At 61.7% G+C, this 56,057-nt stretch carries 54 protein-coding genes, 5 tRNA genes and 1 pseudogene (1 of these 60 cut by a window edge); 22 read left to right on the top strand and 38 right to left on the bottom strand.

All coding sequences use genetic code 11. From position 1 onward, the window contains the following. Nucleotides 1-10: 10 nt before the first annotated feature. Nucleotides 11-739, bottom strand: a complete 729-nt coding sequence (locus AAFP32_RS07970; protein WP_350271348.1) for a zinc ribbon domain-containing protein — start codon at nucleotides 737-739, stop codon at nucleotides 11-13. A gap of 45 nt (nucleotides 740-784) precedes the next feature. After that, nucleotides 785-1,618 (bottom strand): Nif3-like dinuclear metal center hexameric protein, encoded by an 834-nt coding sequence (locus AAFP32_RS07965; RefSeq protein WP_350271347.1) that lies wholly within the window; start codon nucleotides 1,616-1,618, stop codon nucleotides 785-787. Between the two features lie 154 nt (nucleotides 1,619-1,772). Here AAFP32_RS07965 and AAFP32_RS07960 point away from each other — a divergent pair, with 154 nt between their 5' ends. After that, complete coding sequence (locus AAFP32_RS07960) at nucleotides 1,773-3,314, top strand: fatty acyl-CoA synthetase (RefSeq protein ID WP_350271346.1); 1,542 nt, start codon at nucleotides 1,773-1,775, stop codon at nucleotides 3,312-3,314. Between the two features lie 37 nt (nucleotides 3,315-3,351). Here the strand turns inward: AAFP32_RS07960 and bioB are convergent, their stop codons facing one another. Further along, nucleotides 3,352-4,407 (bottom strand): biotin synthase BioB, encoded by a 1,056-nt coding sequence (bioB, locus tag AAFP32_RS07955; RefSeq protein WP_350271345.1) that lies wholly within the window; start codon nucleotides 4,405-4,407, stop codon nucleotides 3,352-3,354. 329 nt (nucleotides 4,408-4,736) lie between these two features. On the opposite strand from bioB, the gene AAFP32_RS07950 reads away from it, so the two are divergent. After that, complete coding sequence (locus AAFP32_RS07950) at nucleotides 4,737-5,990, top strand: uracil-xanthine permease family protein (protein ID WP_350271474.1); 1,254 nt, start codon at nucleotides 4,737-4,739, stop codon at nucleotides 5,988-5,990. A gap of 368 nt (nucleotides 5,991-6,358) precedes the next feature. On the opposite strand, the gene AAFP32_RS07945 is transcribed toward AAFP32_RS07950, so the two are convergent. Beyond that, nucleotides 6,359-6,435 (bottom strand) — tRNA-Val (locus AAFP32_RS07945). Between the two features lie 73 nt (nucleotides 6,436-6,508). After that, nucleotides 6,509-7,003 carry a TetR family transcriptional regulator gene (locus AAFP32_RS07940; RefSeq protein ID WP_350271344.1) on the bottom strand — a complete coding sequence of 165 codons (495 nt, stop codon included), beginning with the start codon at nucleotides 7,001-7,003 and terminating at the stop codon, nucleotides 6,509-6,511. A gap of 81 nt (nucleotides 7,004-7,084) precedes the next feature. Here AAFP32_RS07940 and AAFP32_RS07935 point away from each other — a divergent pair. After that, nucleotides 7,085-7,158: transfer RNA gene (locus AAFP32_RS07935), tRNA-Pro, on the top strand. Between the two features lie 182 nt (nucleotides 7,159-7,340). Here AAFP32_RS07935 and AAFP32_RS07930 read toward each other — a convergent pair. The 3 genes from AAFP32_RS07930 to AAFP32_RS07920 form a co-directional block, all read right to left on the bottom strand. Further along, on the bottom strand, nucleotides 7,341-8,027 hold the full coding sequence (locus AAFP32_RS07930) for a hypothetical protein (RefSeq protein WP_350271343.1): 687 nt from the start codon (nucleotides 8,025-8,027) through the stop codon (nucleotides 7,341-7,343). A gap of 127 nt (nucleotides 8,028-8,154) precedes the next feature. Then, complete coding sequence (locus AAFP32_RS07925) at nucleotides 8,155-9,075, bottom strand: patatin-like phospholipase family protein (RefSeq protein WP_350271342.1); 921 nt, start codon at nucleotides 9,073-9,075, stop codon at nucleotides 8,155-8,157. A 105-nt stretch (nucleotides 9,076-9,180) separates the two neighbouring features. Further along, nucleotides 9,181-9,528 (bottom strand): cupin domain-containing protein, encoded by a 348-nt coding sequence (locus AAFP32_RS07920; protein WP_350271341.1) that lies wholly within the window; start codon nucleotides 9,526-9,528, stop codon nucleotides 9,181-9,183. A gap of 223 nt (nucleotides 9,529-9,751) precedes the next feature. Between AAFP32_RS07920 and AAFP32_RS07915 the strand changes: the two genes are divergently transcribed. Continuing rightward, nucleotides 9,752-10,342 (top strand): DUF2249 domain-containing protein, encoded by a 591-nt coding sequence (locus tag AAFP32_RS07915; RefSeq protein WP_350271340.1) that lies wholly within the window; start codon nucleotides 9,752-9,754, stop codon nucleotides 10,340-10,342. Between the two features lie 131 nt (nucleotides 10,343-10,473). Here the strand turns inward: AAFP32_RS07915 and AAFP32_RS07910 are convergent, their stop codons facing one another. Further along, a complete protein-coding gene (locus AAFP32_RS07910) occupies nucleotides 10,474-10,950 on the bottom strand; it encodes an Lrp/AsnC family transcriptional regulator (protein WP_350271339.1) in 477 nt (158 codons plus the stop codon). 109 nt (nucleotides 10,951-11,059) lie between these two features. Between AAFP32_RS07910 and AAFP32_RS07905 the strand changes: the two genes are divergently transcribed. Beyond that, complete coding sequence (locus AAFP32_RS07905; protein WP_350271338.1) at nucleotides 11,060-12,241, top strand: PLP-dependent aspartate aminotransferase family protein; 1,182 nt, start codon at nucleotides 11,060-11,062, stop codon at nucleotides 12,239-12,241. Between the two features lie 410 nt (nucleotides 12,242-12,651). Here AAFP32_RS07905 and AAFP32_RS07900 read toward each other — a convergent pair whose 3' ends face one another. Genes AAFP32_RS07900 through AAFP32_RS07890 form a run of 3 tightly spaced genes read right to left on the bottom strand, consistent with a single transcriptional unit; the run spans nucleotide 12,652 to nucleotide 14,006 of the window. Beyond that, nucleotides 12,652-13,056, bottom strand: coding sequence for an HIT family protein (locus AAFP32_RS07900; RefSeq protein WP_101618740.1), 405 nt, complete (start codon nucleotides 13,054-13,056; stop codon nucleotides 12,652-12,654). Between the two features lie 39 nt (nucleotides 13,057-13,095). Further along, nucleotides 13,096-13,566 carry a redoxin domain-containing protein gene (locus AAFP32_RS07895; RefSeq protein ID WP_350271337.1) on the bottom strand — a complete coding sequence of 157 codons (471 nt, stop codon included), beginning with the start codon at nucleotides 13,564-13,566 and terminating at the stop codon, nucleotides 13,096-13,098. Beyond that, nucleotides 13,563-14,006, bottom strand: a complete 444-nt coding sequence (locus AAFP32_RS07890) for a DUF3052 domain-containing protein (protein ID WP_233429428.1) — start codon at nucleotides 14,004-14,006, stop codon at nucleotides 13,563-13,565. Before AAFP32_RS07890 ends, AAFP32_RS07895 begins: the two co-directional genes overlap by 4 nt. Before the next feature lie 262 nt (nucleotides 14,007-14,268). Here AAFP32_RS07890 and aceE point away from each other — a divergent pair, with 262 nt between their 5' ends. The 6 genes from aceE to AAFP32_RS07860 all read left to right on the top strand — a co-directional run bounded on the left by aceE (nucleotide 14,269) and on the right by AAFP32_RS07860 (nucleotide 22,033). Beyond that, complete coding sequence (aceE, locus tag AAFP32_RS07885; RefSeq protein ID WP_350271336.1) at nucleotides 14,269-17,031, top strand: pyruvate dehydrogenase (acetyl-transferring), homodimeric type; 2,763 nt, start codon at nucleotides 14,269-14,271, stop codon at nucleotides 17,029-17,031. A gap of 140 nt (nucleotides 17,032-17,171) precedes the next feature. Beyond that, nucleotides 17,172-18,371 carry a helix-turn-helix domain-containing protein gene (locus AAFP32_RS07880; RefSeq protein WP_350271335.1) on the top strand — a complete coding sequence of 400 codons (1,200 nt, stop codon included), beginning with the start codon at nucleotides 17,172-17,174 and terminating at the stop codon, nucleotides 18,369-18,371. Nucleotides 18,372-18,426: 55 nt separating this feature from the next. Beyond that, nucleotides 18,427-19,332, top strand: coding sequence for an ACP S-malonyltransferase (locus tag AAFP32_RS07875; protein ID WP_350271334.1), 906 nt, complete (start codon nucleotides 18,427-18,429; stop codon nucleotides 19,330-19,332). Between the two features lie 19 nt (nucleotides 19,333-19,351). Next, the gene (locus AAFP32_RS07870) at nucleotides 19,352-20,353 is read left to right on the top strand and encodes a beta-ketoacyl-ACP synthase III (protein ID WP_350271333.1); all 1,002 of its coding nucleotides are present in this window, start codon (nucleotides 19,352-19,354) and stop codon (nucleotides 20,351-20,353) included. Between the two features lie 118 nt (nucleotides 20,354-20,471). Next, the gene (locus AAFP32_RS07865; RefSeq protein WP_009882400.1) at nucleotides 20,472-20,723 is read left to right on the top strand and encodes an acyl carrier protein; all 252 of its coding nucleotides are present in this window, start codon (nucleotides 20,472-20,474) and stop codon (nucleotides 20,721-20,723) included. A gap of 65 nt (nucleotides 20,724-20,788) precedes the next feature. Next, a complete protein-coding gene (locus tag AAFP32_RS07860; RefSeq protein WP_350271332.1) occupies nucleotides 20,789-22,033 on the top strand; it encodes a beta-ketoacyl-[acyl-carrier-protein] synthase family protein in 1,245 nt (414 codons plus the stop codon). A gap of 422 nt (nucleotides 22,034-22,455) precedes the next feature. On the opposite strand, the gene AAFP32_RS07855 is transcribed toward AAFP32_RS07860, so the two are convergent. Then, entirely contained in the window at nucleotides 22,456-22,947 is a 492-nt protein-coding gene (locus AAFP32_RS07855) for a DUF3145 domain-containing protein (protein WP_350271473.1), read from the bottom strand. Nucleotides 22,948-23,183: 236 nt separating this feature from the next. Between AAFP32_RS07855 and AAFP32_RS07850 the strand changes: the two genes are divergently transcribed. Continuing rightward, nucleotides 23,184-23,696 carry a hypothetical protein gene (locus tag AAFP32_RS07850; RefSeq protein ID WP_350271331.1) on the top strand — a complete coding sequence of 171 codons (513 nt, stop codon included), beginning with the start codon at nucleotides 23,184-23,186 and terminating at the stop codon, nucleotides 23,694-23,696. A 5-nt stretch (nucleotides 23,697-23,701) separates the two neighbouring features. Here the strand turns inward: AAFP32_RS07850 and AAFP32_RS07845 are convergent. From AAFP32_RS07845 to AAFP32_RS07825, 5 genes are all read right to left on the bottom strand, one after another. Next, a tRNA-Ile gene (locus AAFP32_RS07845) sits at nucleotides 23,702-23,778 on the bottom strand. A 114-nt stretch (nucleotides 23,779-23,892) separates the two neighbouring features. Continuing rightward, on the bottom strand, nucleotides 23,893-25,164 hold the full coding sequence (locus AAFP32_RS07840) for an EAL domain-containing protein (RefSeq protein ID WP_350271330.1): 1,272 nt from the start codon (nucleotides 25,162-25,164) through the stop codon (nucleotides 23,893-23,895). Between the two features lie 73 nt (nucleotides 25,165-25,237). Beyond that, entirely contained in the window at nucleotides 25,238-26,716 is a 1,479-nt protein-coding gene (locus AAFP32_RS07835) for an MFS transporter (protein ID WP_350271329.1), read from the bottom strand. 122 nt (nucleotides 26,717-26,838) lie between these two features. Beyond that, the gene (locus AAFP32_RS07830) at nucleotides 26,839-27,891 is read right to left on the bottom strand and encodes an LLM class flavin-dependent oxidoreductase (RefSeq protein ID WP_350271328.1); all 1,053 of its coding nucleotides are present in this window, start codon (nucleotides 27,889-27,891) and stop codon (nucleotides 26,839-26,841) included. Between the two features lie 103 nt (nucleotides 27,892-27,994). Then, nucleotides 27,995-28,067 (bottom strand) — tRNA-Asn (locus AAFP32_RS07825). Nucleotides 28,068-28,291: 224 nt separating this feature from the next. Here AAFP32_RS07825 and AAFP32_RS07820 point away from each other — a divergent pair. Next, nucleotides 28,292-29,203, top strand: a complete 912-nt coding sequence (locus AAFP32_RS07820) for a DMT family transporter (RefSeq protein WP_350271327.1) — start codon at nucleotides 28,292-28,294, stop codon at nucleotides 29,201-29,203. A 3-nt stretch (nucleotides 29,204-29,206) separates the two neighbouring features. Beyond that, a complete protein-coding gene (locus AAFP32_RS07815; RefSeq protein WP_420883390.1) occupies nucleotides 29,207-30,478 on the top strand; it encodes a glycosyltransferase in 1,272 nt (423 codons plus the stop codon). 22 nt (nucleotides 30,479-30,500) lie between these two features. On the opposite strand, the gene gluQRS is transcribed toward AAFP32_RS07815, so the two are convergent. The 9 genes from gluQRS to AAFP32_RS07770 all read right to left on the bottom strand — a co-directional run bounded on the left by gluQRS (nucleotide 30,501) and on the right by AAFP32_RS07770 (nucleotide 38,829). Then, nucleotides 30,501-31,436, bottom strand: coding sequence for a tRNA glutamyl-Q(34) synthetase GluQRS (gene gluQRS, locus AAFP32_RS07810; protein WP_350271326.1), 936 nt, complete (start codon nucleotides 31,434-31,436; stop codon nucleotides 30,501-30,503). 20 nt (nucleotides 31,437-31,456) lie between these two features. Continuing rightward, complete coding sequence (locus tag AAFP32_RS07805; protein WP_350271325.1) at nucleotides 31,457-31,774, bottom strand: GNAT family N-acetyltransferase; 318 nt, start codon at nucleotides 31,772-31,774, stop codon at nucleotides 31,457-31,459. Between the two features lie 215 nt (nucleotides 31,775-31,989). Next, a complete protein-coding gene (locus AAFP32_RS07800) occupies nucleotides 31,990-33,684 on the bottom strand; it encodes an AMP-binding protein (RefSeq protein WP_350271324.1) in 1,695 nt (564 codons plus the stop codon). A gap of 33 nt (nucleotides 33,685-33,717) precedes the next feature. Next, nucleotides 33,718-35,418, bottom strand: a complete 1,701-nt coding sequence (locus AAFP32_RS07795) for an ABC transporter permease (protein WP_350271323.1) — start codon at nucleotides 35,416-35,418, stop codon at nucleotides 33,718-33,720. Nucleotides 35,419-35,447: 29 nt separating this feature from the next. Continuing rightward, entirely contained in the window at nucleotides 35,448-36,206 is a 759-nt protein-coding gene (gene modA, locus AAFP32_RS07790; RefSeq protein WP_350271322.1) for a molybdate ABC transporter substrate-binding protein, read from the bottom strand. 73 nt (nucleotides 36,207-36,279) lie between these two features. Further along, nucleotides 36,280-36,681 (bottom strand): TOBE domain-containing protein, encoded by a 402-nt coding sequence (locus AAFP32_RS07785; protein WP_350271321.1) that lies wholly within the window; start codon nucleotides 36,679-36,681, stop codon nucleotides 36,280-36,282. Then, nucleotides 36,678-37,100, bottom strand: a complete 423-nt coding sequence (locus AAFP32_RS07780) for a molybdenum cofactor biosynthesis protein MoaE (protein WP_350271320.1) — start codon at nucleotides 37,098-37,100, stop codon at nucleotides 36,678-36,680. The genes AAFP32_RS07785 and AAFP32_RS07780 overlap by 4 nt, the downstream gene beginning before the upstream one ends. Beyond that, nucleotides 37,097-37,528 carry a cyclic pyranopterin monophosphate synthase MoaC gene (gene moaC / locus AAFP32_RS07775; RefSeq protein WP_350271471.1) on the bottom strand — a complete coding sequence of 144 codons (432 nt, stop codon included), beginning with the start codon at nucleotides 37,526-37,528 and terminating at the stop codon, nucleotides 37,097-37,099. The genes AAFP32_RS07780 and moaC overlap by 4 nt, the downstream gene beginning before the upstream one ends. 35 nt (nucleotides 37,529-37,563) lie before the next feature. Beyond that, complete coding sequence (locus AAFP32_RS07770; RefSeq protein ID WP_350271319.1) at nucleotides 37,564-38,829, bottom strand: molybdopterin molybdotransferase MoeA; 1,266 nt, start codon at nucleotides 38,827-38,829, stop codon at nucleotides 37,564-37,566. 42 nt (nucleotides 38,830-38,871) lie between these two features. On the opposite strand from AAFP32_RS07770, the gene moaA reads away from it, so the two are divergent. After that, a complete protein-coding gene (gene moaA, locus AAFP32_RS07765; protein ID WP_350271318.1) occupies nucleotides 38,872-39,960 on the top strand; it encodes a GTP 3',8-cyclase MoaA in 1,089 nt (362 codons plus the stop codon). Next, nucleotides 39,961-40,206 (top strand): MoaD/ThiS family protein, encoded by a 246-nt coding sequence (locus AAFP32_RS07760; RefSeq protein WP_350271317.1) that lies wholly within the window; start codon nucleotides 39,961-39,963, stop codon nucleotides 40,204-40,206. Between the two features lie 62 nt (nucleotides 40,207-40,268). Here AAFP32_RS07760 and AAFP32_RS07755 read toward each other — a convergent pair whose 3' ends face one another. Continuing rightward, the gene (locus tag AAFP32_RS07755) at nucleotides 40,269-41,363 is read right to left on the bottom strand and encodes a ThiF family adenylyltransferase (RefSeq protein ID WP_350271316.1); all 1,095 of its coding nucleotides are present in this window, start codon (nucleotides 41,361-41,363) and stop codon (nucleotides 40,269-40,271) included. A 20-nt stretch (nucleotides 41,364-41,383) separates the two neighbouring features. Continuing rightward, entirely contained in the window at nucleotides 41,384-42,565 is a 1,182-nt protein-coding gene (locus AAFP32_RS07750; protein WP_350271315.1) for a molybdopterin molybdotransferase MoeA, read from the bottom strand. A gap of 87 nt (nucleotides 42,566-42,652) precedes the next feature. On the opposite strand from AAFP32_RS07750, the gene AAFP32_RS07745 reads away from it, so the two are divergent. After that, nucleotides 42,653-43,501, top strand: a complete 849-nt coding sequence (locus AAFP32_RS07745) for a CPBP family intramembrane glutamic endopeptidase (RefSeq protein ID WP_350271314.1) — start codon at nucleotides 42,653-42,655, stop codon at nucleotides 43,499-43,501. Between the two features lie 123 nt (nucleotides 43,502-43,624). Here the strand turns inward: AAFP32_RS07745 and AAFP32_RS07740 are convergent, their stop codons facing one another. Both AAFP32_RS07740 and AAFP32_RS07735 read right to left on the bottom strand, forming a co-directional pair. Continuing rightward, nucleotides 43,625-45,094 (bottom strand): oligopeptide:H+ symporter, encoded by a 1,470-nt coding sequence (locus AAFP32_RS07740; RefSeq protein ID WP_350271313.1) that lies wholly within the window; start codon nucleotides 45,092-45,094, stop codon nucleotides 43,625-43,627. Nucleotides 45,095-45,230: 136 nt separating this feature from the next. Beyond that, the gene (locus tag AAFP32_RS07735; RefSeq protein WP_350271312.1) at nucleotides 45,231-46,493 is read right to left on the bottom strand and encodes an MFS transporter; all 1,263 of its coding nucleotides are present in this window, start codon (nucleotides 46,491-46,493) and stop codon (nucleotides 45,231-45,233) included. A 290-nt stretch (nucleotides 46,494-46,783) separates the two neighbouring features. On the opposite strand from AAFP32_RS07735, the gene AAFP32_RS07730 reads away from it, so the two are divergent. After that, on the top strand, nucleotides 46,784-47,197 hold the full coding sequence (locus AAFP32_RS07730) for a phage holin family protein (RefSeq protein WP_350271311.1): 414 nt from the start codon (nucleotides 46,784-46,786) through the stop codon (nucleotides 47,195-47,197). A 109-nt stretch (nucleotides 47,198-47,306) separates the two neighbouring features. Next, complete coding sequence (locus AAFP32_RS07725) at nucleotides 47,307-47,534, top strand: hypothetical protein (protein WP_350271310.1); 228 nt, start codon at nucleotides 47,307-47,309, stop codon at nucleotides 47,532-47,534. Between the two features lie 79 nt (nucleotides 47,535-47,613). On the opposite strand, the gene AAFP32_RS07720 is transcribed toward AAFP32_RS07725, so the two are convergent. From AAFP32_RS07720 to AAFP32_RS07705, 4 genes are all read right to left on the bottom strand, one after another. After that, nucleotides 47,614-48,483 carry an alpha/beta hydrolase gene (locus AAFP32_RS07720; protein ID WP_350271309.1) on the bottom strand — a complete coding sequence of 290 codons (870 nt, stop codon included), beginning with the start codon at nucleotides 48,481-48,483 and terminating at the stop codon, nucleotides 47,614-47,616. Further along, nucleotides 48,480-49,379, bottom strand: coding sequence for a universal stress protein (locus AAFP32_RS07715; protein ID WP_350271308.1), 900 nt, complete (start codon nucleotides 49,377-49,379; stop codon nucleotides 48,480-48,482). Before AAFP32_RS07715 ends, AAFP32_RS07720 begins: the two co-directional genes overlap by 4 nt. 1,090 nt (nucleotides 49,380-50,469) lie before the next feature. Then, nucleotides 50,470-50,814: a hypothetical protein gene (locus tag AAFP32_RS07710; protein WP_009885521.1), complete on the bottom strand. Its 345-nt coding sequence runs from the start codon at nucleotides 50,812-50,814 to the stop codon at nucleotides 50,470-50,472. 57 nt (nucleotides 50,815-50,871) lie between these two features. Then, the gene (locus AAFP32_RS07705) at nucleotides 50,872-51,543 is read right to left on the bottom strand and encodes a hypothetical protein (RefSeq protein ID WP_350271307.1); all 672 of its coding nucleotides are present in this window, start codon (nucleotides 51,541-51,543) and stop codon (nucleotides 50,872-50,874) included. Between the two features lie 612 nt (nucleotides 51,544-52,155). Here AAFP32_RS07705 and AAFP32_RS07700 point away from each other — a divergent pair. After that, nucleotides 52,156-53,460, top strand: a pseudogene (locus AAFP32_RS07700) (ISL3 family transposase); the annotation flags it as partial. 21 nt (nucleotides 53,461-53,481) lie between these two features. Here the strand turns inward: AAFP32_RS07700 and AAFP32_RS07695 are convergent. After that, on the bottom strand, nucleotides 53,482-54,549 hold the full coding sequence (locus AAFP32_RS07695) for an IS110 family transposase (RefSeq protein WP_083248759.1): 1,068 nt from the start codon (nucleotides 54,547-54,549) through the stop codon (nucleotides 53,482-53,484). A 312-nt stretch (nucleotides 54,550-54,861) separates the two neighbouring features. Here AAFP32_RS07695 and AAFP32_RS07690 point away from each other — a divergent pair, with 312 nt between their 5' ends. Both AAFP32_RS07690 and AAFP32_RS07685 read left to right on the top strand, forming a co-directional pair. Then, entirely contained in the window at nucleotides 54,862-55,053 is a 192-nt protein-coding gene (locus tag AAFP32_RS07690; protein WP_350271306.1) for a hypothetical protein, read from the top strand. A 149-nt stretch (nucleotides 55,054-55,202) separates the two neighbouring features. Further along, nucleotides 55,203-55,275: transfer RNA gene (locus AAFP32_RS07685), tRNA-Ala, on the top strand. 111 nt (nucleotides 55,276-55,386) lie between these two features. Here AAFP32_RS07685 and AAFP32_RS07680 read toward each other — a convergent pair. Together AAFP32_RS07680 and AAFP32_RS07675 are read right to left on the bottom strand one after the other, a co-directional pair. Next, on the bottom strand, nucleotides 55,387-55,914 hold the full coding sequence (locus AAFP32_RS07680) for a methylated-DNA--[protein]-cysteine S-methyltransferase (protein ID WP_350271305.1): 528 nt from the start codon (nucleotides 55,912-55,914) through the stop codon (nucleotides 55,387-55,389). Next, a protein-coding gene (locus tag AAFP32_RS07675) for a DNA-3-methyladenine glycosylase 2 family protein (protein ID WP_350271304.1) crosses the window boundary here: on the bottom strand, nucleotides 55,911-56,057 show its end. 1,407 nt of this gene lie beyond the right edge of the window; 147 of the gene's 1,554 nt are visible here — the last part of the coding sequence; its start codon lies beyond the right edge, outside the window; the stop codon is at nucleotides 55,911-55,913. The genes AAFP32_RS07680 and AAFP32_RS07675 overlap by 4 nt, the downstream gene beginning before the upstream one ends.

Raw genomic sequence — 56,057 nt, 5'->3', positions numbered from 1 at the left:
GTGTGTGCCCTCAGCCTTTGCGCAGCAGAACCGCCTCGCACTCTTGACATTCATAGGTCTGGTTCGGGTCCTCGAGCAGCATGCTCTTCCACGCCATACCGCTGATCTCCTGGCCACAGGCCTGACAGTTCGGACCGTTCAACACCGCGGCCCCGGGTCCGCCCGCGGCGATATTCTGATCAAACCGTTGAACTAATGCTTCGGGCAGGTCAGCCTTCAGCTTCTGAGCCGAGGCGCTGTTGGCCTCGAGCTCCGCAGCCAACTCCGCTTTGCGGTCCTTGATGGCCGCTTGCGTGGTCCGGCCCGCGGCGGTCACCTCGGCGAGGGAGGACTCGACGTCGGAGAGGGCGGCCTCAGCGGATTCGAGTTCCTCCATAGAACCGAGCTCAGCCTCCTCCAGTTCAGCGACTCGTTCCTCATGACCCGAGATTTCGCTCTGCAGATTCACGAGGTCTCGACTGGTCAGGCCGGTGCCGTCGTTGAGTTCGACCGTCTTCTTCTTGATCTGACCATTCTGGATCTCGATGGCCGCGGCATGCTCGTCGACCTCGGTACGTAACTTCTCCACCACCTCGGCGGCGTCGGTCTTCCTGGTCTCCAGCTCCCGGTGCTGGGACACGAGATCCTTCAGCGCCGAGGCCTGACTGGGATTATCGTGTTCGTGCCGCAGCGCGCGTCCGTGGGAGGCGAGTTCGATGAGTGACTCGAGTTCTGTGCGTTGTTCGGCGGTGATCAGCATTGTGGGTTCCTTGTCATCGAAGCTTCAGGGGTCGTGTGCAGGGAGTCAGTAACGCTCGACCCAGGGATCGGTGTTGACAGCCGAATGCTGTAGGGCGATGCGCAATCCACGCTGGGCGAATTCGGTCTCCAGCTGTTCGGCGGCCATGGTGAGCCAGACGGTCTCTGAAGCCCAGTGAGAGACATCGATGAGCTGTGGCCGTCCTCCCTGTCTGTTGGCGGTGTCCCGGGCCTCGGTGGCTGGATGGTGGCGAAGATCAGCGGTGATGTACACCTCTGCGCCGCTGGCCCGGACCTCGTCGAACAGGGAGTCTCCTGCTCCACCGCAGACGGCGACTCGCGTCACGGCCGCGGCAGGGTCGCCGGCGATGCGCACACCGGTCGTTGTCCGCGGCAAACGATCCGAAAGGGTGCGGGCGATATCGCGGACGGGTGTCGGCGTGGGGAGGTCTCCCACGCGGCCGATTCCGGTGGTCGATCCCTCTGCATGGGGTGCCAGGGGCACTGCGTCGTCGATGCCGAGCAGGGAGATGAGGGCATCCGAGACTCCCCCACGTGCGGAGTCCGCATTCGTGTGGGCATTGAATAGGGCGATGCCATTGCTGATCAGGGTGTGAACGGCTCCGCCCTTCAGGGTTGAGGCGTTGACCGACTTCACGGGTTTGAGCAGGAGCGGATGGTGGTTGAACACGAGATCCGAGCCCAGCACCACCGCTTCGGCGATGACCGCGTCCAGTGGGTCGAGCGCGAGCAGGATCGAACGCACCTGCGCATCGGGATCACCCACGGCAAGACCGACCGAATCCCAACTCTCGGCCAAGGCCGTCGGCCACAGTGTTTCGAAGACGTCCACACATTCACTGACCTTCGGGTATCTCATGCCACCACAGTATTACATCCGAGCAGTCACGGTCAGGCGACGTTGATCGTGGGCCCTGGGCAGGGGCGACGCTTCAGCACAGAATTGTCTGGGGCACGGATGAATTCTATGAGACGTGGTTCACTCGAGCATCGACGAGCTATAGGTTTGGTCCATGACTACGAATGCATCGACTACGCCATCGCCCGAGCTGCACTTCTCCTCAACCGTCGCCGATATAGTGCGTCGCAGCGCGGGACGCTTCGGCGGTGACACCGCGGTTGAATTCGGCGACCGCACCTGGACCTATTCCGCCCTGGATACGGCGGTGACAGCCGTGGCGCGTGAACTGGCGGGTCTCGGAGCGCAGAAGGGAGATCGAATCGCTGCCTACGGGAAGAACTCCGATCTCTACCTCCTCCTCTACCTCGGATGTGCTCGCGCAGGTCTCATCCATGTGCCCGTGAATTTTCAGCTCAAGAACGACGAGCTCGACTACATTCTGGACAATTCCGGAGCGAAGGTCGTCTTCGCCGATACCGATCTCCTCGACGCAGTCAGGGCAACGCCAACAGGTGCAGGGGCCCAGACCAGGGACTTCTCCACGCTCCTGAAACCGGCCGCCGCCACGGACACCACTCCGAGCGCTCCCGGGGAATTCGACGTCGCGGACACCGACGTCGCACAGCTGCTCTACACCTCGGGCACCACCTCGGCGCCCAAGGGAGCGATCATGACGCACCGTGCGCTCGTCCACGAATACATGTCATCGCTGATGAGCCTCGATTTTGCGCCCACGGACCGAGTTGTCCATGCCCTCCCGCTGTATCACTCGGCGCAGATGCACGTCTTCCTGATTCCGCTGCTGTCCATCGGTGCGCACAACATCGTCGTGCCCGCACCCGTCCCCGAGCAGCTGCTGGAGATCTTCGAAGACCGCAAGATCAATTCCTTCTTCGCCGCACCCACAGTGTGGGTCGCGCTCGCCAACAGCCCTGACCTCGATACCCGCAACCTTGAGAGTCTGCGCAAGGCCTATTACGGGGCCTCGATCATGCCCGGGCCGGTGCTCACGAAACTGCGGCAGCGTTTGCCGAAGCTCGGGTTCTACAACTGCTTCGGGCAGTCCGAGATGGGCCCCTTGTGCACCGTCCTGCGGCCCGAAGAGCACGATGAGCATGCGGCCTCGGCCGGCCGGCCCGTATTCTTCGTCGAGACCCGTGTCGTCGACGCCGATGGCAGGGACGTCGGCGCCGGGACGCAGGGCGAGATCCTCTACCGATCACCGCAGCTGTGTGAAGGCTACTGGAACCGACCCGAGGCAACCGCCGAAGCCTTCGACAACGGCTGGTTCCATTCCGGTGATCTCGTCACAGTCGACGAATCCGGTTTCATCGAGGTCGTCGACCGCGTCAAGGACGTCATCAACACCGGAGGCGTGCTCGTGGCCAGTCGACAGGTCGAGGACGCGATCTTCGAACTCCCCCAGGTCGCCGAGGTGGCGGTCGTCGGTATCGCCGATGAGAAATGGATCGAAGCGATCACGGCCTTCGTCGTCATCAAGCCTGACCAGTTTGAGATCACCGAGGCGGACGTGCTTGCCCACGTCAAGGATCGTCTGGCCGGGTTCAAGGTTCCCAAGCACGTCGACTTCGTGGCCGAACTGCCCAAGAACTCGGCGGGCAAGATCCTCAAACGTCAGCTGCGCGGGGCCTGAGTCTCAGGCCAGGCACGGGCCCAGCGCAGAGTCGCCCTCACGCGTTGGCTCCCTGCGCTGTTCCCGCGCCCCGTTTCCTGAGCGTGGGCGTGCGTGAGGAATCGGGATCATTCTCGTGGCCGATGATGGTGAACCCGTTGTCTCGAATCAGAGCAATGTCGTCCTCGGCGGCCTGCCCCTCTGCTGTGAGGTAGTCGCCGAGGAAGATTGAGTTCGCCACGTGCAGTGCCTGAGCCTGCAGCGATCGGAGGTGGATCTCCCGCCCACCGGCCAGTCTGATCTCCCTGTCAGGACAGACGAAGCGTGCTGTGATGACAATCCGCAGGCACTGAGCGGGAGTGAGATTCCATTGCCCTTCCATGGGCGTTCCATCGAACGGGACGAGGAAATTGATGGGGATGGACTCGGAATCGAGTTTACGGAGCGCGAACAGGGCTTCGACGACCTGCTCGTCGCTCTCGCCCAGACCGACGATGAGCCCGCTGCAGGGAGAGAGCCCGGCCGCTTTCGCCTTGGCGACCGTGTTCGTCCGATCCGTGTAGGTGTGTGATTTCACGATGGTGTCGTGAAAAGACTCTGCGGTGTTGATGTTGTGATTATAGGCATCGACACCGGCCTCCTCGAGCGTCTCTGCCTGCCCATCCTTGAGGATCCCCAGGCATGCACAGACCTCGACTTCGTCATTGTCGTCTTTGAGCCGTGTGACGATGTCCCTGACTCGGTCGACATCTCGGTTTCCCGGGCCTCGTCCACTGGCGACCAGGCAGACCCGAGAAGCTCCCCCGCGGATCCCGATATCTGCTTGTTGCACCGCCTCTTCGGTTTTCAGCCACGAGTATTTCAGGATCGGCGCCGCCGACCCGAGGGCTTGTGAGCAATAGCTGCAGCTCTCCGGGCACAGCCCTGATTTGAGGTTGACCAAGTAGTTGAGCTTGACGGTCATACCGAAGTGCCTGCGCCTGAGTGCCGATCCTGCGGCTACGAGTGCGAGGAGGTCTCGGTCGGACGTTGACAGCATGGCAACCGCCTGTTCTTCGGTGATCACGCCACCATCGAGTATGGAGTCGGCAAGGTTGTCGAACCAGCTGGGCATCGGCGGCTTCTCCTCTTTGTGGCAGATGAGCGTGCGGTGCGCACGCTCGCTCCTGAACGGTGTTCAATAGCGTATCAGGACTTGCCGAATCGGCTCATGCCGGGTGGGTGAAAGCGAATAGACTGCTCTCGGCAGTGAACGCGCGACGAACAGACACCGTCGCCTTCGGGCAGGCGGATGAGGAGACAGTGGTGGCATCCCCCAGCAAGGCGACACCTGCGTCCAGTCCCTTCGACGACAAGGCGGGCTGGAAACAGCACGGGGATGGAAAGACGATCCGTCCTGGTGAGACCGTTCTGCCTGAGGAACGTCTGAGCTGGCCACGGACAGTGGTAATCGGAGCTCAGCACGTGGTCGCCATGTTCGGAGCGACATTTCTCGTGCCGCTGCTGACCGGTTTTCCGCCCTCGACAACACTGTTCTTCACAGCCATCGGGACACTGCTCTTCCTCCTCATCACACAGGGCATGATGCCCTCGTATCTGGGGTCATCCTTCGGACTTCTGGCGCCCATCGGTGCCGTCACCGGATTCGCGGCCACCTCGGGCGAGGATCTGGACTCCCATGCCATGGCGTTGGCACAGGGCGGGATCATCTCCGTGGGCGTGAGTCTCGCGCTGGTGGGGATCGTCGTGCACTTCGCCGGAGTGCGGTGGATCGAAGTCACGATGCCACCGGTTGTCACCGGTGCCATCGTCGCTCTCATCGGGCTCAATCTGGCGCCCGCCGCCTGGGACTGGGTGAAGGAAGCTCCGCTGACGGTGGTCATCACTATTGTCACCATCCTGGTCACCAGTGTGGTGTTTCGCGGAATGCTCGGCCGACTGTCCATCCTCATCGGCGTCCTCGTCGGCTACGGTGCCGCATGGGTGCAGGGGCAGATCGACTTCTCGACTGTCGGTGCCGCCGACTGGGTGGGGCTGCCCGCCTTCCACGCTCCCGCATTCGACTTGGGCTATCTGGGGCTCTTCCTCCCGGTCGTCTTCGTCCTCATCGCCGAGAACATCGGACATGTGAAATCAGTGTCGGCGATGACCGGACGTGACCTCGATTCGATCACGGGCCGCACGCTCTTCGCCGATGGCTTCTCCACGATCCTCGCCGGGTCAGGCGGGGGTTCGGGAACAACGACCTATGCGGAGAACATCGGAGTCATGGCAGCGACTCGGATCTTCTCAACGGCGGCCTACCTGTGTGCAGGCGTCATCGCCCTGATCTTGAGTCTGTTGCCGAAGTTCGGGGAGATCATCGCCACCATCCCGCCAGGGGTCCTCGGCGGAGCCGCGACCGTGCTCTACGGGATGATCGGGATGCTGGGTGTTCGCATCTGGGTGGAGAACAAGGTCGACTTCTCCAACCCCATCAACCTCAACACCGCAGCGGTGGCACTCATCGTCGCGATCGCCAACTTCACCTGGACACCCGGTGACCTTCAGTTCGAAGGCATTGCACTTGGTTCAGCCTCGGCGATCATCATCTATCAGGTCATGCGCGGCATCGCGAAATGGCGCGGCACCGACCAGGACGATCCTGTCGAAACCTGCCCTGAGATCGAGGACCGAACCCCGCCCGCTTCACTCTGAGAGCTGTCTGTTCGGCACCAAGCGGGCCTTGGCCCGCATGATGAGAATCCGAGCCTGGCACGTGCTCATCAGATCTTCACCACCATCACGGTTCACGTGGCTCCAGCTGGTATCGGATTGTGCAAGTGGGCTTCACAATCGAGAGTTCGAGTGCCCATACTGTCGGCATCAGCCCTAATCACGACTTCGAAGTTCGAGAGGTACTCCGCGCCGGAGAGTGCTGTCTCCTCAACGACATCGGGGACTGGGCATATCAGCTCTGCGATCGGACTGGCATCCTGAACAGGGCTCGTGACGTTGGTGCCCCATGGTGAAGCGGCGGGGTTTCAACCAGAGAAAAGACACCCCGTTGAACGAGGTGTCCTGTCTGGTGGGCCCAGAGGGACTTGAACCCCCGACCCTCTCGGTGTAAGCGAGATGCTCTAGCCAACTGAGCTATAGGCCCCACTGCAGATCCGAAGAATGTGCCCGAACGTGCTCGACCAGTATGCCATAAGGCAGGCGAGCAGACGAATTGCTCAATGCTGCGCACACCTTCCCAGAAATCTTCCAGCATTGGCGGCGAAGTGCTCCCCTGCGTCAGCAGACTCGATGCCGAACAGACCGCGATTCTGTTCGATCGTCACGGCTCCCAGTGCATGTTCCATCACGCCATGTGAAGAGGTCTCCCCCAGCGCCTCGACATTCAATGCCGCAGGCGTCACCTCGCTCGGATCGATCGAGTAGCCGAGCAACATAATTTCGGCGCCGTCGCGGTAGGTGAGGAGGATCTCTCGCAGGGCCATGGCCGCAGCCAGCGGATCGGACGAAGACGGGCACCGGGTGTTGACCTCGGCATTCATTCTTTTGGCGATGAGAACGAAGAGCTCCTGCTTGTCTTTGACATGCCAGTAGAGAGCGGAGGGCTGCACGTCGAGTTCACGCGCGAGTCTGCGCATCGATAGATCACCCAAGCCGTAGCGGGAGAGAATTTCAAGAGCAGTCGTTGTGATGCTCTCGGCAGTGAGTGCCAATGAGTCTTTCCTTCCATCTGCGGAAAATCGGGGCGCCGATTTTTCGATTCGCGCTACCCTCGCTATAGTAGTGGCTGGTCACGGGATATAGCGCAGCTTGGTAGCGCGCCTCGTTCGGGACGAGGAGGTCGTGGGTTCGAATCCCGCTATCCCGACCGTTGTGATGTGTCGCGACGTCGTTGACTCGATGTCGCGGCACATTTCTCATTTCTGGCCCGGACCTGTCTCACGACATCGTGCACGTTTCACGTCTCTGTCGGATTCGACATCACCTCCCTGGTCGCTGTGCAGCGGGCTGACCGGATCCGTGCCGGAGGACTTCACATATTGACGACTTCTAGGTGCGAGAGAGAACCGTACTGCTCAGCACGATGAGGAACTCATGTTCATCAGTGAGCACATTCAAGAAACCTGAATCGACGCTGAGCACATAGCCATTGACAGTTCCAGTTTTGGTCTCAATGACTTCATGTGGAACCCAGGGTGTTCCCACAAGCGCCGCGAGCAGCAGAACGGCTATCCCTACGACCCACCGCATATTAGCCAGGACGGCCATGAATCCGCGTCGCACACTATTCGGACTGGGCAGAATCCGAATCAGCGCATACACCCCGAAGACTCCAGCCGATGCCACCGGAAGCCACCAGAACCCGAAGCTGAACGCGAGTGCGAAGAGCGCGACAAGTCCGAGTACGAGGAGCAGCATCACTACCGGACGATGTCGCCGCTGACCCCACAAGTACGCGGCGAAGATCATCGGCAGGACCAGCATCAGCAGGAAAGCCGTCAGCAGGTACCCCGACATCAGGGATCCGAAGACAAGGGCCAAACCGTCGTCCAGGCTCAGCGTAGTGCTCACGAGGAACGCCGTCTCCCAGTCATACCCGGACACGGCGAACATGCGCAGCACGATGAACCCGATACCGAGCGCACTCAACAGCACCGCAGCAGACACGGGTTTGCGCTTGGACTCGTCTTTCGATGCCGCATCGCCTGTATTCGCACGCGTCTCGTCGTCAGTCATGAAGCAATAATACTGTCGGAGGCGGATCAGTCGTATGGGCCGTCAGCCTCAGTCCGAGTGGGTGTGCGGTTCCGATGCGGGCCTGGCTTCGGAGTCTGATCCGACTGCAGACCAAGACTTCGATTGTCTAAGCCTCAATATCCGTTGCTGCGTCCAACCTTCTATTGGCGCGACCCACCACGTACCGGGTGTAGGGATCGCCGTAGATTCCTGCACCGTCGACCACAATGCTGCTGAGGAACCTGTCCGCGACATCGTATGCATCTTCGATGAGTGCGCCCGACTGTGTGAAATCGACTGGTGAGACAGTTCGCGGAGTCGGTGGTGGCAGATAAAGCACAGGCACCTCGGCGGCGACACTCGGCAGTGAGGCGAGCAACTGGGCGCGGAACTGGATCTCTGTCACTCGGGCCAAGACGTCTCTGACTCGGGCCCCTCGACCTTTGGACAGATGGTTGGGGTCAGCCGGCACCGTGGTGTCGAGCACCACGAGTGAGGCAGCACCGGCCGCAAGAGCCTGCTTGACCGGCACATTGGACACGATGCCGCCATCGACGAGCTCCTGCCCGTCAATGTTGACCGCCGGAAACACGCCTGGGATTGCAGCAGTGGCGAGCAGCGCAGGTGTAAGAGGTCCGGCCTTGAAGACGACCTCAGTGCCGGTGAGCAGGTCAAGCGTGACCACGCGGAGGGGAATCGGCAGCTGTTCGAATCGCTCGTGCGCGATTGTCTTCTCGATCATGCTCCGGAGCGGAGCATTCTCTACTGCGTGCGTGCGGGAACGGCCGAGACGCCAAATCATCTCAAGCAGGTTATCGGGGAAGATATCGTCTTGTTTGATCCCCACCCACGCTGTCTCGAGGCGTTCCAGTCCGTCTTCGAAACCGGCGAGCATCGCTCCGTTGAGCGCGCCCACCGAGGTTCCCGTGATTCCATCGGGCGTGATGCTGTGCTTGGTCAGGGCGCGCAACATGCCCACCTGCACTGCCCCTAAGCTGCCGCCTCCGCCAAGGACAAAGCCCACCGGCCGGGGCAATTCGACTCCCATGCGACAACCTCCTGCTTCCTGCACTGGACAGGGACTGTTCGTGCCATGATGGCACGGAACCTGTCAAGGGATCCAGGTGGAGAGCCCGAATTCCATAGCTCGTGTCTATTCGCCGTTGACATCCATTCTGATCGTCAGCAGAAACGCCGAGTCCTCGATCGCGGTCACCGAGTGCCGCTGCGGGGGCATGGCCATCAAGTCACCGGCCGCAAGCTCCCAGGACTCGTCACGAGTCGACAGTGTGAGACGACCCCGAACGACCTGCAGGGTGGCCTCGGGCGGAGCTTCGTGTTCGGCCAGTTGGGAGCCTGATGTCAGGGCCAGTAGAGCCTGTTTGAGGTATTTGCCGCCATAAACACCTTGTGCGCTGCGACCGCTGCGAGCAGCTTTCGCCTTGACCAGGAGTTCCGCAGCCAGGCCGCCGAGGTTGTGGGCGGTTGTATTGTCAGCCATGTTCGGTCCCTTTTCGTTGGTGGGTGATGTGTGTCCGGCAAGATTGCGGGCTCTGCAAATCAGCCTGATCGGATGCGAAGCTCACGTCCTCCAGCAACTCGACCACCCTGTTGATCGCGAGAGGAGGGCCGCACCCGCAGTACATGATCGCTCGAGCCAAGACTGGGAACTCATGGTGCTAGTTTAGACATGCCGGAAATGGAATCTGCTCCGAAGGAGGAATGTGGGCGACGAACCCGTCATCGATGTTCGATGCATACCGAAGTCCCAGCGCCACACGCTCATCCTCAATGCCTACAGGAAGCTTGAAGCCGACGCGGGGCTGATCCTCATCGACGATCAAGAATCGAGCCCTCTCAAGCACCAGATGGAGGCGGAGTTCGGCGAGGCCCTCGGCTGGGAACCACTGGCCGGTGAAAATGAGGACGTCCGGGTTCGCATCAGCAAACAAGCAGCAACTCCGATGCCGCGCGTGCTCGTCGATGCCAACGACCTCGCCGAGGTCCCTGAGTCATCGGGGTCCGTCTGGCGGCTGGAACCCCAGCAGCGTGATCTCGATGCCAATATCATCGCTCTGGCACCGGGTGGAGAGATCCGCGAACACACGGGGCCCGCTCTCGACGTACTCATCCACATCCTCGGCGGGGGTGGAACACTGGAGACCGAGCTCTCCACGATCTCGCTCGCCCCCGGACAGATCGTCTGGCTGCCTCGACTCTCACGTCGGCGCTTCCTCGCCGACAAGGCGCGGGGTCTGCGATACCTCTCCGTGCATCAACGCAAGCAGGGCCTGACGATCACGAGCCGGAGCTGACCTCGACCGTGTGCCCTGCCGCGGCCCAAGACACGGACCCCACATGTGAGGATCGATGCCGACGGGCTGCGTGCTCATTGCCACCTGGATCAATGATCTCCTCCCCTGCGCGCGGACACGAGGCACGGGCATCACGGCTCCGTGGGGATCCACTCCTCGCCGTCCTGAACCCTGTAGATGAGATTGGTCCTGGTATGGGCGACCGCCGGGTACCTGGTGAGATAGTCGAGGACGAAGGACTGCACCGCCTCGGTGTCGCTGGCGACTATATGGAGCAGATAGTCATCGGCTCCGGCCATGTGATACATCCTCACGACACCGGGAAACCGTGGGGCCGCGGCAGTGAAGGCATCGATCTCTGCGCGGTCGTGCTTGGCCAAACGGATGGAGATCAGCGCCTGCAGCGGAATGCCCACAGCCGCAGCATCGATGTCGACTCTGAACCCTCTGATCACGCCCAGTGTCTTCAGGCGTTTGAGTCTCAGGGAGACAGTGGATTCCGAGATACCCACCGCCGATGCCAGTGCAGTCCCGGAGGCGCGAGCATCATCGCTGAGGGCCTTGAGCAGCTTCCGATCGACATCATCGAGTTCTATTTTCTGCGACATGACTCACAGTCTGGCAGACGGCGGTCAAGAATCTTCGACCGGATCGAGGAATTTCGCAGATTCGTGACGATAGTTTGCAGTGTGTTGCAGGAATGGCTTAACTGCTCGTATGAACTCAATGCACCCAGATACGCTCATGGTCCACGGCGGAATGGAAGGCCTCACCGAAGCGGGCGTCCACGTTCCGGCGATCGACCTCTCTACAACCAACCCCGTCAACGATGTCGCCACTGGCGGCGATTCCTACGAATGGCTTGCCACCGGCCACCCGCTCAAGGACGGCGACTCGGCCGTTTACCAGCGCCTCTGGCAGCCCGGTGTCGCACGCTTCGAGACCGCCCTGGCCGAACTCGAACACGCCGACGAGGCAGTCGCCTTCGCCACGGGTATGGCCGCCATGACTGCGGCGCTCCTCGCAGCCGTCAGTGCCGGAACGCCGCACATCGTTGCCGTACGCCCGCTCTACGGCGGCAGTGACCACCTGCTCGAAACGGGGCTGCTGGGCACCACTGTCACCTGGGCGGAGGAGGCTGACATCGCCTCCGCGATCCAAGACGACACCGGACTCGTCATCGTCGAGACTCCGGCCAACCCGAGCCTCGACCTCGTCGACCTGGACAGCGTTGTCGCTGCCGCAGGTGACGTCCCAGTGCTCGTGGACAATACCTTCTGCACCCCGGTGCTCCAACAGCCCATCGACCACGGCGTCGCGCTGGTCCTCCACAGCGCAACAAAGTACCTGGGCGGTCATGGTGACGCCATGGGCGGGATCATCGCCACCAGCTCCGAGTGGGCGATGCGACTGCGACAGGTCCGAGCGATCACGGGAGCACTGCTGCACCCCATGGGCGCCTACCTTCTCCACCGGGGACTGCGTACCCTGGGCGTTCGCATGCGCGCCGCACAGTCGACCGCCGGTGAGCTGGCCGAGCGTCTGGCGGCACACCCGGCGATCGCCGCGGTCCACTACCCGGGCCTGGACGGGCAGGATCCACGCGGACTGCTCGGCCGCCAGATGTCGGGAGGCGGCGCGATGATCGCGCTGGAGCTCGCAGGTGGATTCGACGCAGCACGCAGCTTCGTCGAACACTGCAGCCTCGTCGTCCACGCGGTGTCCCTGGGCGGAGCCGACACGCTCATTCAGCACCCTGCATCGCTGACTCACCGACCTGTCGCGGCCACGGCCAAGCCAGGAGATGGTCTGATTCGACTCTCGGTGGGACTCGAGCACGTCGATGACCTCGCCGACGATCTGGTAGCAGCCCTCGACGCCAGCAGGGCCGCTGCCTGACCCGCGCGGTGTCGGCCCGTCGCGGATGACGGGGACGAGGATGCGCTGCAGAGCACCGGCAGCGCATCCTCGTACTCGATGAACTCAGAATGTCGTTGAACCGAATCGCCGAGGCGGGAGCAGACGCCGAATCGCGAGGATGCGAGGATCCATCCGGCCCGCCGTCACGTTCAATGGCCAAGTGCCATCCCGCGGGCTCCGAGGAATGAGCCGCACGATGACGCCGGCGACTATGTATGCGGTCTGTCCGAGGCATATGCCATCGATCGGCAGTTCAGCGTCAATGACGGTGGCCTTGAGGGTGCACTCTTCGTCCGAGATTCGCTCAGGTCCTGTTTCGACCAGGTCAAGGATCGCAGCGACTGATCAGATCTTATCGAGCGAAGGACCTCAGCGGTCGACGGGATGCTTCACGACTGCTGTTTTAGGGCCCGCCGAATCTTCTCTGCGGGTCCTGTCAGCTGTTCAGGGGTCTGCATTTCAGCACGGTCCGAGATGTCGAAGTCGGCGATCGTGTTCGTCGGCCAGACATGGATGTGCAGGTGCGGGACCTCATAGCCCTGGATCATCACGCCGATGCGCTCACAGCCGAACGCCTCCTGCTGGGCACGTCCGACCTTGCGACTGACGGCCATGAGATGGTCCAACAGTGCCTGGTCTGCGTCGATCCAGTGCGAGATCTCGTCCCGGGGCACGACCATCGTGTGGCCCTCGGTCAGCGGTGACACGTCGAGGAATGCAACGCACACATCGTCCTGGTAGACGAAAGTTCCCGGAATGTCTCCATTGATGATCTTGGTGAAGATGGTGGCCATGTTTCAGTCCTCCCGTTGTTGCCCGATGATCACATTGACTCAGCCGCAGACTGATCGCGCATGAGCGACGTCAACGGAGAAGTCACGCGTCTCGGTTCGTGCTGCCTGACGACTGGTCACGATCGTACCCGTTCGGGAGATGACGAAGACTCCGCGTTCGGCCACCCCATGGTCTGCGTCGAAGACTCCGTAGGATTTTGCCACCTCGCCGTGTGGCCAGAAGTCAGCACCAAGGTCAAGGGCGACCTCGCGAACTTCCGACCACGCGGCAAGCGTGTACTTTGAGTCGACGGTCATGCCGATGATCTCAATCGGTTCAGCATTCGCCTGCAGCACCTGCCTGAGGTCTTCGAGTGCTCGGATCTCGTCACCGCACACGGGTGAGAACGCGAACGGGAAGAAGACGAGGATGACAGTCGAACGACGGAGAGCCTCGGCGAGGTGGAGCGCGGAGCCGAGTTGATCAGATACGGCGAAATCAGGGGCCCGATCTCCGGGCCGAAGGATCATGAATGGTTCTTCTTGCCCACCAAACGGAAGCCTGCCCAGTACTCAGCCGCGCTGACCGTCGAGGTCACGTGCATACCAGCTGTGGGAGCTGCCTCAGAAATGTCGGCCGGGCTGATGTGGCCGGGCCGACTTGCCTTGGGAGACAGAAGCCAGACGGCCCCGCCTTCCTTCAACGTGGCCTGCGCGTCGACGAGACCATCAATGAGGTCGTCGTCGTCGGAGCGCCACCACATCAGAATGACATCGAAGACACCGTCTTCATCACCGTCCGCGATCTTGTCACCGATGATGTTTTCGATCGCCTGGCACAGGTCCAAGTCGACGTCATCGTCGTAGCCGATTTCTTGCACATAGTCTCCCGCAGCCAAACCAAGGTTCTGGCCCAGCTCGCTGGGGAGGGTCGACGTGGAAGATGTCCTTTCAGAAGAGGAGTTACTCATGCCCTTATTGTTCCGTCAAGTGTGCCGAAGGCGCAAATGGCGGCGCGCCGAGGCTATGCAATCCACGTCAAAGGGCATCGAAGACCATGAACTCGTCATCGAGATCACAAGATTTCGGCCCAGCGAAGTTCGCGCGGGAGGACTAGGCTGGAGGAAGTATCTGGTGGACCCTGGGCTCATTCATAATTTGAACTTCCATTCCACTCGATCACCCGGATCTCGACACCAACGGAGATCGTGGAGCGGAAGAGAGGACCACACCGTGGACAATCGGAAACAGGGCGGACCGATACTCAATGGGCTGCCCAGCCAGGTGCCCGACATCGATCCCGAAGAGACTGAGGAGTGGCTGGCATCGCTGGACGGCCTCATTGACGAGGGTGGGCGCTCACGCGCACGTTACGTCATGCTGCGGATGCTCCAGCGTTCGCGAGAGAAGCAGATCGGCGTGCCCAGCCTGACAGCCACTGACTATGTGAACACGATCGGCGCCGAGAACGAACCGTGGTTCCCCGGCGACGAAGAGGTCGAGCGCCGCTATCGGCGCTGGAACCGCTGGAATGCCGCGATGCTCGTCCACCGTGCCCAGCGGCCCGGAGTCGAAGTCGGCGGACATATCTCGACCTATGCCTCGTCGGCCACACTCTACGAAATCGGACTCAACCACTTCTTCCGCGGCAAGGACCATCCTGGCGGCGGCGACCACATCTTCTATCAGGGCCACGCCTCCCCCGGCATGTATGCTCGCGCCTACCTCGAAGGCCGGATGAGCGAACAGGACCTCGACGGATTCCGTCAGCAGCAGTCCCACCAGATCAACGGCAAGCCCAGCGGACTGCCCTCCTACCCGCACCCGCATCAGCTCCCCGACTTCTGGGAGCACCCGACGGTGTCGATGGGCCTGGGGCCGGTGAATGCGATCGCGCAGGCGCAGTTCGACAAATACATGCACAATCGGGGCATCAAGGACACCTCTCAGCAGCAGACCTGGGCATTCCTCGGCGATGGTGAGATGGACGAGCCTGAGAGCCGCGGCATGCTGCATGTCGCCGCCTTCGAAGAACTCGACAACCTCAACTTCGTCATCAACTGCAACCTGCAGCGCCTCGACGGACCTGTCCGCGGCAATGGCAAAATCATCCAGGAGCTCGAAGCCTACTTCCGTGGCGCCGGATGGAACGTCATCAAGGTCGTCTGGGGTCGCGAATGGGACGCCCTGCTGGGCAAGGACCGGGACGGCGCACTGGTCAACCTCATGAACGCCACTCCGGACGGCGACTACCAGACCTACAAAGGCGAGTCCGGCGGATTCGTCCGTGACAACTTCTTCGGTCGCGATCCCCGCACGAAGGCCATGGTTGAGGACTACAGCGACGAGAGGATCTGGAACCTCAAGCGCGGAGGTCACGATTACCGGAAGGTATTCGCCGCCTACAAGGCTGCGGCCGAGCACACCGGCCAGCCGACTGTCATCCTGGTCAAGACCGTCAAGGGCTACTCGCTGGGACCTCACTTCGAGGCCCGCAATGCGACGCACCAGATGAAGAAGATGACGATCGACGACCTCAAGCTGGCGCGTGATCACTTCCAGATCCCGATCTCTGACAAGGACCTCGAGGCCGATCCGAAGCTCCCGCCGTACTATCACCCCGGGCAGGACGCCCCGGAGGTCAAGTACATGCAGGAGCGCCGTGCTGCGCTCGGTGGATACTCCCCCGAACGGCGCAGCACCCACATCGATCTCAAGCTGCCCTCCGACAAGGCCTTCGATGCCGGCAAGCGCGGATCGGGCAAGCAGACGATCGCCACCACCATGGGCTTCGTCCGGGTACTCAAAGACCTGATGCGTGAGAAGGAGTTCGGCAAGCGCATTGTGCCGATCATCCCCGACGAGGCCCGTACCTTCGGCATGGACTCGCTCTTCCCGACGGCGAAGATCTACAACCCGCACGGCCAGAACTACATTTCGGTCGACCGTGATCTCTTCCTCGCCTACAAAGAGGCCACTGATGGCCAGCTGCTCCATATGGGCATCAACGAGGCAGGCGCCACCGCAGCGCTGACCGCTGTCGGCACCTCCTATGCCACGCACGGTGAGCCGATGATCCCGTTCTACATCTTCTACTCGATGTTCGGATTCCAGCGCAGTGGTGACTTCTTCTGGGCGGCAGGCGACCAGATGGCCCGCGGGTTCGTCCTCGGTGCCACCGCTGGCCGGACAACCCTGGTGGCTGAGGGGCTTCAGCATGGTGACGGTCATTCGCATCTGCTGGCATCGACCTATCCGTCGATCGTGTCCTACGATCCTGCCTATACCTACGAGATCGCCCGCATCGTCCGTGACGGCATCCACCGCATGTACGATCCGGCCGATGAGCGTGACCCCAATGTCATGTACTACCTGACAATGTACAACGAGCCGATGGTCCAGCCCCCTGAACCAGAAAACCTCGACGTCGACGGAGTGCTCAAAGGCATGTACCTCCTGTCGAAGGGCCCGGACAACGGCGGCCCGAAGGTCCAGCTCATGGCCTCCGGCGTCGGCGTCCCGTGGATCCTTGAAGCGCAGGAGCTGCTGGCCGAGGACTGGGGCGTGTCGGCCGATGTGTGGTCGGTGACTTCGTGGACCGAGTTGCGTCGCGACGGCCTAAGCGCCGAAGATGACCGGCTGCTCAATCCCGATGCCGACGCACGCGTGCCGTACGTGACCCAGAAGATGGCAGAGGTCGAGGGACCTGTCGTGGCGACTTCGGACTTCATGCGCGCGGTTCCGGATCAGATCCGCCAGTATGTGCCCAGCCACTTCACGTCACTGGGCACCGACGGCTACGCGATCTCGGACACCCGTCCGGCCGCTCGCCGCTACTACCACGTCGACGGCCCCTCGGTCGTGACACAGGCACTGATCTCCCTGGCCGACACTGGGGCGCTCTCGATCGACAAAGCCGCCGAGGCAGCGCGGAAGTACCAGCTCGACGATGTCACAGCGGGCACCTCGGGCTCGACCGAAGGCGCCGGCGCCTGATCACAGCGCGCTAGGCGGTGCGTTGGCACCACACTGAGTATGGCCGGAGTCTCCAAGACTCCGGCCATACTTGTCTCAACTGACAAAAACTTGTGTGTCGCGTACAAGCGAATTGTAGCGAAGCGTTTAAAGTGGTGCCTATGACAACTGACGCCGAAACGCTCCGGCGCCGTGCAGAGACGGCACGCCGTCTCCGGGCGGGAGTGGGAGTCCTCTCCACTGTGACCCTGCAGAGACTCGAAGCTCGGCTCCCCTGGTACCGCAGCATGTCTCCCTCCGACCGATCCTGGGTCGGACTGTTGGCCCAGTCGGGCATCTCGTCCTTCATCGACTGGTACCGCAAACCCGATACGGATCTTCGAGTCGTCAGTGAGATATTCAAATCCGCTCCCCGCGACCTCATCCGCGCAATCAGCCTCCAGCAGACCCTCCAGCTGCTCAAGATCGTCGTCGAAGTCGTTGAGGAGAGGGTGCCCGACATTGCTCGTACGGTCGAGCAGCCTGCTCTGCGGGAAGCCGTTCTCGTCTACTCCCGTGAGATTGCCTTCGCCGCCGCAGATGTCTATGCCCGCGCGGCTGAGGCCAGGGGCAGCTGGGACGCCCGCTTAGAAGCGATGGTCGTCGATGCTCTGGTCCGCGGCGACTCCGTCGATGAGCTGGCCAGCCGCACTGCTGCCTTCGGCTGGCAGTCCGAGGGCCCTGTCAGCGTCCTGGTCGGTCGGGCCCCGCAGAGGTCGGCTAAGCGCGGCCTCGACGTCATCCGCCGCAAGGCCCGCAATTGGGCTGATGACGCCCTCGTCGGCATCCACGACAACCGTCTGCTCATCGTCCTCGGTGGTGCCACCGAACTCGATAGCGCCGTTGAGGATCTCTCCGAGTGTTTCGGCCCCTCCGAAGTCATTGTCGGTCCCAGCGTTCCCAGCCTGGCAGAGGCCGCCACCTCGGCGAAGGCAGCGATCATGGCGCTCAAGGCCGCCACCGCCCGTCCCGACTCACCCCGCCCTGTCAAAGCGGAAGAGCTCCTGCCTGAACGCGCTCTGGCCGGCGACACCGTCGCTCTGAGCGAACTCATCAGCCGCTATTACGAACCGTTGACCTCGGGAACCGGGCAGCTGCTCAAAACGGTCAGCGCCTACGTCGAATTCGGGTCATCCCTGGAAGCCACGGCCAAGGCGCTCTCCGTCCACCCGAACACAGTGAGATATCGGCTCCGGAAGATCACCTCGGCGATCACACTCGATCCGACGGTCTCCCGCGACGCATTCGTCATCCATATCGCGTTGGTGTACGGGCGACTGTCAGATGCGGGGCAATTGTCGAACACCGACAAAACACACTGATCCGAAAGATCCATCCACTAGATTGAACACAGAAGTCGAGCGAAAAGAGAACTGAGTGCTAGCAATCACGTGCCCGGGCCAAGGGGCCCAGAAGTCGGGCTTTCTGAGTTCCTTCCTGGAACTGGACGCCTTCGCCGCACAGATCGACGAACTTTCCTCTGCATCCGGGATCGACCTGCGACTGCACGGAACCGAATCGGATGACGAGACCATCAAGGACACAGCACTGGCGCAGCCGCTGCTCGTCGCCTCAGCTATCGCATGCGCCGCTGAGCTCGGAGTCCGGGCTGACTATGTCGCCGGGCACTCGGTCGGCGAGATCGCTGCCGCACAGATCGCCGGTGTATTTTCGCCAGCCGATGCTATGCGCTTCGTCGCAGTGCGCGGAACCGGTATGGCCGCTGCCGCGGCTCAGACACCCACAGGCATGTCAGCCGTCGTGGGTGGCGAACCCAGCGATGTTCTGTCTGCCATCGAAGCAGCCGGCGCCAGCCCCGCCAACGTCAATGGCGGCGGACAGACGGTGGCAGCGGGATCGCTGGAGGATATGGAGAAGCTGGCAGAGAATCCGCCGGAGAGGGCACGCGTCATCGCTCTGCCCGTGGCTGGTGCCTTCCACACCGAGTACATGGCTTCAGCGACGAAGGAACTGGCTGCCACCGCCTCGGCACTTGAGATCGCAGATCCTGCCTCCTATATTCTGAGCAACTCCGATGGAACAGTCATCAGCAGCGGTCAGAACTATGTTGACCGCCTTGTCAAACAGGTCACGAACCCCGTCCGCTGGGACCTGTGCCAGGAGACCCTGCTGAACGCAGGAATCACCGGAATGATCGAACTCGTCCCCGGTGGCACCCTGACCGGCATCGCACGCCGCGCCATGAAGGGCGTGGAAACATTCGCCATCAAGTCCGCCGCAGACCTCGACGGTGCACGTGAGTTCGCCGCGACCCACGCCTGATCATCTAAGGAAGACCACCATGCCAACACTGAAGACCGCAGAACCCGGAAGCTTCTCCAAGATCACGGGCATCGGCGCCTACCGTGCCGAAAACCTCGTCACCAACGACGACATCGCCGGACCCATCAATTCCTCCGATGAGTGGATCCAACAGCGCACCGGCATCATCACCCGCCGTCGTGCCAGCAAGGACGTCGGTGTCCTCGATATGTGCGAGGAGGCCGCGCTTGAAGCGATCGCTTCCTCCGGACTCAAGCCCGAAGACATCGGCGGCATCATCATCGCCACCGTCACCTTCGAATACTTCACCCCCTCGGCGGCCGCGGCGCTGACTGACCGTTTGGGAACCGGCCACATTCCCGCCTGGGACATCAGTGCGGCATGCGCCGGATACTGCTATGGCATCGGACAGGCCGACGCGCTCGTACGGTCCGGAGCCATGGACAACATTCTGGTCATCGGTGCGGAGAAGCTCTCCGAGGTCATCGACCCCGAGGATCGTTCGATCTCCTTCATCCTTGGTGACGGAGCCGGTGCAGTCGTCGTCTCATCTTCCGACGAGCCGGGTATTTCGAAGACCGTCTGGGGCTCGAAGGGCGAGAACTGGTCGACGATCCGCATGACCGAGTCTCTCTACGATGTCCGCGACGACCGCGACACCCCGTTCCCCACCTTGCGCCAAGATGGACCAACTGTCTTCCGCTGGGCTGTATGGGACGGCGCCGAGGTGGCCAAAGAGGCACTTGCCGAATCCGGCATCGATGCCTCCGACCTGGCTGCGTTCATTCCCCACCAGGCAAACATGCGAATCATCGACGAACTCGCCAAGCAGCTCAAGCTTCCCGAGCACGTCGTCATCGCTCGCGACATCGCCGACAACGGCAACACCTCGTCGGCATCCATCCCGCTGGCGACCGAGCGTCTCCTGCGCGAACAGCCTGAACTCAGCGGAGGATTGGCTCTCCAGATCGGCTTCGGAGCCGGTCTGGTCTTCGGCGCACAAGTGATCCGCCTCCCTTAAACGGGTTCATTCACGGAAAACTCTCCGTGAATGTCCTAAGATATTCGGCGGGACACTCGTCGAAAAGTTCCTCAACCGGTCGAGCAACCCTCGGCTGACACTAGAAAGTAGGAAAGAAATGGCATTCACCGAAGCTGAAGTCCTCGCGGGACTGGCAGAGATCGTCAACGAAGAAACCGGTTTGGCGGTGGAAGCAGTCGAGGCCAACAAGTCCTTCACCGATGACCTCGACATCGATTCCATCTCGATGATGACCATCGTCGTCAACGCGGAGAAGAAGTTCGGCGTGAAGATTCCGGATGACGACGTCAAGGACCTCGTCACCGTGCAGGACGCTGTTGACTACATCAACAAGGCTCAAGAGGCCTGAGAAATTAGCCGAACACGGCCCGTCCACCGACGGGCCGTGTCCACACTATCGACGAGGTTTGTACCATGACACCTAAAGTTGTCGTCACCGGGATTGGTGCGGTAACCCCATTGGGCGCAACGGCCGATGCCACGTGGCAAGCCATACTGGCCGGCAAGTCCGGCGTCCACACAATGGACAACGACTGGTCCGAGAAGTACGGCCTCGCTGTCGACTTCGCAGCACAGGTCGACCCACAGGTCGTGCCCGAGAATCTCAAACGCGTTCAGGCGAAACGCCTCGACCCCTCCTCCCAGTTTGCTCTGATCTCGGCCCGTGAGGCCATGGCCGATGCCGGCCTTGAGGAGACCGATCCGGATCGCACCGCAGTCTCCTGGGCGACCGGAATCGGCGGCGTCTGGACTCTGCTCGACGCCTGGGACACTCTCCAGGAAGAGGGCCCGCGTCGGGTCATGCCACTGACAGTGCCGATGCTCATGCCCAACGGGCCTGCAGCAGCCATCGGGATGGAGTTCAAGGCCCGCGCGGGTGTCCAGACCATGGTCTCTGCATGTGCTTCGTCGACCGAGAGCCTGGGGCACGCCTATGACGTTGTGGCCTCCGGTCGCGCCGATGTCGTCATCGCCGGTGGCTCCGAAGCTGCGATCCACCCCATCACGATCGCTTCATTCAACTCCATGCAGGCGCTGTCACGCCGCACCGATTCCCCTGAGACCGCATCACGCCCCTACGACGTTGATCGCGATGGGTTCGTCATGGGAGAGGGGGCAGGAACCCTCATCCTTGAGACGGAAGAGCACGCCAAAGCGCGCGGAGCGAAGATCTACGCCGAGGTTTCCAGCTGGGGCATCTCCAACGACGCATACCACATCACCGGTGGTGAACCAGGCGGACAGTACGCGTTGCGTGCAATGCAGAGTGCGCTGGACAATGCGGAGCTGAGCCCCGCAGACATCAAGCACGTCAATGCTCACGCAACCTCGACGCCGGTCGGCGACATCCCGGAGTCCTTGGCGATCAGCCAACTGCTGGGTTCTCATGTCGGCGACGCTCTGGTCAGTGCAACCAAGTCGATGACTGGCCACCTGCTGGGCGGAACCGGTGCTGTCGAATCGATCCTAACGGTCAAGGCCCTGCAGACACGCACCGCACCCCCGACGATCAACATCGACGAGGTCGACCCGGAAGTCGTGGGCATCAACATCGTCCGTGACACTCCTGCAGAGCTTCCTGCCGGAGACATCGCAGCGATTTCGAACTCCTTCGGCTTCGGCGGACACAATGCCGTCGTCGCCTTCAAGTCCGTGTGATGCAGTGACGCTTCTTGAGTCGATGGTCCAGCCAAACAGGTCCAGCCTCTGACCGAAGACCAGTTCCGGGCCCTCAGCCATCATGCTGGGGGCCCGATCTGTGCCAGGTGCGCCCCAGTAGTCTGCGACAACTGGCGCGACTGCAACGACTGGCCTGGTTGGACACTACGTGAGCTGTCGCCGTTCGGATCCACGATTGATCCACCGTGCAACGCTGAATCAGATTATCGCTGTTGCCTTGACACGATATTGAGACTCAGCGTTGATCGAGGCGCCACCAGTACGGGGCTCGTGGCCCAATATGCCCCCGACTCAGCAGACGACTATGGGCACACCCGAGGTAGGCAGGTGTGCCCATAGTCGTATTGCCGCAGCTTCAGCGTCGCAGTTGGCGCAACGGTGCAGGAAGCCTCGTGAGAGTCTCAGCCGACCTTGGTCAGCCAGCGCACTGGAGCGCCCTCGCCTGCGTGGCGAAAGGCGTCGAGCTCCTCGTCCCAGGCTTCGCCCAGGGCCAGAGCCATCTCCGTGGAGAGTTTGATCGGATCACCGGAGGCACGTTCCATGACGGAGCGGATGCGATCTTCGGGAACCAGAATGTTGCCGGCAGAGTCCGTGACTGCGTGATAGATGCCAAGATCTGGAGTGTGGCTCCACCGCCCACCGTCGACTCCGACGGATGGCTCCTCGGTCACTTCATAGCGCAATGAGTCCCATCCGCGCAGAGCAGATGCGATGCGAGCACCAGAACCTGCTGGCGCACGCCAGCAGACTTCGGCACGCACAAGACCTGGCGCTGCCGGCTGGGGTGTCCAGTCGAAGCGTGCTTGTGCGCCGATTGCCCCGCCCGCTGCCCATTCGATGTGCGGGCATAGCGCGCGAGGTGCTGAGTGGACGAATAGTACGCCCTGTGTCATATCCATTTGTGCCTCCTACCTCGGATACGTCTTCCCCTACGATCCGAAAGGAGGTGCTAAAGCCCATGATAGACGAGATTTGTCTGTGCGCCAAGCACTGAAATACCTGGTGGCGCGGCGTGTGCTCGAATTCCTCGAGGCGACGCGGTGCGACCCTCACCGCGACTGCAAACGGCTCACTTTTCGGACAGTGACGATCGATGCGGACTATTGACCCTGTGCCCTACACTGACGACATGATGCGAGGAAACAGTGAACCGCACACTGTGCACATGTTCCCCGACTACGCCGAGATTGTCCTCTGGCTCGACGGCCCCGTGGGCTATGAGCACTCCGGGCTCTCGCCGGAACTGATCCGTGGTCTCCAAGAGTGGGAGCAGTCGTACTGTGATTCGCTGGACTCAGACCTGGAATGGAGATCGCCGAAGGCCGCGAGAGCGTTCACCGCTGTGGGCATCGATATGGCGGGCCAGGTTGCGGACGAACTCGGCGATGAGTTCGTTGTCGAGTTCGCCTCTTACGACGACGATGCACCGACGCATACAGTTCGAAGTCTTGGGCCGGGATCCAACAAAGCCGCTTCGGCTGCATTCGCGGAAATTGTGGCAAGAATGGAAGCAATAGAGGAATGCGTTGCACGCATAGTGGCAGATCGGGGTCTCGGCGCCGAGTGGGCAGCCGTCGCACCGCTATCCGGGGATGTATTCACCTTGGGCGACCAGGGTGGTCGAGCAGAAGGTGGCGACTGACGCGGTGGTGCCCCCGGTCGGACTTGAACCGACGACCAAGGAATTATGAGTTCCCTGCTCTGACCAGCTGAGCTACGGGGGCAAGCAGACATAAGATTAACACCAACTGACAGCCCGGACCCATTCGGCCGACGCGCAACCTGAGGCAACACGAACCCTCATTGCCCGATTTTGCCCGGTCGAGGATCGGTGCCGATCAGCTGGCAGAGGAGACTGGTGAAATGCGTGTCAGGGCGCTTCGAGCGGCGTCGACGCAGGTGTAACGCTCGGTCGTGATGTAGACGTCGAACACAGTCTGACCGTCGCTGCCGGGATCATTGCGTTTGGAAGCGGCAACGAGACCGGACCAGTCCGGACCGACTACGACGACGCCGTGCTCATTGCGCATGGGATCCGAAGCGTCGACGATTCCTGTGCGCACACCCGGGATAGGCGGTTCCGTGAATCCGCCTGAGAACATCGCAGTCAGACCGACCGTATCGCGGATGCGTTCATAACGGTCACGCGTGGCTTGGGAGAAGGTCTCGTCTTCACCGAAGACACCGAGGGTGACGGTGGCTGCTCCCGAGGCCAGCGCCCGCTCTTCGAGGGCAGCGATCTGGGCGATGAGAAGCTCGCGATTCATCACCAGCGGCTCGCGTCGCAGGCCTTGGGCGATCGAATAGGGAGTGCCCAGAGCCGGGAGGTTTCGCGAATGATGGTCGATCAGTCCGTCCTCAATCGGCTCGGCGAAAGGTTCGGGCTGCCTTGTGGCGTGGCCGAAGAATGGTCCTGACATGAAGCGTGCGCCCAGTGCGCGAACCCGGTCGAGATCGTCTTCGGTCGTGACACCCTCAGCGAGGATCACTGCGCCGGTGCGTTCGAGGTGAGCGTGGAGCAGCCGGTTGAGTTCGGCCAGGTGTGATTCGCAGTCGATGCGCAGCACGTCGGGGTGAAGACCCACTACAGAGGGATTGACCAGCGGCACGAATGAAGTGCTGCGCAGATCAGCGCCGACCGACGACATTCCCACACCCCAGCCCATCGACCTGGCCTGTCGCACCGCGCGCAGCACGGAGGCGGGTGACGAGGACACGCGAGAGGCATCGAGCTGAAGGATGACCGAACGGTCGGGTTCCTCAGTGCGATCTTCGAGGGTCGCGAAGGATTCGCCTTCGGCATGGAGGAAGAGTCGGTTCGATTTGGCCAGTCCGGCCGTCTCAGCGGTTCTCAGGGCAGTTGCTCGAAGTGAGGCATCGATGTCGCCGATCATCGCCGAACCACGCATCGCATGACGGAGATTCTCCGACTCGGCATGCCCGAGTGCCGGGTCATCGATCGGGGCCTGAAGGATCTGATAGCCGACCTTGTCGAAAGTGTACGCATCGACGACGGGGGCGAAATAGGTTTCGATCCCGCCTGAGCGCACTAACTCTTCGAGAGCCAGGTCCAGATCGTGTACCGCCTCAACCACCAGATGTCCTTCCATGGGGCAAACTTGCGTACACAGTCTTCCACATGAACACAGACGTGATTGTCTAAATTCTGTAACGTTATTGCGCTCATAGCTGACGGCGTCGGCCTCGCCTGACCTCTGCCAGCCCGACGATTCCGGCCAGGACCACGATGATCGCAATCGCTGCGAATGAGCTGATCATCCCGACATTCCAGTCACTGACGGCCGTGACGGCGAAGGCCAATGCGGTCATGATGGCCAGTCCCATCGATGTTCCGATGCGCTGCCCGGTCTGCAGGACTCCCCCGGCTGAGCCGGCGTACTTGAGCGGCACTTCCTGCAGCGTCAGGGTCTGGTTGGGGCTGATGACCATGCCCTGTGCGGCACCGATGAAGCACAGAGTCAGCAGCATCCACCATTCACTGCCGATGCCCTGGGTGAGAAGGAAGACGATGCCGATTGTCGAGACCAGGCCCACCAGGCAGGTGATGATCCCCCAGACGACGAGTCGTCGTCCGATCTGGAACACTAAACGTCCGGACACGTCTGCCGATACGGCGGAGAGCAGAGCGGCCGGAAGCCCGATCATGCCCGCTGCCAGCGCAGTGTGGCCCAGGCCCTGCTGCATGTACATGGCGATGAGGACCCAGACGCTCGTCACGCCCATGAAATAGAGGGTGATAATGATCGAACCGTTGCTGAAGCTTCTGATGCTGAACAAGTTGAGATCGACCATCGGAGTGTGCCCACGGGCGGAGTACATGCGCTCCCACCGGGTCCAGGCCCAGATCGTGAGTAGTCCCAACGGCAGGCCCAGCCAGATGAACCACCCGACCGAAGACTCGACGAAGGGCAGCAGCACAAGGAGGACGCCGACGCCCAGCAGGACAACCCCGACGGGATCGAGGTCGCGGTCGCTTTTCCGAACGTGCCCACAGTTTACCGTGGCAGCCGCCGGGGTCGCTTCGGTGCTGTCGTCGTCAACAATGGGGTGCCAAGCTGATGGCGGCAGCCAGCTTTTGGCGAGGATGAGGGAGGTGACTGCGAAAGGGACGTTGACCAGGAAGGCAGCACGCCAGCCCAGTTCAGGGCCGAAGAGCGCGGTGAAGACACCGCCGAGGACGGGGCCTGTTGCCACGGAGAGGCCGACGGTGGTGCCCATCAGTCCGAAGGCTCGTCCGCGTTGCGGACCGTGGAAGTACTGTTGCAGCAGCCCGACGACCTGAGGATTGAGCAGTCCTGATCCGAGTCCCATGAAGACACGGGCAATATTGAGGGCCAGTGTTCCGGGCGTGAGACCGGCGACGAGTGATGCCAGGCCGAACAGGCCCACTCCGATCATGAACAGTTGGCCGCGCCCGAAGATGTCCCCTGCTCGTCCTGCTGCCACGAGGACGACGCCGAATGAGAGCGCATAGCCGGTCAGGACCCATTGCAGAGCCGAGGACGACGCCTGAAGATCCGTCTCAATGGCGGGCAGGACAACGTTGATGATCGACACCGAGAGCAGGGACATGAAGAGCGGAACGAGACCAATGAGGGCGATTCGTCTCTGAACCTGATTCATGCGTTGGCTCTCACTCACCTGATCACCTCTGCTCGGACCGCATCCCGCACGGAGGCCACCGCACGGAACCAAGTCGATTCCACTGTCACTGTTAGGGCGACTGTGTCATCATACGTGTCTGCGCTCACACTCCGATGAAATCACCCTGCGGAGCCGGTCACCGGTCCGCCAGTATTGGCCTCCCAGCCCAGGGCAGGAGCGACGTAGCTGGCGAATGACTCCAGGATGTGGAGGTTGTAGTCCACGCCCAATTGACTCGGGATCGTCAGGAGCACTGTGTCCGCGGCTTCCACCGCAGGGTCAGCCTTCAGCGCTTCGATGAGGTCGTCGGGTTCGCCCGCATAGGTCTTGCCGAAAGTTGAGCGGGCACCATCGATGATGCCGATCTGATCACCTTCTCCACCTGAGCGTCGACCGAAGTAGAGGTCATCGAGATTCGTGGTGATCGGGAAGATGCTGCGGCTGACGGACACGCGCGGCGTCCAGTCATGACCGGCGGCCCTCCAAGCCGCGCGATAGCGGTCGATCTGATCACGTTGGAGCTCACCGAAGGAGGCACCGGTGGCCTCGGTCAGCAGGGTCGAGCTCATCATGTTCACGCCCTGAGCAGCAGCCCATTCGGCAGTAGCCGCGGTGCCAGCGCCCCACCAGACACGCCGGTCTAGGCCGGGCGAATGAGGTTCGACGCGCAGCTTCTTACCCGGCCCGAACTGCATCGGATCCGCTGACGCGATCTCCTCGCCCCTGATTGCGGACAGGAATCGAGCGAACTTCGTGCGGGCCATGTTCGCGGCCTTCGCATCGTCGCTGTCACCGTATCCGAAGGCTTCCCAGCCACGGTCGGCTGGTTCCGGTGACCCCCGGCTGATGCCCATAGCCACGCGCTGATCCGAGAGAAGATCAAGGGCCGCGGCTTCCTCTGCCAAATAGAGGGGGTTCTCGTAGCGCATATCGATGACGCCGGTCCCGACCTCTATTCGCGAGGTCTTGGCCGCGATCGCGGCCAGAAGCGGTATAGGCGAAGCCGCCTGCTCAGCAAAGTGATGAACCCGGAAGTAGGCGCCGTTGACGCCGATCTCGTCGGCTCCCACGCCGATCTCGACAGCCTGTTGCAGCGCCTCCCTCGCTCCGTACTCCCCCGGGGCAGTTCCCGACCCATAATGACCGAAACTCAAGAATCCGAATGCCTTCATACACTCGGCAACCTACTTGACTGTTCAACTATTCCCGTGAGTCGATTCCCCCAGGATTGCAGGCACGACAAAGGCCCCGTCCACATGGACGGGGCCTCGGCTGCTCCCCCGGCTGGGCTCGAACCAGCGACCCTTCGATTAACAGTCGAATGCTCTGCCAACTGAGCTACGGAGGAAAGGCGCAGTTGCCTGCGCACGTTGTGTCAGCTTAGCAAAGACTCTCTGCCCACGACAAAGCCCACACCAGTGCTTTAGCTCACAGTTCCGGTTTACCCCACCACCAGCCACGCTGTAATCCGTACAGTCAGGACAAACGCAGTCAACAACCACCTCGGCGAGCTGACCACACTGTAAAATCAAAGGGATTCCTCACACCATCCATGCAGCGGAAGAAGTGCACGTGACCCTAGTGGCAATCGCCCTCGCTGTCCTTGCAGCGGTGGCACTGGCCTACGGAGCCCTGTACCAACATGACGCGATCGCAGGTCAGAATGACTCCCACAACGGACTGAGTTGGGCTCATTTCAAGGAGCTGCTGAGCAACAGGAAATGGCTGCTCGGACTGATCATCACCGGCCTCGGCACAGCAGGCAACATCGTCGCCCTGGCTCTGGCTCCGGTCATGGTCGTCCAGCCCGTCGGTGCGTTCTCCCTCATCGTGTCCGTCCTCCTCGGTGTGCGCCACCGTGGGCTCAAGGTCAACCGACGGCTCGTTCAGGCAGTCGTGTGGTGCACCGTGGGAGTGACGGTCTTCGTCGCACTCTCTGCCACCATCGCACGCACAGAGGTTCATCTGGGCTCTGACGCGATGCCGCTGGTCTGGATCACTGCAGTCGTCCTCGCCCTGGGCCTTGGCATCATGCTGTTCTTCCGGCGTGCGCCCCAGCTGGTGCTCATCACGGCTGCAGGCCTGCTGTTCGCATGTGTGGCCACGAATACACACCTCGTCAGCGTTCAGCTGCTCCGTGCTGGACTTGACCAGGTCACTTGGCTCAACGTCATCGGACTCGTCGCCGCCACCGCGATCGGATCCTGGTTCGTCCAGAACGCCTATGCCGCAGGCCCCCCAGAGATGGTCATCGCGGGCCTGACCGTCGTTGATCCCATCGGCGCCGTCATCCTCGGCTCCGTCGTCCTCGGGGAAGCGGCATCTGCTCCGATATGGCTCATCGTCGTGATCACAGCCACCGGATTGGTCGCGTGTCTGGGCGTCGTTGTATTGTCGCGGTATCACCCCGATGTCAAAGATCGAGAACACCAGCGTCGAGTCGCCCGTCGCACAGACAAGTTGACCGACACCGAGGAGAGTTGAATCCTGTCCGCGCACAGCCACACCCCAGCACGCCGCATTCTCATCCCGACGGAGACCTATGCACCCGAGGTCAATGGCGCCGCGAAGTTCGCAGAACGTCTGGCCGCTGGGCTCGCTGCCCGCGGCAATGATGTTCACGTCGCCTGTCCCTCCGCGACCGGGAAAGCCTCGGTGAGCACTGAAGAGGGTGTCACGGTCCACCGACTGACCTCTCATCGCTGGCCGCTGCATCCGACCTGGACCATCTGCATGCCGTGGGAGACGAAGCCCGAGCTCTCTCGCCTACTCGACTCACTTCAGCCCGACGTCGTGCACACTCAGGCACATTTCGTCATCGGTCGCTACGCGTTCTCGGAGGCGAGCAAGCGCGGCATCCCTGTCGTCGCCACGAACCATTTCATGCCTGACAACGTCCGCCCGTACGTACGGGCACCCAAGGCACTCCTCGACGGCGGCACGGCTGTTGCGTGGTGGGATCTGCGCAGGAAGTTTCAATCTGCGGACTTCATCACGGTGCCCACGCAACTCGCTGCCGACCTACTCACGCAGAATGGGTTCTCTTCCCCGATTCGGGCAGTCTCCTGCGGCATCGACCTGGAACGGTTCACGCATCTGCGCGACGATCGAGCTGGCCTGCCGGAGACGGCGTCCCCGGAGCCGCCAACGGCGACGGAACGAACAGCTGCGTCTTCGGACGCCGAGGCGGCAGCAACACCACCACGTGTCCTCTTCGTCGGTCGACTCTCATCAGAGAAACACGCCGCCGACATCGTCGAAGCGGTGGCAAAGACGGATCCCGCGCTCGGACTCGAAGCCGACATCGTCGGTGGCGGAGATCAGGAAGAGCCGCTCAAGGAACTGGCCGCGGAGCTCGGAATCGCAGATCGGGTCCATGTACTGGGCAAGATCAGCGACAAAGAGCTGATGAACGCCTACCAGCGCTGCACGTTCTTCTGCATGCCTTCGACCGCTGAGCTCCAGTCGATCGCCACACTGGAGGCGCTGGCCTCACGCAAACCTGTCGTCCTCGCTGACGCAGTGGCGCTGCCTCACCTCGTCAGGGACGGGATCAACGGATTCCTGTTCCCGCCGCGGGATATCGAGGAGTTGGCCTCAAGATTCACTCAGATCTGCGAGCTTTCAGACACCAACCTCGACACCATGGCCAGGGCATCACTCGACGTGGTGGCCAAACACGACATCGAGTACACGCTCGACACGTTCGAATCCATCTACAGCAAGGTCATCGCCGAAGGCCTGGACGCAGCGGTCTGAAGTTGACAGGCCGGTGAGCCTGTCAGCCGCTGGCATCTGCCGGCGGGACAAACACCGTCTCCCCGGTCAGAAGGCGATCGAAGTCCACGCCTGCCACCATGTCGTCGATGGATGACCACGATCCTTCAGAGCCTGTAAACCCGAGGGATGCGCCCATCCAGGCGTAGACGTCCTCGCGCGTCCAACCCATGGTGCGCAGCTGCTGATAGGTGACGGCACCATCGCGTTTGGCCAAACGTCTGCCGGCGGTGTTCACGACCAGTGGAACGTGCAGCCACGAAGGCTGTGGAAGATCCAACAGTTGGGCCAGATGAGCTTGACGAGGCGCCGAGGTCGCCAAGTCGTCCCCGCGCACCACCTCGTCGACGCCGCTGGCACCGTCATCGACGATGACGATGAGGTTGTAGGCGAAGACCCCATCGCCGCGTTTGAGGACAAGGTCATCAACCGGGGCTTTGATCTCTCCCAGCAGTCTGTCGTGAACCGTGACCTCAGCGTTGTCGGTCATCAAGCGCAGCGCCGGGCTGCGCCCCTGTTCCTGGAGGCGCTGGCGGTGTTGTTCTCGTTCGGACTCGAGCAGATCACGACACGTCCCGGGATATGCACCGGGTGGAGAGTGCGGTGCCGACGGAGCCTGTCGGATGTCCTTGCGTGAGCAGTAGCACTCGTACACGAGTCCCTGGCCCTCGAGGCGGCTCAGTGCCTCGGAGTAGACGCCGAGACGCTCGGACTGGACGAGCGGGGACTCATCCGGTGTGATGCCCAGCTCTGCGAAGACCTCGAGCTGTGATTGTGCTGCACCGGATTGGACCCGATCGAGGTCTTCGATGCGCCAGAGGAACCGTCGCCCGGTCTGCCGCGCCCGCACATAGGCCAGCAGTCCCGACCGAATGTTGCCGATGTGCAGGTCACCGCTGGGGCTTGGTGCGAATCGACCTGCGCCGATATTTGAAGTCATGGGCCCTGGGGTCTGTGTGCTCAAGCCTGCGTCACGAGGTCGGAGTACTGCGGGAATCGTTCGAGATAGTCCTGAACATAGCTGCACGTCGGGACGATGCGCCCACCCTCGTCCCGGATCTGATCGAGGACAGCGGTGACCAATGTGCGCGCGAAGCCGCGGCGTGAGAAGCCTTCGGAGATGATGGTGTGCTGGAGTTCGACGTTTCGTTCATCGATCACGCGGTAGCCGAGGAAACCTGCGAACTCGACCGGATCCTCGGCGGTGAAGATCTCGTACCGTTCGCGTCCGGTATTCTTCACCACCGTGACGGGGGTTGAACTGAGCTCAGGCTGCATATGCGACTCCTTGTCAGCGGCAACGTACTTGTCTCGAACAATACAGGGTGGCGTCGCGATGGTCACCGTGCGACGCCACCCGTCTGCCTCCGATCATGTCACCGTCTTCGGCAACAGGTCTTCCTCGTCGACGGACACCAGATTGCGGTGTCCAACGGACCGGGGCCTGCGGACTTCCAGATCGTGAACCCCAACTGTGCGTGCGCGAAGGTCGCTCAGCCTGCGATCTTGCTGTGGACGATCTTCTCGCCCTCTTCGCGCAGGTCGATCTTGCGGATTTTGCCCGACACCGTCATCGGGAATGATTCCCGGACCTCGACGTAACGCGGGATCTTGAAATGCGCGAGCTTGCCAGAGCAGAACTCGCGGACCGCCTCGGCGTCCAAGGTCTCGACGCCGTCCTTGAGGATCACCCAGGCCATGAGTTCCTCTCCGTACTTCTCATCCGGGATCCCGACGACCTGGACGTCCCTGATCGAGGGATGGTGGTAGAGGAACTCCTCGATCTCGCGGGGATAGACGTTCTCACCGCCACGGATGACCATGTCCTTGATCCGACCGGAGATGTCGACATAGCCGTCATCGTCCATGATGCCGAGGTCGCCGGTGTGGATCCAGCGAGCGGCATCGATCGCCTCGGCGGTCTTCTCGGGGTTCTCCCAATACCCGAGCATGACCGCATATCCGCGCGTGCACAGTTCGCCCTTCTGACCGCGCGGAACGGCCAGTCCGGTGACGGGGTCAGCGATCTTGATCTCCAGGTGCGGCATGACTCGGCCAACCGTCTGGGTGCGGGCCTCGAGCGTGTCGTCGACACGCGTCATCATGGACACAGGTGCCGTCTCCGTCATGCCGTAGCAGATGGCGACTTCCTCCATGTTCATGTCGTCGATGACTCGTTTCATGATCTCAACCGGGCAGGGTGATCCCGCCATGACGCCGGTGCGCAGCGTGCTCAGGTCGTACGTGGAGAAATCCGGATGTTCGAGTTCCGCGATGAACATCGTCGGCACTCCGTAGAGCGAGGTCGCCTTCTCATCGGCGACTGCAGCCAGGCTCGCCACCGGATCAAATCCGGGCGAGGGCAGGATGATGCTGGCGCCATGGCTGAGAGCCGCGAGGTTTCCGATGACCATGCCGAAGCAGTGGTAGTACGGGACCGGCAGCACGACCGAGTCCACAGACGAGTAGGACAGCAGCTCTCCGATGAAGAAGCCGTTGTTGAGGATGTTGTGATGGCTCAGCGTCACCCCTTTGGGGAAACCGGTGGTGCCGGAGGTGTACTGGATGTTGATCGGGTCGTCCGTCGACAGCTCGTCCATGAGCTTCTGCAGGCGCACCGCGTACTTCGCACTCTCGTCGTCGAGCAGGTTTCGACTGCTTCCGATCAGGTGGGCAAAGGACTCACGTTCGCCGATGGCTGCCTCGCCGAGGAGGTCGGCAGGAAGCGTATCGATGAAGACAAGCTCGAGACCTGGCACCTTGGCTGCGACCTCGCTCGCGATCGCGTGGAAGTCCGAGTGCGGTGGCGCCGTGATCTGGGAGACGAGCATCGACATGCCCGACTGCGTGGCAACGTATTCGAGCTCGTGGCTGCGGTAGGACGGATTGACGTTGACGAGGATCGCGCCGATCTTCGCGGTGGCATACTGAATCAGCGCCCATTCCGCAACGTTCTGAGCCCAGATGCCGACCCGGTCGCCCTTCTTGATTCCACGCTCGAGCAGTCCGATGGCCAGGGCATCGGTGTCGCGGTCGAACTCGGCGTAGGTCCACCTCCGGTCTGAATATCGATCAACGAGTGCCGGGTTCTTCGCGTGAGCACCCGCAGTCGCCTTGAAATGCGCGGGGATGGTCTGTCCCAGCAGCGGTGTGTCCGACGGCCCTGAAGAATAGGAAAGTTCTGCCACGTCGTTGCGCTCCTTTGTGCAGGTTCGATGATTCTAGCGTGATCTACTGCACAGTATGCCTTCTCTGTCCCCGTCGCAAAAGCTGCTGAGGAAGTCGTGTCCCGGCATGTCCGGCGCCCCCTGGGCGGCGGCCGCCAGATCAGCCCCGACCTCTCCCACTGGAGCACTGAGCGCAACGGTCCCCGAGTCGATGAGCACCAGTGTGGATGCCAGTGCGGTGACGTCGTCGACGTCGTGGGTGATGATGACCGCGCTCCGACCGGACAGCACCTGGCCGAGGACCCGTCGCGTCTCGACTCTGACGTCGACGTCGAGGGCTGCCAACGGCTCGTCGAGGAGCAGCAGCTTCGGATCGATGACCAGTGCCCTGGCCAAAGCGATTCTGGCTGCCTGTCCCCCGGACACAGCTTCGGGCTTGCGGTCCGCGCAGTGGCCGACGCCGAGGCTCGAGAGCATGCCTCCGGCGATGGTGTGTGCCTCCTTCGCTCGATGCCCATGGGCTCTGAGGCCGAAGGCCACATTGTCGATGACACTCAGATGCGGGAACAGCAGCGGGTTCTGAGCCAGATGGACGATGCCCCGGGCATGAACTGGCGGCCACCTGTTCGTGTTGAGGTCGAAGACGGTCTCATCACCGATGTGCAGGGATCCGGATTCGGCCGAGATCGCACCGGTCATCAGCTGGAATAGGCTCGACTTCCCCGCTCCGTTGCGACCGATGATAGCCGTCGTCGTCCCGGTCGGCAGAGCGAGATCGACGTCGATTCCGCGCTCAGGAAGGCGGGCATTGAGGCGAACGGTGGAGGTCACCGATCGTGGATGATCGGCGTCTGGCTCAGGCTGGTGCCCGCCAGGAAGCCTCGAAGACTGGCCGGTCTGCGGTGTCGAATCCTCGCCAGCGTGCGCTTTCGTGGCGAAGCGCGGTGCGTGGAGTTTGGGTGCGTGGGGGGAACGGTAGGCGAGGACGATGATGATGAGGGCGAGGAGGATGAGGAGCAGAGACAAGGCAATTGCCGACTGCGGGTCCGATTCGCGGACCAGATAGATCTGCAGCGGCATCGTTCGGGTGACCCCCGAGAGGGAGCCTGCGAAGGTCAGGGTCGCACCGAACTCCCCCAGCGCTCGGGCGAAGCAGAGGATGGCGCCGGTCATGATTCCCTGGCGCAGGAGTGGAAGCGTGATGCGGAAGAACACGCGCTCGGGTTTGGCGCCGAGCTCGGCCGCGGCGAGTTCGAAGTCCTGCCCGCGGGCAGCAGCCGCCGTCTCAACGGACATCACCATGAACGGCAGCGACACGAAGACCTGCGCAAACACCACTGCCGCAGTTGTATATGCCAGCCCCAGGCCCATATCCGTGAGCAGGGACCCGAGGAATGCGGTTCTCCCCCATGTGTAGAGCAGCGCCAGGCCGCTGACGACGGGAGGCAGCACGAGCGGCAGCAGAATCAGCGTGCGCACGATTCTCTGCCCACGGAAGGTGCGAGTCGCGAGCAGGTAGCCCAGGGGGAATCCGATGCTCACGCTCACCAGCGCAGCGATGACAGAGGTGAACAGCGAGAGCCCCATCGCCAGTCGCGATTCCGGCGCCAGGATGACATCGCCGAGGTGGCTCGGGTCAATCCGTGTGATCATCCCGATGATCGGGACGAGGAGGAAGGCGATGCCGAGCCCGGCCGGGATCCAAAGCCAGGTCGGCACCGGTGTGTGGACGCGTCTTCTGCGCTTATCCGTCATATCAGGACACCCATGTCAGAACGGTCATATCAGGGAGTCGAGAACCCGGCGTCGCCGAGCAGTGCGACCGCCTCATCGGACCTCAAGAACGACACGAACTCATCGGCTTCCTCCTTGTTCTCACTCGCCCCGACCGCAGCCGCCGGGTACCTGTTGACGACTGCGTCGGCGCCGTCGAGGCCGACCTGCTCGACGTCTCCGTTGCCACGGGCGACATCGGTGACGTAGACGATGCCTGCATCGGCCTGGCCGGCGCTGACCTTGCCCAGCACATCGGTGACCGAGTTCTCCTCGCTGACGGGATCGAGTGTGACATCGTTTTGCTTCGCCCACTTTTCGGTGGCCGATCCGCATGGGACCTGCAACGCGCAGATGACGAGGTCCTGGCCGGCAAGGTCCTTCGACGATGCGATGTTCCTCGGGTTTCCCTTCGGCACGGCCAACGTCAACGTGTTCGAAGCGAAGATCTGCGGTGCCCCGGCCAGCAGGTCCTCACCTTTGAGTGTGTCCATAGTCTTCTCATCCGCAGTGGCGATCACGTCTGCGGGAGCACCTTCCGAGATCTGTGCGACGAGATCGGAGGAACCTGCAAAGGAGAACTTCACGTCGACGTCGGACTCGGTCTGATTGAATTCCTCTGCGACAGACTCGAAGACCTCGGTCAATGATGCGGCAGCGAAGACGGTCAGTGTTGTCTTCTCCTCCGAACCCGAGTCGGAAGCGGAGCCGGAGGAACATGCGGTGAGCGTGAGCAGTGCAACGATGCAAGCTGCGGATAGAAACCTCATACGCCCATTAAACCCGCATTCGCGGATAAACGACACTCTCATCTCAATATATGCGACGAATCGAGTGGAATTGTCAGCGGTCCCCCGCGGTGTCGATAGAGACCAGCGTTGCCTTCACGGAGGCGGTGGCAAGACTGCCCGGTTCGAGTTCGAGTTGCCTGCATGCTTCTGCCGACATGAGCGACACAACGCGGAACGGACCGCACTGGAGGCTGACCTGTGCCATCACTCCGTCGATGGCCACGTCGGTGACGAGACCGGCGAACCGGTTGCGGGCAGAGCTGACGACACCGGTGGGGTCATCGAGCGCGGCTGAACTCGACTGCGCCAGTGCCACGAGATCGCGCCCCTCAACCACGGCACGGTTGGAGGCGTCCTTGTGTTGGGTGAGCCTGCCTTCGCTGACCCAGCGGCGGATGGTGTCATCGCTGACTGCGAGGAATCGGGCCGCGTCGCTGATGCGCAGTTCGGTCATTCGAGCGCTCCCACCCATTCATCGTCACCGTCGGAGAAGAACTGGTGCTTCCAGATTGCGACCCGCGCCTTGACCTCGTCGACGAGTTCCGAGCAGGCGTCGAAGGAGTCACTGCGATGCGGTGAGGCGACGACTGCAGCCAGGGCCACGTCCCCGATTTCGAGGTCACCGACGCGGTGGACGACGGACAGGCGCGCTGCAGGGTGTCTCTCCGCGATCTCAGCGGCCACCTCGGCGATCTGGGTCGTCGCCACCGGATGAGACTCGTAGGTCAGCCGTTGGACTCCTCGGCCGTCATCATGGTCACGGATGACGCCGGAGAAGCTCACGACGGCACCGCAGGTGCGTGTGAGGACCTCAGTCTCGAGCACTGACGTGCTGATCGGTGTCTCGACGATGTCGGTGTGGATGACGCTCATGCTCCCCGGCTCCAGTCGCCGCTGCGTCCGCCCGATTTCTCGATCACCTTGATGTCGCCGATGATCGCTTGACTGTCCACGGCCTTGATCATGTCGAAGATGGTCAGTGCCGCGATAGACACAGCGGTCAGCGCCTCCATCTCGACACCGGTCTTCGACACGGTCTTGACCGCGCTGTTGATCCGCACTGCATCATCGAGGAGTTCGAAATCAACATCGATGCCAGTCAGCGGCAGAGGGTGGCACAGGGGGATGAGTTCGCTGGTCCGCTTCGCACCCATGACTGCGGCTATGCGCGCCACGGGCAGGGCATCTCCCTTGGGCAGGCCTGCCTCGGCGATCATGTCGATCACCTCGTGTCGAGTCGTGATCAGCGCGGTGGCCACGGCCCGACGCTTGGTCACGTCCTTGTCCGCGACGTCAACCATATGCGCGGCTCCGGTGTCATCGATGTGCGAGAGTTTCAAGTGATCTTCCACGTCTTCAGCCTATCGCCTGAACGAATGTGTGGCTCATTCCCCTCGGGTTCGGCGTCTGTGGGCGGGATGAAGACCAGATGCGTGCTCTGGGCATAGTTGTGCAGCAGGTGGGAACGGGATCCGCCCACGAGCTCGAGGCCGTCATCTGTCATCACGGCCCGGCGCACCTGCAGCTTCCCGCTGGGCGGGGCTTCGTCGAGCCCCCCGAGCAGTCGGTGGTACTCGGTCTCACGCGGCTCCTCGTCGACGTCGAGTCCCAACAGTGCCGGGCGGATGAACATCTCGAAGCTGATCAGGGCGCTGACCGGGTTGCCCGGCAGCGCCACCCACGCGGTTCCGGCCAGTGTTCCGCATCCCTGCGGTCCTCCCGGCTGCATCGCAACGGGTTGGAAGACCATGGTCGATTCCGGGTCCAGGTCGGCGGCGAGCTTGACGACTTCGTGGGCGCCCTTGGAGATCCCGCCGGTGGAGATGACGAGGTCGCTCCGGGCGCCACGGACTGCGTCGAGCAGCGCCTGCGGATCGTCGGGGACAGTGATGATCCTCGTGTCAACGCCGAGGCGACGCAGGCTGGCCGCCAGCGTGATCGAGTTCGCATCGTGAATTCCGGCGGCCGCATCCGCGGTGATCTCATCCCCGGTGCTCACGATCAGCACATGCGGCAGGCTCTGCACCTCGAGTGCTTTCACTCCGCAGGCCGCCGCGACGCCGAGGTGGGCAGGCGTGAGCATCAGGCCGGCAGACAGGATTGTGGTTCCGGCTCTGACATCGCTGCCTCGGTTCCGGACGAATGCACCAGGCTGTGGCCCCGAATCAGCGGACGGCAGCGTGATCGTGATCTCCGGGGACTCGAATTCTCCCGGTTGTGTGTCCTCGATCCTGATCACCGTGTCGGTGCCCGGAGGCAGGGGTGCACCGGTCATGATTTCGACTGCTGTTCCCGCCGTCACCTCGTTGCCGAGCGCGCCGGCCGCGACCCGACCGTGCACTGGGATCGGTCCATAGACGGTTTGAGCTCTGCCCTGAGCATCGGTGGCACTGCTCTGATCGGCACGGCGCAGAGTGGAGGCGGCCACGGCGTAGCCGTCCATGCTGGAGTTGTCGAAACCGGGAACATCGATCGGTGAGCGAACGGTGGCGGTCAAGCGCCGTGGAGTGTCGAGGAGTTCGCCGATCGTGGTCGTCTGCGTTTCGAGGAGCGGTCCAATCGTGTCGAACACACGACGACGATGCATGATGGCGGTAGTCATGGGACGATGATAGCGAAGATGTTGATCAAGGAGGATGGCAGAATGCGCAAAATCAGCCTGCCCACACCCATGCTGAGAACTCCAACAGTGGATCCCGGCGATACGTTCACTGCCCATCAGGAGGATTCGCTCCTGGACACCTTCGGTCGACGTGCCCGCGACATGCGCATCTCGTTGACCGACTTCTGCAATCTCCGGTGCAGCTACTGCATGCCCGAGGAGGGTGTGGAGTTCATGTCTCGCGATGAGGCGATGACAGCCGAGGAGATTATCCGCTTCGTTCGCATCGGCGTTGAGAAGTTCGGCGTCGACCAGGTCAGATTCACCGGTGGTGAACCGTTGACCCGCAAAGATGTCACCGACATCATCGCCGGAGTCGCTGCACTCGAACCTCGCCCCAACATCGCTCTGACGACGAACGCGATCGGCCTCGACAAGCGTGCTGAGAAGCTGCGGGCCGCGGGCCTCGACCGCATCAATGTCTCTCTCGACACCGTCGATCCCGAGACTTTCGCGACGATCACTCGCCGCCCCTTCCTGAATAGGGTGCTCGACGGGATCAAGGGCGCCCAGGCCGCGGGCATGGATCCGGTGAAGATCAATGCCGTCCTGCTGCCTGGCGTCAACGACCATCAGGCTCCCGAGCTGCTGCGCTGGTGCCTCGACCGCGATCTCAAGCTGCGCTTCATCGAACAGATGCCTCTCGATGCCGGACACTCCTGGGAACGCGGCACCATGATCACTGCCGCCGACATCTTCGCCCTGCTCGAGCCCCATTTCGTCCTCACCCCCGACACCGCTCCGCGGGGTGGTGCGCCCGCGGAGAAGTTCCTCGTTGCCAGCAGGGATGATCCGGAGACCATCATCGGCGACGTCGGCATCATCGCCTCCGTGACACGGGCGTTCTGTGCCGACTGCACCCGCACCAGACTGACCGCAGAAGGACGAGTGCGCACCTGCCTGTTCTCACACACGGAGGTCGATCTGCTCACCGCCATGCGCGGTGGTGCCGACGATGAAGCGATTGCGAACCTGTGGAAGGGTGCGCATTGGAAGAAACTGGCCGGACACGGCATGGATTCCGAGACCTTCGAACAGCCCCAACGTCCCATGAGCGCCATCGGAGGATAAGTGCCCCAGATCAGAGTTCGCTTCTTCGCAGCCGCACGAGAAGCTTTCGGAACCAAGGAATGCAGCGCAGCGGCAACCACCATTGACGCGCTGATCACGACCCTGACGAAGGATGCCGGTGACGAGGCGAGAACTGTCATCTCCCGCTCGAGCTTCCTTGTCAACGCGATCGCTGCCACAGACCCTCACACGGTTCTGAGCGAGGGCGACACCGTCGACGTTCTCCCACCCTTCGCAGGCGGCTGAGACAGGGCTGCGGCAGCTTGCTGTCGGAAGATCTCAGCTGAGACCGTTCGCGGCTGAGACCCTCAGCGCGGAAGTGACAGATATGCCAAATATCCCCCAGAGACCGAGCTGAGCTCGGTGCCCTGCGCACGCAGCTGAGCGCAAGCCCGAGCAGAGCGCACTCCCGAACGGCAGTAGAGTGCCACCTTCTCATGTCCCGTGATCAATCCGGGATCGTCCAGGAGATCGTCCATGGGCACGTGCTGCGCGCCCGGGACCATTCCTCCAGACACTTCCTCGTCGTCTCTGATGTCGACGAGGTGCGTACCGGGTGCGATGGTCGCCCATGTCACCGTCGAGTCCGTTTCTGCAGATGTCCCAGCGGAAATTTCGTCACCATAGTCGCCGAGGTGGCTGCCAAGGTCCGTGATCGGCTCCCGTTGTGGTCTCCGTCCTACTGGAACGCACTCCCAGCTGGCGTCGAGGCTGCTGTGGATGGAGACCGCGTTGTAGAGCGGGGTGCCGATGCCGGTGAGGACCTTGATCGTCTCCATCGCCATGGCCGCACCGATGCTTCCGCAGAGAGCGCCGAGGACACCGGCGGTGGCGCAGTCCGGGACTGATCCGGGAGCCGGCACGACCGGGTAGAGGTCGCGCAGCGTCGTCCCCTCTCTCGTGTCGAAGACAGCGACCTGCCCGTCGAAGCCGAGGATCGTGCCCCAGACCAAGGGTTTTTCAAGAATCTCGCAGGCGTCGTTGGCTAAGTATCTGGTCGCGAAGTTGTCGCTTCCGTCGATGACGATGTCTGCCGCACTGATGAGCTCGAGGGCGTTGTCCGGTGTCAGCAGAACCGGGTGGGTGATGATGTCGAGAGTCGAGTTCAGCTCGTCCATCCGCTGTTTCGCGGAATCGACCTTTCGGTGCCCCACGCGCGCCTCGGAATGAATGAACTGGCGGTGCAGGTTGCTCAGTTCCACCGTGTCGGGGTCGATGATGCTGATGCGTCCGACACCGGCGGCTGCCAGATACGTCAGGACCGGCGCCCCGAGCCCACCGGCCCCGATGACGAGCACATGGGATGCAAGCAGTGCGGATTGGGCCTGCGGGCCGAAACCGTTGAGGCGGATCTGTCGTGCGTAGCGTGCCGTGTCCGCGCGGCTGAGAGCGTTTCCTGACATGTGTCTCAGTCTAGTTGGCATCAGCAGTCGAGGACCGCGATGACGTCCCCGCCCCTAATGCTCCCAGACCCTCGAGGGGCCCGGATGATGACGTCTGCCCCGGAGAAGTCACGCAGTCGTGACCGATTCAGGGACTCGACCTCTCCCGCTGTGTTGAACCTGCCCGGCACCAGGCTGATGGCCTTGTCGTGGCCGAGGACTTCGGGGCCGGCGTAGACGGCCTTCTTCCACCGCGACCGGAGGGGACTCGCCTCGATCAGAGAGCGTGCGAAGAGGTGGAAGGACAGGAAGGCGCCGGCCGGAGTACCCGGGAAATGCAGCAGAGGGACATCACCGCGGCGTCCGTAGCCTTGAGGCCCGCCCGGTCGCATCGCCAGACGCAGGAACGTCGAGTGGTCTCCGCTGAGGGCCTGTCTGACGACTTCGAAGGCACCTGCGCTGATACCGCCGGTGGTGATGATCAGGTCAACGCAGTCTCCGAGTTCGTCGATTATATGTGCCAAGGCTTCCGGATCGTCCCCGCAGCTGCGTTCGACCGGGATGGCACCGGCGTTGGTGATCGCTGAGCTGAGCATGGGCAGATTCGAGTTGTGAATGAATGGGTGGGCACATGTGGTGGAATCGGTGCGCAGCTCATCCCCGGTGACGATGAGACCGATCGTCAGAGGCCGCTGAACGCGGGTGGTCTCGCGTCCCATCATGGCCAGTGTGCCCACACCGGCAGAACTGATCGTCTCGCCGGCTCGGATCACGGTGTCTCCGATCAAGGTGTCCTCCCCCACTGCTCTGATGTTCCAGCCAGCCCGCAGTCCCTTGGACAAGGAGGAGACCTGGACGCGATCCGGGGCCGGCCCTGTAGATTCGGCATCGGTGAGCTCGACGGGAACGACCACCTCGGCGGTGGCGGGCACCTGCGCTCCGGTCATCACCCGCACGGCGGTGCCCGGTGCGATGTCGACCGGCATGGCACCGGCAGGGATGTCACCGAGCACAGCCACCTCGACGCCGGTCTGGGCACTGTTCAACGCGGACTCATCGAATGCGAAACCATCCATCGCCGAGGTGGCGAACGCCGGGATGGGGGCATCGGCGATCACGTCATCAGCAGCGATTCTGCTGATCGCCGACGCGATGGGAATCGTCTCCGCGGTGCGGGTCGGGGTCGATGAGCTGATGAGCTGACAGTATTCTTCGGGTTCCACGGATGTCCTTTCTCCTGTCTCAGATCCTACGAGGAGTTGTCGCTTCGGGCACTCGTGTTCGGACTGTGGTGATTTAGAGTGTCAAACGTGGACACCCCAATACGATTCGAACCTGAGTCCAGACGATTCGACCTCGTTTCCTGGCCGGGGCTGGCCGCAGTGCTGTTGGCGCTGTCGGCCTTCGTCCTGTTCGGGCTCGGAACCACATTTCCTGAGCTGAGAGCTTTCGGCTATGTGCCGATGGCGGCCTCCCTCATCGTCGCATGGATCGTCGACCGAGAATTCGCACGCGACCTCAGCGTCATCGCCGGCTGTCTGGGGCTGATCTCCTCAATCTCGGTGGCAGCCGATATCTCATGGTCCAACATCGCTCGCATGGGGCTCGTGCTGTCCGCCGTGGTGATCGGGCCGTGGCTGATCACCCGCTATGGGTTCAAGGACCCGACCATCGTCTTCCCTCGGCGTCGGGGGCAGAGGTGGTCGCGCTTGGAATGGGCGTGGCTGCTGTTCGTCATCGTCTTCGCCTGGCTCGTCCTCCCCCAGTACTTCATGCGCACCGGGGTCTATCTAAACTGGCCACCGGTGACGCAGTGGGATGAGATCGTCCGCCTCTTCTTCGGCGTCAACGCTGTCGGCATCTGGGATGAGCTGTTCTTCATCTGCACGGTCTTCGCACTGCTGCGCAAACACTTCGCCTTCTGGACCGCGAACGTGTTCACCACCATCATCTTCGTGTCCTTCCTGTGGGAGCTGGGCTACCGATCGATCGGGCCGGTGCTGACGATCCCATTCGCGCTCGTGCAGGCCTTCATCTTCACGCGGACGAAGTCGCTGCCCTACACCGTGACCGTCCATCTCCTCTTCGACGCGCTCGTCTTCCTCACGATCGTCCACGCCCACCATCCCGAGGCACTGCCCATATTCATCGGGGTGTGAGGCCCCGATGAATATGGGCACCGTCCGCACAGGTCAGAGCAGACAGTCGAAACGCCCTTGCTCACGCAGCGTGAGCAAGGGCGTTTCGAGCGCGGTCGAGACTGCGAGGGAACTGCTGAGGTGTCAGCGGATTCCGCGCAGCGCCTTGAGCATCGGCTTGGTCAGGGTCAGAGCCAGCAGGCCAAGAATGATCGATGCTGCGCCGATCGATGTCCAGTACGGAGTCTGATTATCGGCCGAGTAGTAGCCGCCCAGCACGCCAGACAGCGCGGTTCCCACGCCTGAGGCGAGGAAGAACACGGCGATCATCTGCGATTGGAACACCTTCGGTGCGACCTTCGAGGAGAAGGACAGGCCAATCGGTGAGATGAGCAGTTCGGCGAAGACGAAGAGCAGCAGGATGAACGCCACCCACAGCAGCGGCGTCTCATGCTCCCCGGCATTCGCATACGGAAGGAAGAGCAGGAACGCGATGCCGATGAGGATGAGCGAGAGGCCCGCCTTGACCGGAGTCGAAATCTGACGTGTGCCCAGTTTGAACCACATGGCAGAGAAGACCGGGGCGAAGGCGATGACGAAGATCGGAGGGATGAGCTGAAGCCAGTTGATCGGCATCTCCCAACCGAAGATCTCACGGTTCATCTGCGAGTCGGAATAGGCGGTGAGCGTCCCGAAGATCTGCTGATACAAGGACCAGAAGACCACACAGGTGACGAAGAAGGGAATGAACGCAAGCACACGTGAGCGCTCATCGGCATTCGTCTGCGGGCTGACACCCATGACGATGAAATAGCATGCCGCTGCTCCCGCCGAGATTCCTGCGATCCACCAGTCCAGATTGTCCGGGTTGACGACACCGGCCATCCAGAGGATGACGATGAGGATGACTGCGACGACGATGGCCGCCACGAAGAGGTAGACCTTCGAAGTCGGCAGCGGGTTGACCGCACCGCGAGATTCGTCCGGCAGGTTCTTCCGCCCTGTGGCATAGATGATCAGGCCCAGAGCCATGCCGACGGCTGCGGCACCGAAGCCGACGTGGAAGCCGATCTCCTTCTGCAGGAGGCCGGTGATGAGCGGTCCCAGGAGGGCTCCGACGTTGACGCCCATGTAGAAGAGCGTGAACCCGGCATCCCTGCGCGGGTCCTTCTCTGAGTAGAGTTCACCGACGAGAGCGGAGGCGTTGGCCTTGAGGCCACCGGATCCGAGGGCAACGAGGATGAGTCCGGCGGCGACTCCGCCGAAGCCGGGGATGAGGGCCAGACAGATGTGCCCTGCCATGATGATGATGGCCGAGTAGAAGAGGATCTTCTCCGCGCCGAGGATCCGGTCCGCGACCCACGCACCGAGGATGGTGGCGAGGAAGACGGCGCCGCCATAGGCGCCGACGATTCCGATGGCTGTCGGCTGAGGCATGCCCAGGCCGCCCTCGGAGACCTGGAAGTACAGGTAGATGGCGAGGATGCCGTTCATGCCGTAGTAGGAGAACCGTTCCCACAGTTCGAGGCTGAAGAGCTGCATGAGCGGAAGTGGGTGCCCGAAGAATCGGGTGTCGTTCCGCGCGGCCTCAGTGGCTGAGGTGCTTGATGACATATCGTGCTTTCCGTTGTGGCGTGCAAACGCGCACTGTGCTGCGCGATTCACTGTGAACAAGCGGCAATGCTACTCTCCGTTATTGCTCAGGTCACACCATCTCAATGCTGGGACGAGACGTCCCAGAAGACGGAAACTAGGAGTGAACCAGGTCTCTTTTTCGGGCTCTTTTGCCGACGAGGAGGTTGAGCAGGCCGGCAACGAGGACGAGTGCGGAAGCCGCCATCGGGACAGCCATCGCGGCCGAGGTCCCGGCCTCCTCGGCGAGGATTCCGTTGACTGCCGATGCCACTGACTGACCGACGATGATCGCGGACCCCGCCATGGACATGACGGTCGCAGAACGACCGAGCGGGCTGCGTTCGGCGGCGAGGCTGAACAAGGTCACCAGCGTCGGTCCAACCGCACAGCCCATGAGCAACAGGGCGATGACCACGGTGATCATCGAGTCTGAGGTCGACATGATGAAAGCACCGACGAGCATCACCGGGGCGAATGACAGCCAGCGGGCCCACAATGCATAACGCGGGGAGAAGAGTGCGACGGCGATCGCCAGAATCGCGGACCCGATGCCCATGATGCCGTAGAAGATGCCGGCTTCCTCCGGATGGCCGAGGTCATTCATCAGTGAGGTCAGTGCGGTCAGGGTCGAGCCGAAGACGAGTCCGATGCCGAAGGTTCCGAGGACGACGACGAGGACTGCGAAGGTGAACAGTTCCTTGGCCGGGGCCTGGGCGCGCGGGCCCGATGACGCGTTGACATGGGCCCGACCGGTCGGGTGGAGAGCGAAGGCCGAGACGAAGATCAAAGTCATGACGACTGCACCGATGATCGGCGCCACAGGATGAAAGGTCGTTGCGAGCAGGCCGACGATGAAGGGGCCGAAGACGAAGACGAACTCATCCGCGGCCGACTCGTAGGCCATGGTCGAACTCAGGGTCTTCTGCTGTCCGGGCCCGGCGAGCTTCGACATGATGATCTCGACGAGGCGGGAGCGCGACATCGGGGCCGCCTGTGGAGCCGTGGCACCGATGGCGAAGGCCGCGATGAGCACTACTGCGTCAGGCAGCGGGCTGAAGACGACCCATGCCATGAAGATCAGCGCGGCGCTGTTGGCCAGACCTGCGATCAGGAGCACTGGTCGCTGTCCCCAACGGTCGGCGGCCGCGCCGATGAAGGATCCGAAGATCGCTGTTCCGAGACCGACCATGGCGGAATTGATTCCGCCGAGACTCAGTGATCCTCTGCCCGCAACAACGAGGGTGAGGACTCCGATGACCACCATGGCGTAAGGCAGGCGGGCCATCAAGGCGATCGGGAAGTAGGTGCGGCCCACGACGGTCAGAAGCTTCGGTGCGGCGACTTCGTGATTGCGGGTGCGGGTTTCGTTGCTCGGCATACCAATCCAGTTTCTACCCATCGACTCGATGGGGGTCTGTGCCGCCGTGGTGACCTGGATCGAAGCACTCGGTAGATGCACACTGCTGTGACTCTCGGCGACGTATGGCGCCATTCCCAGGCTACAGGCATCACCGCGGACCCACGAGGCCTCCGGTGACGAAGCGGTTTGAGTTTGCTCACCATTGCCGGCCGCTTGGACAGCAGGACTGGCCAGCACGGTGGTCGGCACGGACCGCATTCCCATCTGCAACTCAGAAAGAATGCAGGCGGATCTGGGAACATATCAGCATGAACTTCCTCTCACGAGTTGTCGTCAACGCATGTGCGATCTGGGTTGCGGCTTGGATACTGCCTGGCGTCGCCATCGAAGGAAACCGCGTCGTGGAAGACCAGGCCGGAGCTATCCCTGCCACGATCATCTCCTACCTCGTAATCGGGTTGATCTTCGGTCTGGCGAACGCGTTCATCAAACCGATCCTCAGTGTTCTGTCGGCACCGATCACCTGTCTGACCTTGGGGCTGTTCTCGATCGTCATCAACGCAGTGATGTTGGCCCTGACCAGTTGGCTCAGCGGTTTCACTCCATTCGCGTTCACCATCGATTCGTTCTTCTTCCAAGCCGTCTTCGCCGCGATCATCATCTCCATCGTCTCCGCGCTCCTGGGCTGGCTGGTCCCGGAGAAGAGCTCCGCACGCGACTGATCGATCCCTGCCGCGACTCGAGCGAGGGTCGCAACCGGATTCTTCTCTACTGCGTGTAGACTTGCTCGCAGTGTGTCAGTCTGCACCTCAATGACCGTCGGAGGAGAACATGTCCAATATCGCCACCACGAAGAGAACCCGGAACTCAGCATCGTTCGCTGACGTCATCGTCTTCATCTTCTCGTTAGCCCTCTTCGTGTTCGGTCTCTACCTCTTCGGTGCCGGATTCTACGGTGCCACGGGTACCCAGTTCTGGCTCTTCTGGGCCGGTCTGCTCTCTGCCTGCTTCGCGTTCATCGTCCCCATGATCTACCACTGGGTCAGCGACCGCCCCTGACACCTTCCGTTGTGAGAAAGAGGGCCGATGCGTTGATTCGCATCGGCCCTCTTCGTGCTGTCATCGATCGGTGACAGGTTCAGTCCCGATCGCGACAGAATTCCATGATCGCCGAGGCGGCTGCGTCGGGACGCTCATAATGCACCAAGTGCCCCACTCCGGAGAGTTCCACGAACTGCGCGCAGGCCAGGTCTGACACGAATTCGCGAGTCGCAGCGATCGGAGCGATAGCGTCCTTGTCTCCGGCAATGACGAGCGTGGGCATACTCAGGTTGCCGGCCACCTCGGTGACGGTGTGGGCGACTGAGACGTCGAAGGCCGCTGCCAGCGAAGCCCGATCGCTGAACGTGGAGAAGTGCCGAGAATGCTGGTCATGGATATAGCGTCGCAGCCCGCGGTCTCTGGTCGTGGCCATGACCTCACTCATCGCTCGTACGATGACCGGGTTGGCCAGCAGCTGATGCCCGATCGACTCCGGCAGCCGCGCTCCGAGGTTGTAGTAGAGACGGGTCAGGGCTGTCAGTACTTTGGCGGAGCCTTGAAGCGCCGGTGTCGTGATCGGGTTGATGAGGATGAGCTCGGCAGCCGTGGACGGTCGACGGGCGGCCATATGTGCGACCAGAATCGATCCGAAGGAGTGGCCGAGGACGATCGGTGCGGCCTGCCAACGCGAAGTCACCTCGGCGACGAGCCCCCCGAGATGATCGCAGTAGCTGTCGAGACTCAGACCTGTCCGCAAAGGAGGAGTGAGGCCGAACCCGGGCAGGTCGGCGACGATGACGTCACGGTCCCGGATTGCTCCCGCGATGAGGTCCATCCCATGGTGATCGCCACGGAATCCGTGGACCATGAGCACAGGGCGGCGGGTCGAACCCGACGTGTGCAGCCACACAGCGGTCGGGTGGCCGTCGACGGTGAGGTCGGCGCGGGCAGGAGCAGAGTGGCTCACCGTGTTGAGACGGGGCCGATAGCCCGGCGGGGCACAACGACGACGGGCACCGGCAGCACACGCAGCAGTCGTCTGGCACGTGCACCGATGAAGACCCGGCCGCCTCGACCGAGCCTGCTGGAACCGATGAATGCGATCTCGCCAGGCTGGAAGTCGACGTTGGCGGCAGCGTCTTCGATGTCGGCTCCAGCCTGTGACCTGACGACGGCTCGGCCCGACTCAAGCATCTCGGCGGCGCGGCCGGCCAGCACCGCTCCCCCGTACTCCTCGGCAAATTCCTGAATCTCCACGGTGTCGTCATCGCCGAGCCCGTCGTTCTCGATCAGGGAGATCAGACGCAGGTCGACGTCGAGGGCGGCCGCTGACTGCACAGCCGCACCGATGAGCGCTGCAGCTCCGGGGCGGGCACCGAAGAATGTGGTGATTCGGGAGACGGGGCCGATGTCCGAGTTGCCTGACGGAGCCAGCACCACTGGGACTGTTGAGGAGTGAAGCAGCGAGGTCGCGACAGTTCCGATGCGGAACGAACGCATCAGTGTTGTGGCGCGAGCACCGATGACGATACCGAGTGCACCTTCGGCCTCGGCAACCTCCATCAGCCCCTTGGACTCATTCGACGAAGTGTGGATGAGGCCACGGGCGCAGACATCATCCGGCACCAGGGACAGAGCCTCGTCAAGCCAATCCTCGAGCTGCTGCAAGACAATCCCGGTGCCGTCCTGCGGAATCGAATTGCCTGCGGTGAAGGTCGATGACTCCGGACGCACGATCGTCACGATGAGTTCGATCCCAGCGGAGCGTGCGAGTGAGATGGCCAGAGCGATGGCGTCGCGTCCACGGTCCGTGGCGATGTATCCGACGACCAGTCGTCGAGTGGTGGCAGCTGGCTGTGACATTATCTTCTCCCAGAGAGTCGCGAGTCTGAGAAGATTCTACGTCGGTACCTCGGTATTCTTCGACCCAACATCCCTGCGTCGCTGGAGAGATAATCGACCTGGACGCCCAGATCGACGACTGGCCCGATTAGGCCACGTTTCTCTCGACCCACAATAGAGTTCAGAAAGAATGAACAAAAATCACACAGAGTTCTTCACCTGTGATAAATTCAATAGTGCAATTACGGATTCGCACAAACCTCAGAATTGCAACAAACCATCTTGAGTGCTGACGCCACTCAAACGAGATCCACGACCAAGAAGGGAGCGCAGAACTATGCTGAAAATCATCGCATTTCCGAACCTCCAGCACCGCTGGATCGGGAAAACTGCCTGCTTGATTGGCGGACAAGGGCTCGTCGGCTGAATTCCAGCCGCACCTCACGTCTTTCTCCACCGGTCAATTGAACACCGGAACGTTTCCTACTGCAGGATCACCCAGGCCATGCAGCTCTGTCGCCACAGTCGGCGCCCACGGACCGCATTCACGCCTGAGGTGAACTCGCTCGAGACACCGTCGTTCACCAGGTGCGTTCATCCACGTACACCACCGACTTTTTGGGCCTTGATCCACTCATCCGAGTGAACCCGTCTTTGGGCAGCTGCCGCCACGTCGGCTGATCCTCATCGAGCCTCAGCCGATCGTGCGATAGCCAATCCCTGAATTCATTTTCCAGAGGTCGCTTTCATTCGACTCTCGGGCTTTTCTTCTGCTCATTGATTTCGAACATTTCAACTAACTCTTATTTGGGCATCTCCCTGCCCGAAAACATTAAGGAATCGTTTTGTCTAGGGCACTTCCATTCACATATCCGGCTCTTCGTAAACGAGAGTGTAGGTCGGTGATTCCAGATCACGGCGCACCCGAGCGCCTCGGGTTCGATGGGGATGTTCGTGCGTTTGCATGACCGGCGGTGCTCTACGCTGGGAGCGTGGTTGCAGTCGGATGATGTGTGGTGGGAGCGACGAGCGGAATAGTCGGCGGTCCCGTCCGCAAAAGACGGAACCGCCGAGAGCAATTGACTCATGCATCCTGTTCGCTGTCGAGCAGTTAACCGTGTAGGAAGATCGACGCTTCAGAGTAGCCGGTGTCACGAACTTCGCCCGGCTTCAGATCTGGGCGGTGGTCATAACTCGCAATCTGTATGCTGTCTTTCTGTTCTGCAGAAGCGACTACTGCGAATATTTCGACTAGCCGAGGCTCAGGAATTTGCCCGCGCTTCGCCCACGCGATGACCTCGTCGAGAGTTGCAACTGAAGTTTCGTATACGGCGACCGAAGTGAGATCCTGTGGATCGTTTTCGTCGCCATGCCAGAACGAAACGCGAAATGTGTCAGCAGTGGCTTCACGATCGATATCTCGCTCGTCAATCAGGTGAAAGACTTCGTCGTCCATGGGGACCTCGCAGTTCGTTTAGCCTGTCGATCTTTGATTTGCTTGGTAGATTGCAGTCTAAATCTTCTTCCAGACGGTCTTTGAGTTTGATCCTGTTCGCTTTCCCGAGAGTGAAGGATGACTGTTGATGATCAGTGTGCTGGTGGCGTTCCAGTATCCGGTGCCGCGTCCACCGTTGTAACCAGTCTTGGGCGTGTAGTAAGGGTTGGAGAACCCGGTGTTTGCCTTGACCGTAATGTTTGCGTCGCTCTTTGCCCGGCTCTGTCCTTTGCCGGCTTTCCCGCCGTTCTTCGAAGCTGGGTACAGGCTAAGAAGACCGCGGACTCGTAGCTTCACGGTCGTGCTGACTCCTTTCGATTCGCACTTATACCGGGACTTGTATATCGCGCCACCTGCCCCTTTGGAATAGTGAGGGTTGTCCACACGTGCAGTGCACTTGACGTACCGCGAGTTCGCCTCTTCTGCGGCTTCGGCGGACCTCGAGGCGACTGGATCGCCAATCGTAACAGTTGTGTCCACGTACTCGGCGGTACTCGCTGCCTGTGTTTGTAGGAAGTCGTCCGAAAGTGTCAACGCGTTCGTCTCGACCGTCTGTGCCCAAGCCTCGTACTGCGCCATGACAACACTGTCGACCTCCGACTCTTCCTCCTCGGCAGCTACAGGCGATGCCGCGCCGGCAGCTAGGACTAGTGAGAGGCAAATCGCCAGGATCTTGGAAGTATGCTTCATTGCATTTTCCGTTCTGTTAGCTCCGCGTGGCATGCGCTAGTGCAGCCGGTCGTCGGAGTGGGTAACGTGATATTAACCGCAGAACGAAAACTTTCGATGAAGTATCGAGTAAGGCTTGATCTTGGTGTCGAAATTGTAACCTGCGACGCACTGCCCGGTACTGAAGTTTGATAGTCACTTGTTGATTCCGGCTGTGGTTGAGGCCTTGCTCCGCGAACTTCCTTAATTCGGTTGGCTCTGAGGGGAGGGGAAGGTGTGCGCGCGGAAACTAACGAGCGTGATGAGCACCCAACCGGGAACGTCCCTGCGGTCAGGCACCTCCTTGTGAACGGGGGGCCGTCGCCTCGGCGCTTCGGGTCGGCAGTGCCGACACCGGCGACGAACGCTACGAGGCGGACATAAAGATGGGTCAACATGGTGTCTTCTTCTGGGATGCGGCGATCACCGCATCCGGTGGTTGGATTTCCGTGGCTTTCCGGGCAGGTTAGGTGGCTCTTCCGTAAAAGAAAGTGCAGGCCGGTGATGCCCGGACACGGCGAGTCGCTGCCCGGATAGACGTCGAGGTCTTCCGATGATGGAAGTTCCTACACGGTCCATCCGAAAGACCTCGACGTGGCCAAGCCTACTTTCTCGACCCCTGACCTCACGACATTCTGCCGACTCAACACCCTCGACCTGACCTGTATCGGCCAGCACATCACCGGAGGCAAAGCCATCCTGGAATGCCGGCCCAACACTGCCGATGACTGGTGCCGACGGTGCGGTGGCCACGGGATCGTTCGCGATACCGTCGTCCGGCGTCTGGCCCACGAACCCTTCGGTCACCGACCGACCACGCTTCATATTCGCCTCCGCCGTTACAAATGCGTCGAGTGCGGCCGCGTATGGCGCCAAGACACCACTGCTGCGGCACCACCACGAGCGAAGATCTCTCGAACCGGCCTCGAATGGGCGCTGAGTGCTCTCGTCATCGACCACGACACCGTGTCTGTGATCGCAAGCAAACTCGCCGTGTCCTGGCACACCGCGAACTCCGCAATCCTCGCTGAAGGCCACAGGTTGTTGATCAACGACCCGACCCGTTTCGACGGGGTCAGCGTCATAGGTGTCGACGAGCACGTATGGCGGCACACCCGACGTGGCGACAAGTACGTCACCGTCATCATAGACCTCACCCCGATCAGCCAGGCAACAGGCCCGGCACGACTGCTCGACATGATTCCCGGACGGTCGAAACAAGTCTTCAAACAATGGCTGAAAGCCCGACCGAAAGACTGGCGTGATGGCATCGACGTCGTCGCGATGGACGGATTCTCCGGCTTCAAAACAGCCTCAGTTGAGGAACTGCCCGACGCTGTCGAAGTCATGGACCCCTTCCACGTCGTCAAGCTCGCCGGTGATGCTCTCGATGATGTTCGTCGTCGTATTCAGCAGGAGACAACTGGCCATCGTGGACGAGCGAAAGACCCCTTGTATCGGGCAAGGAGGACTCTGCACACCGGTACTGATCTGCTCACAACCAAGCAACAGGAGAGGATCGCGGGCCTGTTCGCCGATTCGAGTTCCATCGAAGTCGAAGTCACCTGGGCTGTCTACCAAGACATAGTGAGCGCCTACCGAACCGCCGACCGGAACGAGGGCAAGAAGCTCTTGAGCACGGTCATCGATACCCTGACGACGAATCTGCCGACAGGGCTGGTTGAGCTCAAACGGTTAGGAAGGACTTTGAAGCGTCGAGCTGCTGATGTGCTCGCGTTCTTCACCCGATCGGGAACGTCGAATGGTCCGACTGAAGCGATCAACGGCAGGCTTGAACATCTCCGCGGGTCCGCGTTGGGGTTCCGGAACATCACCCACTACATCGCCAGGAGTCTGCTCGAGTCCGGTGGCTTCAGGCCAGTTCTACACTCTCAATTACGACACTCCTATAGTGTTTCGTCAAGCGACGGCCACCTCTTTTCTGGGATGAAGAGTCTCGACGATGAGGGGATAGAGCTGGCGGACGAGGTAACGCTTCAGGCAGCGGATGATTTCCATCTTGGTCTTGCCTTCAGCAGTTCGCCGCGCCACGTAGTCGCGGGTCTCCTGGTTGTAACGCAGCCGCACCATCACGATGTGATAAAGCGCGGAGTTTGCCTGCCGGTCCCCAGCGCGGTTGAGTCGGTGGCGTTTAGTCTTACCCGACGATGCCGGGATTGGGCAGACCCCGGCCAGTGCTGCGAACGCGGCTTCTGAACGTAGCCGATCAGGGTTGTCCCCGGCGGTGATCAACAGTTGCGCGACGGTGTCTCGGCCGCAGCCGAAGACCCTCATCAGGTCGGGAGCGTGGTCGTCCAGTAGTCGCTGCAGGTGCCCAGCCAAGTCCTCTATCTGCCCGGTCAGTGCTTGCCAGCGCCTTGCCAGCAGCCGCAGGCTGTAGGCCGTGGCCTCGGCGGCGGTGACCGGTGTCGCTGTTGGTCGCGATGCCGCCAGTGCTGCAATCAGTTTGGGAGTTGACAGGCCCTTGTAACGTGTACGCAGATCCTCTGGGGCTGTGATCAGCATCCCCTTAATCTGATTGATCGTCGCAGTCCGAGCCTGCAGCGCCGAGGACCTTGAGGTCCGCAGTACTCGCAGCGACTCCACGAGCCCGTCCCCGCCCTTGGGCGCCGCGCTGGCTCTGCCACCCAGCACAGCCTCAGCGGCGGAATAAGCATCGAAGGGATCGCTCTTGCCGTGGAGTCGCCGGTCGAACCGGTTGGGTCGATTCACCTCGAACACCGTGATGCCTGCCTCCCGCACAGCTCGGGTGACCGCGGCTCCATAGGAGCCGGTGCACTCGATGCCCACGCTGACCAATCCAGGCCAGGAACCCAAGAACCGCAATGCTGCCTGGTACCCAGTCGCGGTAGTCGGTATTTGGGCATCAGCCAGTCGGCGCCCGGCTTGGTCGATCACCGCGAGGTGATGTGTGTCCGCGTGCGTGTCGATCCCGCCGTAGACCTTAACCTGCTTATCGTTCATCATGGGAACTGCGCCCCTTCTCTTCGAGTTCTCGGGTGCGCAGCTCAGCCGGCGTCAGTCAGTTCACTATCGGGGACACGCCAGACTCCTATCAGGACATGACGGCCTGCTGGGCTGCACTTATTACAGTGAGCCGAGCCAGTCGACACGTCGTAAACAGGACAACCCCCAGACAGCGGGGTGTCAGAAGAGCCATGAGTCAGACCCGACCACAAGACCATCATCGATCCGTTTGGTAGAGACCGCCACATCCTTCGAGAAGTCAGACTAACTAGTCCACAAGATCTATAGTGATGAGCCACATATCCACGGCGTGTGGCATTGAGCGCCGGGCTCAAGCTGATCCAATGGGCCCGCCGTCCTGCTGTCACGACAAGGGATCGCGAGCAGGTGGTTCGGAACCGCCGTCATGCGCAGTTTCGCAGACTCTCTCGAGACGAGCGGGTGAAGGAGCAGCGCGAACGAGAAATCGCGAAGTACCTCTACCAGGTGCGGCCCATGATCTGATGACGATGGCCGGGACTGGGTGGTCACCCGGCCCCGGCCATCGGCAGTGACCCGGCTGCAGCCACGCCATCGCCACCAGGGTGTGGTCAGCGTCACTGTCTGCCGATTTGTCGTCCCGCGTGCACCTGAGTAATATTGATCCAGCAAGCGGGGGTATGGCGCAGTTGGTAGCGCGTCTCCATGGCATGGAGAAGGTCAGGGGTTCGAATCCCCTTACCTCCACCGCGCGAAGGACCCGGTCTCATCACAAAGAGACCGGGTCCTTTTCTTCATGTGCATATTCGCAAGAGCGCCACGGGCATCCTCACAGTCTTGATCTCTGTCAGATCCCTGTCAGCGGGCGGCCTCAAGATCGAGCAGGGTCCGCTTCTTCTCTTCACCCCAGGCATACCCTGTCAAAGCCCCGTTGGCTCCGATTACACGGTGGCAGGGAACGATGATGCTGATCGGGTTCCGACCATTGGCTGCTCCCACTGCGCGTGCCGCCGACGGTCTGTTGATCCAGGCAGCGAGTTCTCCGTATCCGGCGGTTGCACCATAGGGAATCGTCGTCAGTGCCTGCCAGACCTTGCGCTGGAATTCTGTGCCTTTCGGGGCCAAGGGGATATCGAATTCGATGCGGGTGCCTGCGAAGTATTCGGCGAGCTGCTCCCCCGCCGCCGCGAACACATTGAGTTCATCGTCGGCGACCGGCTCGACACCGCCTGGCGTCGCCAGCCGTTCCCGGATCTGGTCGAAGTCACCCAGGTAGAGCCCGGTGAGGTGATCACCGTCCGAGGTGAGCAGGATCCTCCCCAACGCCGCGTCGATGACCGTGTACCTCACTGTGGTCGCGGTCGGCTGGATCAATGTCATCGTCATGGTGTTCTCCGCTTCTGATTCGCTGTGCTGTTCGGGATTGTGTCGGTGTCAGTGTCGACTTGTCTGTGTGTTCGCGCCCGGTCTGTCGAGGCCGGTAGAGCCTGCGGCTGGGAGTGATGGGCCCACAGCAGGTGTGTGACGTA

Source organism: Brevibacterium sp. CBA3109 (assembly GCF_040256645.1).
Classification (GTDB): domain Bacteria; phylum Actinomycetota; class Actinomycetes; order Actinomycetales; family Brevibacteriaceae; genus Brevibacterium; species Brevibacterium koreense.
Note: the sequence above shows the minus strand (reverse complement) of the source record. Positions and strands in the feature narration are given on the sequence as shown.

What these genes read in the sequence shown, in the direction of transcription:
- AAFP32_RS07970 (WP_350271348.1), bottom strand. Translation starts at nt 739, where the DNA reads ATGCTGATCACCGCCGAACAACGCACAGAACTCGAGTCACTCATCGAA.
- AAFP32_RS07965 (WP_350271347.1), bottom strand. Translation starts at nt 1,618, where the DNA reads ATGAGATACCCGAAGGTCAGTGAATGTGTGGACGTCTTCGAAACACTG.
- AAFP32_RS07960 (WP_350271346.1), top strand. Translation starts at nt 1,773, where the DNA reads ATGACTACGAATGCATCGACTACGCCATCGCCCGAGCTGCACTTCTCC.
- bioB (WP_350271345.1), bottom strand. Translation starts at nt 4,407, where the DNA reads ATGCCCAGCTGGTTCGACAACCTTGCCGACTCCATACTCGATGGTGGC.
- AAFP32_RS07930 (WP_350271343.1), bottom strand. Translation starts at nt 8,027, where the DNA reads ATGACTGACGACGAGACGCGTGCGAATACAGGCGATGCGGCATCGAAA.
- AAFP32_RS07925 (WP_350271342.1), bottom strand. Translation starts at nt 9,075, where the DNA reads ATGGGAGTCGAATTGCCCCGGCCGGTGGGCTTTGTCCTTGGCGGAGGC.
- AAFP32_RS07920 (WP_350271341.1), bottom strand. Translation starts at nt 9,528, where the DNA reads ATGGCTGACAATACAACCGCCCACAACCTCGGCGGCCTGGCTGCGGAA.
- AAFP32_RS07910 (WP_350271339.1), bottom strand. Translation starts at nt 10,950, where the DNA reads ATGTCGCAGAAAATAGAACTCGATGATGTCGATCGGAAGCTGCTCAAG.
- AAFP32_RS07905 (WP_350271338.1), top strand. Translation starts at nt 11,060, where the DNA reads ATGAACTCAATGCACCCAGATACGCTCATGGTCCACGGCGGAATGGAA.
- AAFP32_RS07900 (WP_101618740.1), bottom strand. Translation starts at nt 13,056, where the DNA reads ATGGCCACCATCTTCACCAAGATCATCAATGGAGACATTCCGGGAACT.
- AAFP32_RS07895 (WP_350271337.1), bottom strand. Translation starts at nt 13,566, where the DNA reads ATGATCCTTCGGCCCGGAGATCGGGCCCCTGATTTCGCCGTATCTGAT.
- AAFP32_RS07890 (WP_233429428.1), bottom strand. Translation starts at nt 14,006, where the DNA reads ATGAGTAACTCCTCTTCTGAAAGGACATCTTCCACGTCGACCCTCCCC.
- AAFP32_RS07880 (WP_350271335.1), top strand. Translation starts at nt 17,172, where the DNA reads ATGACAACTGACGCCGAAACGCTCCGGCGCCGTGCAGAGACGGCACGC.
- AAFP32_RS07870 (WP_350271333.1), top strand. Translation starts at nt 19,352, where the DNA reads ATGCCAACACTGAAGACCGCAGAACCCGGAAGCTTCTCCAAGATCACG.
- AAFP32_RS07865 (WP_009882400.1), top strand. Translation starts at nt 20,472, where the DNA reads ATGGCATTCACCGAAGCTGAAGTCCTCGCGGGACTGGCAGAGATCGTC.
- AAFP32_RS07860 (WP_350271332.1), top strand. Translation starts at nt 20,789, where the DNA reads ATGACACCTAAAGTTGTCGTCACCGGGATTGGTGCGGTAACCCCATTG.
- AAFP32_RS07855 (WP_350271473.1), bottom strand. Translation starts at nt 22,947, where the DNA reads ATGACACAGGGCGTACTATTCGTCCACTCAGCACCTCGCGCGCTATGC.
- AAFP32_RS07850 (WP_350271331.1), top strand. Translation starts at nt 23,184, where the DNA reads ATGATGCGAGGAAACAGTGAACCGCACACTGTGCACATGTTCCCCGAC.
- AAFP32_RS07840 (WP_350271330.1), bottom strand. Translation starts at nt 25,164, where the DNA reads ATGGAAGGACATCTGGTGGTTGAGGCGGTACACGATCTGGACCTGGCT.
- AAFP32_RS07830 (WP_350271328.1), bottom strand. Translation starts at nt 27,891, where the DNA reads ATGAAGGCATTCGGATTCTTGAGTTTCGGTCATTATGGGTCGGGAACT.
- gluQRS (WP_350271326.1), bottom strand. Translation starts at nt 31,436, where the DNA reads ATGACTTCAAATATCGGCGCAGGTCGATTCGCACCAAGCCCCAGCGGT.
- AAFP32_RS07805 (WP_350271325.1), bottom strand. Translation starts at nt 31,774, where the DNA reads ATGCAGCCTGAGCTCAGTTCAACCCCCGTCACGGTGGTGAAGAATACC.
- AAFP32_RS07795 (WP_350271323.1), bottom strand. Translation starts at nt 35,418, where the DNA reads ATGACGGATAAGCGCAGAAGACGCGTCCACACACCGGTGCCGACCTGG.
- modA (WP_350271322.1), bottom strand. Translation starts at nt 36,206, where the DNA reads ATGAGGTTTCTATCCGCAGCTTGCATCGTTGCACTGCTCACGCTCACC.
- AAFP32_RS07785 (WP_350271321.1), bottom strand. Translation starts at nt 36,681, where the DNA reads ATGACCGAACTGCGCATCAGCGACGCGGCCCGATTCCTCGCAGTCAGC.
- AAFP32_RS07780 (WP_350271320.1), bottom strand. Translation starts at nt 37,100, where the DNA reads ATGAGCGTCATCCACACCGACATCGTCGAGACACCGATCAGCACGTCA.
- moaC (WP_350271471.1), bottom strand. Translation starts at nt 37,528, where the DNA reads ATGGTTGACGTCGCGGACAAGGACGTGACCAAGCGTCGGGCCGTGGCC.
- AAFP32_RS07770 (WP_350271319.1), bottom strand. Translation starts at nt 38,829, where the DNA reads ATGACTACCGCCATCATGCATCGTCGTCGTGTGTTCGACACGATTGGA.
- moaA (WP_350271318.1), top strand. Translation starts at nt 38,872, where the DNA reads ATGCGCAAAATCAGCCTGCCCACACCCATGCTGAGAACTCCAACAGTG.
- AAFP32_RS07755 (WP_350271316.1), bottom strand. Translation starts at nt 41,363, where the DNA reads ATGTCAGGAAACGCTCTCAGCCGCGCGGACACGGCACGCTACGCACGA.
- AAFP32_RS07740 (WP_350271313.1), bottom strand. Translation starts at nt 45,094, where the DNA reads ATGTCATCAAGCACCTCAGCCACTGAGGCCGCGCGGAACGACACCCGA.
- AAFP32_RS07735 (WP_350271312.1), bottom strand. Translation starts at nt 46,493, where the DNA reads ATGCCGAGCAACGAAACCCGCACCCGCAATCACGAAGTCGCCGCACCG.
- AAFP32_RS07730 (WP_350271311.1), top strand. Translation starts at nt 46,784, where the DNA reads ATGAACTTCCTCTCACGAGTTGTCGTCAACGCATGTGCGATCTGGGTT.
- AAFP32_RS07725 (WP_350271310.1), top strand. Translation starts at nt 47,307, where the DNA reads ATGTCCAATATCGCCACCACGAAGAGAACCCGGAACTCAGCATCGTTC.
- AAFP32_RS07715 (WP_350271308.1), bottom strand. Translation starts at nt 49,379, where the DNA reads ATGTCACAGCCAGCTGCCACCACTCGACGACTGGTCGTCGGATACATC.
- AAFP32_RS07710 (WP_009885521.1), bottom strand. Translation starts at nt 50,814, where the DNA reads ATGGACGACGAAGTCTTTCACCTGATTGACGAGCGAGATATCGATCGT.
- AAFP32_RS07705 (WP_350271307.1), bottom strand. Translation starts at nt 51,543, where the DNA reads ATGAAGCATACTTCCAAGATCCTGGCGATTTGCCTCTCACTAGTCCTA.
- AAFP32_RS07695 (WP_083248759.1), bottom strand. Translation starts at nt 54,549, where the DNA reads ATGATGAACGATAAGCAGGTTAAGGTCTACGGCGGGATCGACACGCAC.
- AAFP32_RS07680 (WP_350271305.1), bottom strand. Translation starts at nt 55,914, where the DNA reads ATGACGATGACATTGATCCAGCCGACCGCGACCACAGTGAGGTACACG.